This window comes from Listeria sp. ILCC792 (genome assembly GCF_900186135.1).
Lineage (GTDB): Bacteria > Bacillota > Bacilli > Lactobacillales > Listeriaceae > Listeria > Listeria goaensis.
The window spans coordinates 461,372-519,042 of sequence record NZ_FYBO01000001.1; the positions used below are offsets into that span (position 1 = coordinate 461,372).

62 protein-coding genes and 1 CRISPR repeat array (1 of these 63 cut by a window edge) are annotated in these 57,671 nt (G+C 40.2%); of the genes, 10 read left to right on the forward strand and 52 right to left on the reverse strand.

Going from position 1 to position 57,671, the window contains the following annotated elements:
• Positions 1–77 precede the first annotated feature (77 nt).
• The 4 genes from ispG to CFS60_RS02225 all read left to right on the forward strand — a co-directional run bounded on the left by ispG (position 78) and on the right by CFS60_RS02225 (position 2,895).
• Positions 78–1,187, forward strand: coding sequence for a flavodoxin-dependent (E)-4-hydroxy-3-methylbut-2-enyl-diphosphate synthase (gene ispG, locus CFS60_RS02210; protein WP_088838767.1), 1,110 nt, complete (start codon positions 78–80; stop codon positions 1,185–1,187).
• A 100-nt stretch (positions 1,188–1,287) separates the two neighbouring features.
• On the forward strand, positions 1,288–2,013 hold the full coding sequence (locus CFS60_RS02215) for an AzlC family ABC transporter permease (protein WP_088815269.1): 726 nt from the start codon (positions 1,288–1,290) through the stop codon (positions 2,011–2,013).
• On the forward strand, positions 1,980–2,306 hold the full coding sequence (locus tag CFS60_RS02220) for an AzlD domain-containing protein (protein WP_088815270.1): 327 nt from the start codon (positions 1,980–1,982) through the stop codon (positions 2,304–2,306). The genes CFS60_RS02215 and CFS60_RS02220 overlap by 34 nt, the downstream gene beginning before the upstream one ends.
• Before the next feature lie 10 nt (positions 2,307–2,316).
• Complete coding sequence (locus CFS60_RS02225) at positions 2,317–2,895, forward strand: 3'-5' exonuclease (RefSeq protein WP_088838768.1); 579 nt, start codon at positions 2,317–2,319, stop codon at positions 2,893–2,895.
• 69 nt (positions 2,896–2,964) lie between these two features.
• On the opposite strand, the gene CFS60_RS02230 is transcribed toward CFS60_RS02225, so the two are convergent.
• The 4 genes from CFS60_RS02230 to CFS60_RS02245 all read right to left on the reverse strand — a co-directional run bounded on the left by CFS60_RS02230 (position 2,965) and on the right by CFS60_RS02245 (position 5,996).
• Complete coding sequence (locus CFS60_RS02230) at positions 2,965–3,831, reverse strand: peptidylprolyl isomerase (protein ID WP_088838769.1); 867 nt, start codon at positions 3,829–3,831, stop codon at positions 2,965–2,967.
• Positions 3,832–3,957: 126 nt separating this feature from the next.
• Positions 3,958–4,389, reverse strand: a complete 432-nt coding sequence (locus CFS60_RS02235) for a Fur family transcriptional regulator (RefSeq protein WP_088808981.1) — start codon at positions 4,387–4,389, stop codon at positions 3,958–3,960.
• Positions 4,370–5,248, reverse strand: a complete 879-nt coding sequence (locus CFS60_RS02240) for a metal ABC transporter permease (RefSeq protein ID WP_088838770.1) — start codon at positions 5,246–5,248, stop codon at positions 4,370–4,372. Before CFS60_RS02240 ends, CFS60_RS02235 begins: the two co-directional genes overlap by 20 nt.
• On the reverse strand, positions 5,223–5,996 hold the full coding sequence (locus CFS60_RS02245) for a metal ABC transporter ATP-binding protein (protein WP_088808983.1): 774 nt from the start codon (positions 5,994–5,996) through the stop codon (positions 5,223–5,225). Before CFS60_RS02245 ends, CFS60_RS02240 begins: the two co-directional genes overlap by 26 nt.
• A gap of 142 nt (positions 5,997–6,138) precedes the next feature.
• Between CFS60_RS02245 and CFS60_RS02250 the strand changes: the two genes are divergently transcribed.
• Positions 6,139–6,840, forward strand: a complete 702-nt coding sequence (locus CFS60_RS02250; protein ID WP_088808984.1) for a tryptophan-rich sensory protein — start codon at positions 6,139–6,141, stop codon at positions 6,838–6,840.
• Positions 6,841–6,879: 39 nt separating this feature from the next.
• Here the strand turns inward: CFS60_RS02250 and CFS60_RS02255 are convergent, their stop codons facing one another.
• From CFS60_RS02255 to CFS60_RS02265, 3 genes are read right to left on the reverse strand one after another with little or no spacing between them, the layout of a single operon-like run.
• Positions 6,880–7,806: a manganese-dependent inorganic pyrophosphatase gene (locus tag CFS60_RS02255; RefSeq protein WP_088808985.1), complete on the reverse strand. Its 927-nt coding sequence runs from the start codon at positions 7,804–7,806 to the stop codon at positions 6,880–6,882.
• A 12-nt stretch (positions 7,807–7,818) separates the two neighbouring features.
• The gene (locus CFS60_RS02260; RefSeq protein ID WP_088808986.1) at positions 7,819–8,721 is read right to left on the reverse strand and encodes a deoxyribonuclease IV; all 903 of its coding nucleotides are present in this window, start codon (positions 8,719–8,721) and stop codon (positions 7,819–7,821) included.
• On the reverse strand, positions 8,718–10,034 hold the full coding sequence (locus tag CFS60_RS02265; protein WP_369821509.1) for a DEAD/DEAH box helicase: 1,317 nt from the start codon (positions 10,032–10,034) through the stop codon (positions 8,718–8,720). Before CFS60_RS02265 ends, CFS60_RS02260 begins: the two co-directional genes overlap by 4 nt.
• Before the next feature lie 155 nt (positions 10,035–10,189).
• Between CFS60_RS02265 and CFS60_RS02270 the strand changes: the two genes are divergently transcribed.
• Entirely contained in the window at positions 10,190–11,185 is a 996-nt protein-coding gene (locus CFS60_RS02270; protein WP_088838771.1) for a 4-hydroxy-3-methylbut-2-enyl diphosphate reductase, read from the forward strand.
• A gap of 116 nt (positions 11,186–11,301) precedes the next feature.
• Positions 11,302–11,596: direct repeats of the CRISPR family, unit length 30 nt; unit sequence ATTTACATTTCACAATACATAGATTAAAAC.
• A 276-nt stretch (positions 11,597–11,872) separates the two neighbouring features.
• Here the strand turns inward: CFS60_RS02270 and CFS60_RS02275 are convergent.
• From CFS60_RS02275 to CFS60_RS02330, 12 genes are all read right to left on the reverse strand, one after another.
• Positions 11,873–12,994 carry a Nif3-like dinuclear metal center hexameric protein gene (locus tag CFS60_RS02275; RefSeq protein WP_088815274.1) on the reverse strand — a complete coding sequence of 374 codons (1,122 nt, stop codon included), beginning with the start codon at positions 12,992–12,994 and terminating at the stop codon, positions 11,873–11,875.
• Positions 12,991–13,692 carry a tRNA (adenine(22)-N(1))-methyltransferase TrmK gene (locus CFS60_RS02280; protein WP_088838772.1) on the reverse strand — a complete coding sequence of 234 codons (702 nt, stop codon included), beginning with the start codon at positions 13,690–13,692 and terminating at the stop codon, positions 12,991–12,993. Before CFS60_RS02280 ends, CFS60_RS02275 begins: the two co-directional genes overlap by 4 nt.
• A 68-nt stretch (positions 13,693–13,760) precedes the next feature.
• Positions 13,761–14,876, reverse strand: coding sequence for an RNA polymerase sigma factor RpoD (rpoD, locus tag CFS60_RS02285; protein ID WP_088808991.1), 1,116 nt, complete (start codon positions 14,874–14,876; stop codon positions 13,761–13,763).
• Between the two features lie 70 nt (positions 14,877–14,946).
• Positions 14,947–16,836, reverse strand: a complete 1,890-nt coding sequence (gene dnaG, locus CFS60_RS02290; RefSeq protein WP_088838773.1) for a DNA primase — start codon at positions 16,834–16,836, stop codon at positions 14,947–14,949.
• Positions 16,820–17,290, reverse strand: a complete 471-nt coding sequence (locus tag CFS60_RS02295; RefSeq protein ID WP_088808993.1) for a DUF188 domain-containing protein — start codon at positions 17,288–17,290, stop codon at positions 16,820–16,822. The genes dnaG and CFS60_RS02295 overlap by 17 nt, the downstream gene beginning before the upstream one ends.
• Positions 17,291–17,462: 172 nt before the next feature.
• Positions 17,463–18,287 carry a pyruvate, water dikinase regulatory protein gene (locus CFS60_RS02300; RefSeq protein ID WP_088815277.1) on the reverse strand — a complete coding sequence of 275 codons (825 nt, stop codon included), beginning with the start codon at positions 18,285–18,287 and terminating at the stop codon, positions 17,463–17,465.
• Positions 18,288–18,354: 67 nt separating this feature from the next.
• The gene (gene glyS, locus CFS60_RS02305) at positions 18,355–20,421 is read right to left on the reverse strand and encodes a glycine--tRNA ligase subunit beta (RefSeq protein ID WP_088838774.1); all 2,067 of its coding nucleotides are present in this window, start codon (positions 20,419–20,421) and stop codon (positions 18,355–18,357) included.
• Positions 20,414–21,298, reverse strand: coding sequence for a glycine--tRNA ligase subunit alpha (glyQ, locus tag CFS60_RS02310; RefSeq protein WP_088808996.1), 885 nt, complete (start codon positions 21,296–21,298; stop codon positions 20,414–20,416). Before glyQ ends, glyS begins: the two co-directional genes overlap by 8 nt.
• 277 nt (positions 21,299–21,575) lie before the next feature.
• Positions 21,576–22,343, reverse strand: coding sequence for a DNA repair protein RecO (gene recO, locus CFS60_RS02315; protein ID WP_088838775.1), 768 nt, complete (start codon positions 22,341–22,343; stop codon positions 21,576–21,578).
• Between the two features lie 198 nt (positions 22,344–22,541).
• A complete protein-coding gene (locus tag CFS60_RS02320) occupies positions 22,542–22,976 on the reverse strand; it encodes an SMI1/KNR4 family protein (RefSeq protein ID WP_088808998.1) in 435 nt (144 codons plus the stop codon).
• 5 nt (positions 22,977–22,981) lie between these two features.
• The gene (locus tag CFS60_RS02325) at positions 22,982–23,842 is read right to left on the reverse strand and encodes a hypothetical protein (protein WP_088838776.1); all 861 of its coding nucleotides are present in this window, start codon (positions 23,840–23,842) and stop codon (positions 22,982–22,984) included.
• Between the two features lie 411 nt (positions 23,843–24,253).
• Positions 24,254–24,688, reverse strand: a complete 435-nt coding sequence (locus tag CFS60_RS02330; RefSeq protein WP_088838777.1) for an SMI1/KNR4 family protein — start codon at positions 24,686–24,688, stop codon at positions 24,254–24,256.
• A gap of 269 nt (positions 24,689–24,957) precedes the next feature.
• On the opposite strand from CFS60_RS02330, the gene CFS60_RS02335 reads away from it, so the two are divergent.
• Together CFS60_RS02335 and CFS60_RS02340 are read left to right on the forward strand one after the other, a co-directional pair.
• A complete protein-coding gene (locus tag CFS60_RS02335) occupies positions 24,958–25,557 on the forward strand; it encodes a DUF4352 domain-containing protein (RefSeq protein WP_088809002.1) in 600 nt (199 codons plus the stop codon).
• A gap of 71 nt (positions 25,558–25,628) precedes the next feature.
• A complete protein-coding gene (locus tag CFS60_RS02340) occupies positions 25,629–25,961 on the forward strand; it encodes a hypothetical protein (RefSeq protein ID WP_088809003.1) in 333 nt (110 codons plus the stop codon).
• Between the two features lie 288 nt (positions 25,962–26,249).
• Here the strand turns inward: CFS60_RS02340 and era are convergent, their stop codons facing one another.
• From era to lepA, 16 genes are all read right to left on the reverse strand, one after another.
• Positions 26,250–27,155: a GTPase Era gene (gene era / locus CFS60_RS02345; protein ID WP_088838778.1), complete on the reverse strand. Its 906-nt coding sequence runs from the start codon at positions 27,153–27,155 to the stop codon at positions 26,250–26,252.
• On the reverse strand, positions 27,139–27,549 hold the full coding sequence (locus tag CFS60_RS02350) for a cytidine deaminase (protein WP_088809005.1): 411 nt from the start codon (positions 27,547–27,549) through the stop codon (positions 27,139–27,141). Before CFS60_RS02350 ends, era begins: the two co-directional genes overlap by 17 nt.
• A gap of 19 nt (positions 27,550–27,568) precedes the next feature.
• On the reverse strand, positions 27,569–27,961 hold the full coding sequence (locus tag CFS60_RS02355; RefSeq protein ID WP_088809006.1) for a diacylglycerol kinase family protein: 393 nt from the start codon (positions 27,959–27,961) through the stop codon (positions 27,569–27,571).
• Positions 27,939–28,415, reverse strand: a complete 477-nt coding sequence (gene ybeY / locus CFS60_RS02360) for an rRNA maturation RNase YbeY (RefSeq protein WP_088809007.1) — start codon at positions 28,413–28,415, stop codon at positions 27,939–27,941. The genes CFS60_RS02355 and ybeY overlap by 23 nt, the downstream gene beginning before the upstream one ends.
• Positions 28,412–30,586, reverse strand: coding sequence for an HD family phosphohydrolase (locus CFS60_RS02365; RefSeq protein ID WP_088815284.1), 2,175 nt, complete (start codon positions 30,584–30,586; stop codon positions 28,412–28,414). Before CFS60_RS02365 ends, ybeY begins: the two co-directional genes overlap by 4 nt.
• Before the next feature lie 20 nt (positions 30,587–30,606).
• Positions 30,607–31,563: a PhoH family protein gene (locus CFS60_RS02370; RefSeq protein ID WP_088815285.1), complete on the reverse strand. Its 957-nt coding sequence runs from the start codon at positions 31,561–31,563 to the stop codon at positions 30,607–30,609.
• Between the two features lie 154 nt (positions 31,564–31,717).
• A complete protein-coding gene (locus CFS60_RS02375; protein WP_088809010.1) occupies positions 31,718–32,161 on the reverse strand; it encodes a GatB/YqeY domain-containing protein in 444 nt (147 codons plus the stop codon).
• Positions 32,162–32,181: 20 nt separating this feature from the next.
• Positions 32,182–32,355, reverse strand: coding sequence for a 30S ribosomal protein S21 (rpsU, locus tag CFS60_RS02380; protein ID WP_003719762.1), 174 nt, complete (start codon positions 32,353–32,355; stop codon positions 32,182–32,184).
• A 194-nt stretch (positions 32,356–32,549) separates the two neighbouring features.
• Positions 32,550–33,299 carry a 16S rRNA (uracil(1498)-N(3))-methyltransferase gene (locus CFS60_RS02385; protein WP_088809011.1) on the reverse strand — a complete coding sequence of 250 codons (750 nt, stop codon included), beginning with the start codon at positions 33,297–33,299 and terminating at the stop codon, positions 32,550–32,552.
• A 1-nt stretch (position 33,300) separates the two neighbouring features.
• Positions 33,301–34,242, reverse strand: a complete 942-nt coding sequence (gene prmA, locus CFS60_RS02390) for a 50S ribosomal protein L11 methyltransferase (RefSeq protein WP_088815286.1) — start codon at positions 34,240–34,242, stop codon at positions 33,301–33,303.
• 70 nt (positions 34,243–34,312) lie between these two features.
• Positions 34,313–35,449, reverse strand: a complete 1,137-nt coding sequence (gene dnaJ, locus CFS60_RS02395; RefSeq protein WP_088809013.1) for a molecular chaperone DnaJ — start codon at positions 35,447–35,449, stop codon at positions 34,313–34,315.
• Positions 35,450–35,566: 117 nt separating this feature from the next.
• Entirely contained in the window at positions 35,567–37,408 is a 1,842-nt protein-coding gene (gene dnaK, locus CFS60_RS02400) for a molecular chaperone DnaK (RefSeq protein ID WP_088838779.1), read from the reverse strand.
• Between the two features lie 37 nt (positions 37,409–37,445).
• Entirely contained in the window at positions 37,446–38,012 is a 567-nt protein-coding gene (gene grpE, locus CFS60_RS02405) for a nucleotide exchange factor GrpE (protein WP_088809015.1), read from the reverse strand.
• A gap of 42 nt (positions 38,013–38,054) precedes the next feature.
• The gene (gene hrcA, locus CFS60_RS02410; RefSeq protein WP_088825167.1) at positions 38,055–39,092 is read right to left on the reverse strand and encodes a heat-inducible transcriptional repressor HrcA; all 1,038 of its coding nucleotides are present in this window, start codon (positions 39,090–39,092) and stop codon (positions 38,055–38,057) included.
• A 148-nt stretch (positions 39,093–39,240) separates the two neighbouring features.
• The gene (gene hemW, locus CFS60_RS02415) at positions 39,241–40,368 is read right to left on the reverse strand and encodes a radical SAM family heme chaperone HemW (RefSeq protein WP_088809017.1); all 1,128 of its coding nucleotides are present in this window, start codon (positions 40,366–40,368) and stop codon (positions 39,241–39,243) included.
• Positions 40,369–40,428: 60 nt separating this feature from the next.
• Positions 40,429–42,255 carry a translation elongation factor 4 gene (lepA, locus tag CFS60_RS02420; RefSeq protein WP_088809018.1) on the reverse strand — a complete coding sequence of 609 codons (1,827 nt, stop codon included), beginning with the start codon at positions 42,253–42,255 and terminating at the stop codon, positions 40,429–40,431.
• 241 nt (positions 42,256–42,496) lie between these two features.
• Between lepA and rpsT the strand changes: the two genes are divergently transcribed.
• Positions 42,497–42,748 (forward strand): 30S ribosomal protein S20, encoded by a 252-nt coding sequence (rpsT, locus tag CFS60_RS02425; protein ID WP_088809019.1) that lies wholly within the window; start codon positions 42,497–42,499, stop codon positions 42,746–42,748.
• Between the two features lie 201 nt (positions 42,749–42,949).
• Here the strand turns inward: rpsT and holA are convergent, their stop codons facing one another.
• From holA to CFS60_RS02485, 12 genes are all read right to left on the reverse strand, one after another.
• Positions 42,950–43,990 (reverse strand): DNA polymerase III subunit delta, encoded by a 1,041-nt coding sequence (holA, locus tag CFS60_RS02430; protein WP_088809020.1) that lies wholly within the window; start codon positions 43,988–43,990, stop codon positions 42,950–42,952.
• 23 nt (positions 43,991–44,013) lie between these two features.
• Positions 44,014–46,278, reverse strand: coding sequence for a DNA internalization-related competence protein ComEC/Rec2 (locus CFS60_RS02435; protein ID WP_369823171.1), 2,265 nt, complete (start codon positions 46,276–46,278; stop codon positions 44,014–44,016).
• An 8-nt stretch (positions 46,279–46,286) separates the two neighbouring features.
• Positions 46,287–46,847 carry a ComE operon protein 2 gene (locus CFS60_RS02440; RefSeq protein WP_088809022.1) on the reverse strand — a complete coding sequence of 187 codons (561 nt, stop codon included), beginning with the start codon at positions 46,845–46,847 and terminating at the stop codon, positions 46,287–46,289.
• A gap of 61 nt (positions 46,848–46,908) precedes the next feature.
• Positions 46,909–47,517 carry a helix-hairpin-helix domain-containing protein gene (locus tag CFS60_RS02445; protein WP_088815290.1) on the reverse strand — a complete coding sequence of 203 codons (609 nt, stop codon included), beginning with the start codon at positions 47,515–47,517 and terminating at the stop codon, positions 46,909–46,911.
• 85 nt (positions 47,518–47,602) lie between these two features.
• The gene (locus tag CFS60_RS02450) at positions 47,603–48,334 is read right to left on the reverse strand and encodes a class I SAM-dependent methyltransferase (RefSeq protein ID WP_088809024.1); all 732 of its coding nucleotides are present in this window, start codon (positions 48,332–48,334) and stop codon (positions 47,603–47,605) included.
• 15 nt (positions 48,335–48,349) lie between these two features.
• A complete protein-coding gene (rsfS, locus tag CFS60_RS02455) occupies positions 48,350–48,706 on the reverse strand; it encodes a ribosome silencing factor (protein ID WP_088809025.1) in 357 nt (118 codons plus the stop codon).
• Complete coding sequence (gene yqeK, locus CFS60_RS02460) at positions 48,699–49,286, reverse strand: bis(5'-nucleosyl)-tetraphosphatase (symmetrical) YqeK (protein ID WP_088809026.1); 588 nt, start codon at positions 49,284–49,286, stop codon at positions 48,699–48,701. The genes rsfS and yqeK overlap by 8 nt, the downstream gene beginning before the upstream one ends.
• Positions 49,276–49,845, reverse strand: a complete 570-nt coding sequence (locus tag CFS60_RS02465; protein ID WP_088809027.1) for a nicotinate-nucleotide adenylyltransferase — start codon at positions 49,843–49,845, stop codon at positions 49,276–49,278. Before CFS60_RS02465 ends, yqeK begins: the two co-directional genes overlap by 11 nt.
• Before the next feature lie 15 nt (positions 49,846–49,860).
• A complete protein-coding gene (yhbY, locus tag CFS60_RS02470) occupies positions 49,861–50,151 on the reverse strand; it encodes a ribosome assembly RNA-binding protein YhbY (protein WP_088838781.1) in 291 nt (96 codons plus the stop codon).
• A gap of 10 nt (positions 50,152–50,161) precedes the next feature.
• Positions 50,162–50,971, reverse strand: a complete 810-nt coding sequence (gene aroE / locus CFS60_RS02475; RefSeq protein WP_088838782.1) for a shikimate dehydrogenase — start codon at positions 50,969–50,971, stop codon at positions 50,162–50,164.
• Between the two features lie 12 nt (positions 50,972–50,983).
• A complete protein-coding gene (gene yqeH, locus CFS60_RS02480) occupies positions 50,984–52,084 on the reverse strand; it encodes a ribosome biogenesis GTPase YqeH (protein WP_088838783.1) in 1,101 nt (366 codons plus the stop codon).
• Positions 52,081–52,602: a YqeG family HAD IIIA-type phosphatase gene (locus CFS60_RS02485; RefSeq protein WP_088809031.1), complete on the reverse strand. Its 522-nt coding sequence runs from the start codon at positions 52,600–52,602 to the stop codon at positions 52,081–52,083. Before CFS60_RS02485 ends, yqeH begins: the two co-directional genes overlap by 4 nt.
• A gap of 176 nt (positions 52,603–52,778) precedes the next feature.
• Here CFS60_RS02485 and CFS60_RS02490 point away from each other — a divergent pair, with 176 nt between their 5' ends.
• Complete coding sequence (locus CFS60_RS02490; RefSeq protein WP_088809032.1) at positions 52,779–54,581, forward strand: M3 family oligoendopeptidase; 1,803 nt, start codon at positions 52,779–52,781, stop codon at positions 54,579–54,581.
• A 36-nt stretch (positions 54,582–54,617) separates the two neighbouring features.
• On the opposite strand, the gene CFS60_RS02495 is transcribed toward CFS60_RS02490, so the two are convergent.
• The 5 genes from CFS60_RS02495 to CFS60_RS02515 all read right to left on the reverse strand — a co-directional run.
• Positions 54,618–55,319: a 5'-methylthioadenosine/adenosylhomocysteine nucleosidase gene (locus CFS60_RS02495; protein ID WP_088809033.1), complete on the reverse strand. Its 702-nt coding sequence runs from the start codon at positions 55,317–55,319 to the stop codon at positions 54,618–54,620.
• Positions 55,320–55,370: 51 nt separating this feature from the next.
• Positions 55,371–56,006, reverse strand: coding sequence for a YrrS family protein (locus CFS60_RS02500; protein ID WP_088815293.1), 636 nt, complete (start codon positions 56,004–56,006; stop codon positions 55,371–55,373).
• 33 nt (positions 56,007–56,039) lie between these two features.
• Positions 56,040–56,519, reverse strand: a complete 480-nt coding sequence (gene greA, locus CFS60_RS02505; protein WP_088809035.1) for a transcription elongation factor GreA — start codon at positions 56,517–56,519, stop codon at positions 56,040–56,042.
• 191 nt (positions 56,520–56,710) lie between these two features.
• A complete protein-coding gene (gene udk, locus CFS60_RS02510; protein ID WP_088809036.1) occupies positions 56,711–57,340 on the reverse strand; it encodes a uridine kinase in 630 nt (209 codons plus the stop codon).
• Positions 57,337–57,671: the 3' portion of an O-methyltransferase gene (locus CFS60_RS02515; protein ID WP_088838784.1), read on the reverse strand. It continues 307 nt past the right edge of the window; only the last 335 of its 642 coding nucleotides appear in the window; its start codon lies beyond the right edge, outside the window; its stop codon occupies positions 57,337–57,339. The genes udk and CFS60_RS02515 overlap by 4 nt, the downstream gene beginning before the upstream one ends.

A 57,671-nucleotide genomic window follows, 5' to 3' on the forward strand; every position in this document is an offset into this window, starting at 1 on the left:
ATACTAGAAATCGTGCTTTAACCCTAAAAAAATGGTATGATACTAGGTGAAAAACACTATAAAGGAGCGAATTGTCCTTGAACGAGAGAATATTACGTACGGAAACACGCCCTGTAAAAGTTGGAAATCTGACCATTGGCGGTAGTAATGAATTATTTATCCAAAGTATGGCGACGACAAAAACACATGATGTTGAGGCAACGGTTGCTGAAATTTTAAGATTGGAAGAGGCGGGCTGCCAAATTGTTCGAGTTGCTTGTCCTGATGAGCGAGCTGCTGATGCGCTTAGCGAGATAAAGAAACGCATCCATATTCCTCTTGTTGCTGACATTCATTTTGATTACCGTTTGGCGCTTAAAGCGATTGAAGCGGGTGTGGATAAAATCCGCATTAATCCTGGTAACATTGGTCGCCGTGAACGCGTTGAAAAAGTCGTGAATGCGGCGAAAGCGAAAGGCATTCCAATTCGTATTGGTGTCAATGCTGGTAGCCTTGAAAAGAAAATTATTCAAAAATATGGCTATCCAACTGCTGACGGTATGGTTGAAAGTGCCTTGCACCACATAAAAATACTTGAAGATTTAGATTTTCACGACATTATCGTTTCTTTAAAAGCCTCCGATGTAAACTTAGCCATTGAGGCCTATGATAAGGCGAGTCGCGCATTTAATTATCCACTCCACCTTGGAATCACTGAATCTGGGACACAATTTGCTGGCGGCATTAAAAGTGCTGCTGGTCTTGGCGCCATTTTGAGCCGCGGAATTGGTAATACTCTCCGCGTTTCGCTTAGTGCCGATCCAGTTGAAGAAGTGAAAGTCGCGCGTGAATTATTAAAATCATTCGGCCTTTCTTCCAATGCTGCAACGTTAATCTCTTGCCCAACTTGCGGCCGAATTGAAATCGATTTAATCAGCATCGCGAATGAAGTTGAAGAATATATTTCTACAATTAAAGCGCCCATTAAAGTGGCTGTGCTTGGCTGTGCCGTAAATGGGCCTGGCGAAGCGCGTGAAGCGGACATTGGTATCGCGGGAGCTAAAGGTGAAGGCCTCCTCTTCCGCCACGGTAAAATTGTGCGCAAAGTGCCTGAGGATATCATGGTCGATGAACTTAAAAAAGAAATTGACATTTTGGCTAAAGAATATTTCGCTAAAAAGGCAGCTGAAGAAGCTGCGGCAAAGTAACACTCATAAATGCAGGTGCGATTAAAAATTGCACCTGCATTTATTTTATTCCTAAACATCTTAAATTATGCTATGATGAGTTATAAAAAAGGAGATTTAAATGAACAAAGAATTAACTTTTCTAGATGGCGTAAAAGCTTGCTTACCAACTGTTTTAGGATATGTTGGTATCGGGATTGCTGCAGGCGTTGTTGGAAAAGCCTCCCACTTAAGCTTCCTTGAGATTACACTTCTTTCTGCACTTGTTTATGCGGGAGCAGCTCAGTTTATCATTTGCGGGTTATTATTACTTCAAAGTCCTATTTCAGCCATTGTCACAACCACTTTTCTTATTAATTCGCGGCATTTCCTGATGAGCATGGCAACAGCCCCAAGTTTTAAAAAAGCCTCGATTTTACATAATATCGGGATTGGTGCTCTTCTAACAGATGAATCCTTTGCCGTCGCTATGAACCAAATTGGGAATAAAAAAAACATCAACGTCATGTGGATGCACGGATTAAACGTAACAGCTTACGCCACTTGGATTTTAGCTTGTTTATTCGGCGCTATTATTGGGAGTTGGTTACCTAATCCTGAAATGTTTGGTCTTGATTTTGCTTTAACCGCCATGTTTATTGGCCTACTATATTTACAGCTTATCAGTGATAAAAGTAAGAAAATCAAAACGTCGCTACTTGTCATGGCAACGGTTATGCTACTTGTTTTCTTGTTCATGCGCTTTATGACACCTGAGCTCGCCGTTCTTAGCGCGACACTATTAGGCTGTTTGATTGGAGTGATTTTAGACAAATGGCCATCAGCACATACACCTTCCTCGCGATAATCGGTTGCGCCATCGTCACGTTTATCCCGCGCGTATTGCCTTTCCTTTTTGTTAGAAAAATGAAACTACCAGATTTGCTCATGAGTTACCTCTCCTATGTCCCGTTATGCATTTTGACAGCCTTATTTATACAAAGCTTGCTCACGGAACATGATGGTAACTTTCCGTCTATCGATCTTTTACCATTTTTGGCTGCTCTACCAACTATTCTGACTGCTATTTTAACTAAAAACTTACTTTGGGTCGTTGTGATTGGCATCATTTCAATGGCTGCACTTCGATTTTTCTTCTAGGAGGTATTTGATGAACCAACTTAATTACTGTATGCTTGATTTTGAAACCGCGAATGGAAGCCGAACAAGTCCTTGCTCGATCGGCATTGTAAAAGTCGAAAATGGCCAAATTCGCGATACATTTTATTCCCTAATCAATCCCGAAGAACCATTTTACAGGCGGAATATTGAAATCCACGGCATCTACCCTGACGATGTGCTGGGCGCTCCAACCTTTCAAGAAATCTATCCTTTCATTAGCGAATTTATCGGCACAACACCGGTCACTGCGCATTTCGCGAGTTTTGATATTAGCGTCTTCCGCAAATCAGCAGAGAAATACCAATTGATTTTACCTGAAAATGACTATTTCTGCTCCTGCATTTTGTCACAGCAAATCTTGCCGTTAAAAAGCCACCGTTTAAACCAGGTCGCGGACTACTTCGGCATTTACTTTAACCACCACAACGCACTTGACGATTCAAAAGCCGCCGCAGAAATTGTCTTAAAGCTCGCAGAAATCAAAGAAGTTTCCACCGTTCCAGCACTCATCAACTCAATTGGTTACCGCTTCGGACAAATTAACGGTGCCAATTTCGCCAAAGTATAAAGTAAAACGAATAAGCATAAATCCCGCAAAATACCATCTTTTAAAATGGAGTTTTGCGGGATTTATCTTTTATTCAGTAGCCGTACTCGAATCGGTGTAATCAGAAAAAGCATCTTTCAAATCGCTATCTTTGATTTTAATATTGGCTGCTTTATATTCCTTTTTAAGCGCTTTTGTCATGTTTTCGGATGTCATTTGCGACTCTATATAAGCAGCCTTCACCTTACTTTTGTCTTCTTTAAAAGATTTTTTCTCCGTTTTCTCTTCCAACTGGATAATATGGTAGCCGTAAGAAGATTTTACTGGTTCGCTAACATCGCCTTTGTTTTCAAGCGCATACGCCGCTTTTTCGAAGGCTTCATCCATTTCGCCTGGACCAAACGGATCAAGCAAACCACCATTTTCAGCAGTGGATGTGTCTGTTGAATATTCTTTGGCTAAATCTGCAAATTTTTCACCATTATCAAGTTTTTCCTTCACTTCTTTCGCAGTGGCCTCATCATCAACAAGGATATGGCTAACCGTAATATCGGGTTCCCAAGTCTTATAATATTCCTTTAACTTTTTATCCGTCACCTTTATGTTTGCTTCCGTTGCTTTTTGAACGAGTAAGTTATATTTTATATTATCTTTAAAACTTTCCTCCGTTAAATTATTGGATGCAAGTGTTGATTCAAAGCTATCCCCATATTGCTCCGCATATTTTTTATATTCTGCACTCACTTCCTTGTCGGATACAGAATATTTCTTTTCGAGGATTTTTTCAAAAGTGAGCTGCTGAACGGCATCACTTCCGTAACTCGTTTTAAGCGCCTCATATAATTCGCTTTCTGTAACATTTCCTGCGTCCGTTTTAACAACGGCACTGCTTGAACACCCTCCTAAAACGAGTGTTGTTGTTGCGGCTAGTACAATTAAAGTTTGTTTGAGTTTCATGTACGACTTCCTTTCTTTCACTATCTTCAATTAGTATAAACGATAGTTTTGAAAGGTTTGCGTCATAATTATGAATGAAATATGAACAAAAAAAACAGAAATGAGGGTCTCATTTCTGTTTTCTAATTAACTGGCTGCTTTTTTTAAGCAATCAGGGCATTTTCCATAAACTTCGAATTTATGGCCTTCAATTTCGTATCCGGGAAGTGCTTCGGTTAGGAAATCCATCGGGCACATCATAATTTCTTTTGTTTTTCCGCAACCTAGACAGATGAAATGATGATGGTGATGTTCGTGTGAGCATGCTAGGCGGAAGTTTTTTTCACCCGAAAGTTCTGTTTCTTCAAAAATTCCGAGGTCAACAAACAGCGATAAATTCCTGTAAATGGTGTCAAAACTAATGCCGGGAAAATCGTCTTTCATGTTTTCAAGAACGTCTTTTGCGGTTAAATAGCAATTTTTACGTGCAAATAATTCAATTAGAAATTGGCGTTTATCGGTATGTTTATACCCGGAATCTTTCATTTTTAGGAGTGCTTCACTCGCTGATAATGCCATTTTTTTCACCTCTTTTCGCAAGAATAAAGCGCATGCGGATTTTTTGATAAACCATTGTTAAAATTAAAATGATGACAGATAATAAAACGATGGCTCCACCTGGCGCTAAGTCTAAGTAATAGGCGCTAACAAGACCAACAATAACGGAAATTTCCCCAAAAATAATCGCGAAAATAATCGTCTGCTTAAAGCCTTTCGCGATACGGATTGCCGCTGCAACAGGCAAGGTCATCAGTGACGATACGAGCAAGATGCCAACGATGCGCATGGAGCTCGCGATGACGAGTGCAACAAGTACCATAAAGATAATATCGAAGGCTTTAGCACGAATTCCTGAAACGCGTGCATATTCTTCGTCAAACGAAAGTAAAAATAATTCCTTGTACAAAAGCAAAATCACGATAAAAACAAATGCAGCGATGCCGACAATGGTGTACATATCACTTCTATTTACTGCGCTGACGCTCCCAAATAAATAGCTAAACAAGTCTGTGTTAAAACCGTTTGCGAGCGAAATGAAAATGACGGAAAATCCCATGCCGGCGGACATTATAATTGGAATGGCGAGCTCTTCAAAGTGTTTATAGACGGAGCGCAGTTTTTCCATCAAGAGCGAACCAACTGTCGCAAAGCCAAATCCTAAATAAAGTGGATTTAAGCTGACGAGCGGTACATACGTTTTACTTAAAAACAAACTTACGGCGATGCCGGCTAATGTTACGTGACTAAGCGCATCTGCCATAAGAGACAGCTTGCGGACGACAATAAAACTACCTAGAAGCGGTGCCACAATGCCGATGACAAGGCCGACAATAAAGGTATTGCGAATAAAATCATATTGAAACAGTGTGGCAATCACAATGCGTTCCCTCTCTTTCTAGCCCTTCTGTGGCCGCTTCGATTTCACGTTCTTCTAAATAAAGATGATAATCGCGCGTACTCCCATCGAACAAAATTCGCTTGTTGATGCTGATGACATGGTCGACATAGTTGTTAATCGCAAGCATGTCGTGCGTTACAAGTATTAGCGTCATTTCTTTTGTCTGATTGAGTTTCCCTAACAACTCATAAAACGCTTTAACATTTTCTACATCGACGCCGACAGTTGGCTCGTCCAGAATGAGCATTTCAGGCTTGCTGACAAGTGACCTCGCGATAAAGACGCGCTGCTGCTGTCCACCTGATAGTTCGCCAATGTTGCGGTTTAAAAAGTCCGTCATTGAAACGGTTTTAAGCGCCTCGAAAATGGCTTCGTTGTCCGCTTTACCTAACATTTTAAACAGCCCTTTTTTCTTGGTTAAACCACTCGCCACAACTTCCTTCACGGTAGCCGGGAACGCTGAATTGAACGCGTTTGATTTTTGGGAAACAAAACCGATTTTTTCGAAATGGCGAAAATTTTGCTGTTTCTCGCCAAACAAAGAAATACTTCCCTTTTGATTTTTTAAAAGCCCTAAAATTAATTTTAAAAGCGTTGACTTGCCAGAGCCATTCGGCCCAATGATACCTGTAAAACTTCCTTTTTTAACAGAAAAATGTATGTTTTCAAGAACTTCCTCATGATCATAATGAAAGGATAGCCCTGCTATTTCCAAGATTTCTTTCATTTTCAAAACTCCTTTTTGAGCTTTTCAAGCACTTTCCTAGTATAGCGGATTTATGTTAAAATGTAAATCGTAATGAATCTGATTAAGAAAAAAGATTACTTTCTTGTACTTTAGGGAAATAAGTTGTCAGGGGGTGCGACAGATGAATTTAATCTGGATGTACATAACGTATTTTGTAATGGTGGCAGTTAATGCTTTTGCCAATATTTTACCTTTAAACGGGGTAACGACTGGCGAAGTGAGCAATCGGTATCAAACCTTGTTTACACCTGCCGGTTATGTGTTTTCAATTTGGGGTCTTATTTACTTACTCTTATTTGTTTGGCTTGTAGGCGTGACTGTGAAACGTGAGCACGTGACAAGTCAACTGGCGTTTGTCTTTACTTCAAGTAGCCTTTTAAATGCACTTTGGATTTTTATGTGGCATTTCAATTTGATTTTTTTATCCATCGTTGTGATGCTGCTCTTGCTTCTCTCGCTACTATTATTTTATGCGTATCAAAAGCAAATTTCAAAGCGACGTTTGTGGCGTGTGCCAATTTCAGTATATCTTGGCTGGATTTTCGTGGCAACAATTGCTAACATTTGTTATTACTTCAATGTCTTGGGCTTAGTGAGCTTTCAATCTGGCGCAACAATTATTTTACTTCTTTTAGCAAGCTTCTTCGTTCTCGTATTTCGTTACAAGCAAAATGATTTTATTGTGCCGCTCGTTTTTGTTTGGGCATTCATCGGTATTTTCATTCGCGATTACGCATTGGCACCGTTTGTTGCCTATACAGCGCTCATTATGGCGATTATGATTTTCATGTTGAATTGGTTCCGTTTAAAGCAATATAAATAAAAAAGTGCCAAGCGCGTAATTTCGCTTGGCACTTTTTTATTATTTAGAGAAAATCTCTGTCAACACTGGAACAACTTGTTTTTTACGTGATACAACGCCAGCAAGTGGTGCTTTGCCGTTTACAATTTTCACGTTATACGCTTCTTCTACAGCATTTGTTTCTGTACCAATCGCTACACCAACAGAATCATTTGTTAAAATGTTGGTAATGATGAATAAATATAAGCCTAAGCCTTTGTCTGCAATGGCTTTTTGGATAACAGGTTCCACTTCGCTCATGCGTGATAACACATCTTCTTCATCTACGACATTAATTTGTGCGATTTCAATTTTATGACCGTTCATATCGAATTCTTTCGCATCAAGTAATAGTTCAGCGACGGATTTTTTGCTTACATCGGCGCCCGCACGGAGCATTTCCATGCCGTAAGCTTGTAGATCAATGCCCGCAATGTCTGCTAGCTTTTCTGCCGCAGCTTGATCTTCTGCCGTTGATGTTGGGGATTTAAATAGCAATGTATCCGAAATAATTGCGGAAGCCATCAGTTTGGCAACGGTTTTTGGAACTTCAATATTTTTTTCTACAAAAAGTTTTAATAGGATTGTCGCCGTGCATCCAACTGGCTCTGCGCGGTAATAAAGCGGATCTGCTGTTTCAAAGTTGGCAATACGATGGTGGTCAATGACCGTATGTACCGTCACGTTTTTAATATCGTCTGCACTTTGTTGCGCTTCATTATGGTCGACAAGGCACACTGTAGTTACTTCATTTGCAACCGTTTGGACTAAACGCGGGGCTTCGATGCCTGCACTTTTTAAAACAAATTCCGTTTCAGAATTTAATTCACCGAGGCGAACTGCTTCCACTTCAAAACCTTCTGCCTTTTTTAGTTCGCTGAAGGCTATCGCCGAACAAATTGTGTCGGTATCCGGGTTTTTATGCCCAAAAACTAACATTTTTTCCATATTTATCTCTCCTTATTCATCAGCCATAATTTTTTCGATTAAATCAGGATCAAACTTTTGCTTGCGCAGCATCTCAATTTCAAATCGATATGGTGGTTTTTTATTATTTTTATCTTCACCCACATAAGGTGTTTCGAGAATTTTCGGAACGGACATTAAATTCGGGTGATGCACGATGTAATTTAATGCATCAAAACCAATATGACCAAATCCAATATTCGCGTGACGATCTTTATGTGCCCCACAAACATTTTTACTATCATTAATGTGAAGTACTTTTAAACGGTCGATGCCGATAATTTTATCAAACTCATTTAAAACACCATCAAAGTCATTCACAATATCATAACCAGCATCGTGCGTATGGCACGTATCAAATGTTACTGACAAAAGCTCATTATGTGTCACCCCGTCAATAATTTGGGCAATTTCTTCAAAAGAACGTCCAATTTCCGTTCCTTTTCCAGCCATCGTTTCAAGTGCAATTTGCACATCAACACTTGGATCAAGCGCTTCGTTTAAGCCTTTGATGATTTGCTTAATCCCAACTTCAGCGCCTTCCCCAACATGCGCGCCCGGATGTAGCACAATTTGCTTCGCCGAAAGTGCTGCGGTGCGTTCGATTTCCTGACGTAAGAAACTTACGCCAAGTTCGAATGTTTCTGGCTTAACTGCATTACCAATATTAATAATGTACGGCGCATGCACGACAATATCTTGCATCTCATTGTCAGCCATATGCTCAAGTCCTGCTTCAATATTTAATTCCTCAATCGGTTTGCGCCGCGTGTTTTGCGGAGCACCCGTATAAATCATAAACGTATTGGCACCGTAAGAAGCCGCTTCCTCGCTTGCACCTAGCAACATTTTTTTGCCGCTCATCGAAACGTGCGAACCAATTCTTAAATTGCTCATTTTTTCCCTCGATTCTTTTTACGATTTTCACGGCGTTTAATTTCCGCCATTTTGTAGTTGATTTTCTTTTTATAACCAGGTTTTCGCTTCTGTTTCGCTTTTTTACGCATGCCGATTTCACGCGGATCAGCTGCCTCACGCTTTGCCTCACGTTTCGCGCGTTTATTGCGGTCTTGAACCTCAACAAATTCGCCCTTTTTAAGCTCTACATGTTTAAAGCTAATTCCCAGTTTCTCCAATTGATTTAAACGATCCTCATCGGCTGGTTCAAAAATGGTAAGGGCAATACCAGAGTGCCCCGCCCGGCCCGTCCGACCTGTACGGTGAATATAAAAATCATTATCGTCTGGAAGTTCATAATTAATAACGTGGCTAATGCCTTGAATATCAATCCCTCTTGCCGCAAGATCTGTCGCAACAATGTATTGATAATCCATATTTTCAATGGCCTTCATCGTCCGTTTACGTTCGCGCGGATTCACATCGCCATGAATTTTAGCCACTTTTAAACCGCGACTAACAAGCCCCGCATGAACTTCATCTGCCGTTTGCTTTGTATTCGTAAATACAATGGCTAAAAATGGCTGGAAAGTCACCAAGCAATCTTTTAATAAGTCGAGTTTATTTTTACTTTTGGCCGCAATTAATTCATGCGTCACTGATTTTGATGCCACTACATTTGGCGTAATGTGCTCATAACGCGGATTTTCCATATACTTTTTCAAAAATGGTTTTAATTTTTGCGGAATAGTCGCCGAAAATACAAGCATTTGAAGTTCAGGCGGCATTTTCCCAGCAATTTGGTCCACATCATTTAAAAAGCCCATGTCAAGCGTCATGTCAGCTTCATCGATGACGAGCACATTTGCCGTGTAAACTTGTAGCGCGTTTTCCCGAATCATATCATTAATACGGCCAGGTGTCCCCACAATAATTTGCGGCTGTTTCTTAAGCTTTTCTATCGCGCGTTTTTTATCCGTACCTCCGATAATTAATTGCGCGCTAATGTCGTTCTCGCTGTATTTCGTAATTTTTTTTACTTCGTTATAAATTTGTGTAGCTAGTTCGCGACTTGGCGCCGTGATAACAGCTTGCAAAACATCTTTATGCGGATTAATTTTTTCAATAATCGGCAGTAAAAAAGTATGCGTTTTTCCCGTTCCAGTTTGCGACTGACCGATAATGCTTTCTCCGCGCATGACGCCCGGTATTAACTTTTGTTGCACCTCTGTTGGTTCATAAAAACCTAATTTTTCAATCGCAACATTGATAAAAGGCTGAAAACCAAATTGTTCAAACCTTGTCTTTTTCATAGTCATCATTTCACTCCGTTTCAGTTCCTTGTGCCATTATACCATCTACAGCGCATGACTGCGACAAAAAAATATAGAAAAACGCGTTCTAGCAAAAAAAAAGATTCTTCGTTATAATAGATGTAGAATTTGCTTTTTTAGTTTAGGAGGATTCAATGGAAATTATCAAAATTAGCCCACGCGGTTATTGTTACGGTGTTGTCGATGCAATGGTCATTGCTAAAAACGCTTCGCTTGATCCAAATTTGCCACGTCCTATTCATATTTTAGGTATGATTGTTCATAATAAACATGTCACCGATGCATTTGAAGAAATTGGAATCTACACGGTTGACGGAGAAAATCGGGAAGCTATTCTCGAAAAAATTGATACAGGAACTGTTATTTTCACGGCACACGGTACTTCCCCTCGCGTAAAAAAAATCGCACAAGAAAAGGGACTTGTAACGATTGATGCCACTTGTCCTGACGTTATGCGCACATATGACCTCATTTTAGAGAAAAAAAGAGAAGGCTATCACGTCATTTATATCGGTAAAAAAGGCCACCCAGAGCCAGAAGGCGCCTACGGGACTGCCCCTGACATCGTTCACCTTGTTGAAACAGCGGCCGATATTGATGCTTTAAACCTTTCTTCTGAAAAAATATTCGTAACGAATCAGACGACAATGAGCCAGTGGGACGTCCTCGATTTGATGGACTACATTCAAACCTTGTACCCACAAGCAGAAAATCATAAAGAAATTTGTATGGCGACACAAACACGCCAAGAAGCCGTTGCAGAACAAGCTGTCGGCGCTGACGTCACAATTGTTGTAGGCGACCCGCGGAGCAATAACACGAATCGTCTCGCCCAAGTTTCGATTGAAAAAGCTTTAGTCCCCGCATATCGAGTGGCCGATGTGAGCGAAATTAATTTAGATTGGATTAAGGACGCCAAAAAAGTAGCGGTAACAGCCGGTGCCAGCACGCCAACACATATTATCCGGGAAGTGCTCGTCTTTTTAGACCAGTACGAACCAGATGACCCCACAACTTGGGAACGCCACCACCAAATAAGCGCCGAAGCCATTCTACCGCGTGCCAAAAAGAAAAACATGGAAGAAAAACGCCGCGCCCGATTAGAACATTTAAAAAACGGCGGTCGATAAAAAATAAGCATAAACCCAGTAAAAACCATTTCTGAAATGGAATCACTACTGGATTTATGCTTTTTGTTTTGTTTTAATATATGCTCTAATTGTGCTTTAACTTTTTATTTGGCTAAACATACAGTTCATAGGACATAGATTAAAACTCCATTCAAGATGATGTAGCCTATTCAGGTCTAACAACATTTACATTTCACAATACATAGATTAAGACCACATGGGCAATCTATTTATCTTTAGCCCAGCCACATTTACATTTCACAATACATAGATTAAAACTTCGCCTTCAGAACCACGTAAATAACCTTTAATCAAATTTACATTTCACAATACATAGATTAAAACTGGAAGCATTAGGATAGATGTCACAAAATTCATCAAATTTACATTTCACAATACATAGATTAAAACAGGTACCCTCGTGACTCTTACTCCCATCATAGCTCAAAAGTGATTTTCTGTCGACCCCCGGATTTTTGGAGAAAAATGGAGTAGAAAAAGAAAGTCATTGTCTCTCTTTCCGCCATCTTTCCTTCTCCCGCAATGAATTCCGGATTTCTGTCGATATCCCAGCATTTTCACATTACTAGACATCGACAGATTGAATTAAAAATTTACTCTAATGACATTGAAAGAGCGTTGCTTTCCCACTGCCTGAGTTGCCGCTTAAAAAAATTAATTTCGTTTTCATAAGAACGTGAACGGATCAGTATCGACTTCTGAAATGATAAAATCAGCCTCATACTTTAGATTTTCCGCCCTTTTTTCAAATTCCGTTTTTAAATAACGTTTCATCACTTTTTCAATATTATGTCCCGCATCAATCGTAGGTAAATCAATCGCAAGTAAGTCGTGCCCTGTATGATAATAAATATCTCCCGTCACGAAAACATCGGCGCCGCTTCGCTTGACGTCGTGAATAAATTTATTTCCGTCGCCACCAATTACAGCCACTTTTTTAACAAGCTTACTAGGATCACCGATGAAACGAACATGGTCAATCGCAAGTGCACCTTTTAAATCTTCGATGAATGCTTCGATGCTTTTTTCTTTTTTTAGCGTACCAATTCGGCCGAGTCCTTTTGTTTCCTGCAAGTTTTGCAGGTGAACTAAATCAATCGCTGGCTCCTCGTAGGGGTGAGAAGTGCGTACTGCTTTTACGACCTTGTCAGCTGCGCTAGAAGGGACTACGGCTTCTAGTTTGACCTCAGAGACGGCTGTTAACTCCCCTTTTTCACCAATCGTAGGGTTCGCTTTTTCACTTGGTTTAAACTCTCCCGTTCCGAGTGTGCGGAAGCTGCATTCCTCGTATTCTGCACCAATCTTGCCGGCCCCGTTATGCATGAGCGCTAACCGCACATGTTCAGCGCTGTCTTCGGGCACATAAACGGCAATCTTCATATAGTTTTCGCTGTGTGTAGGCACAATGATTTCCGTATTTTCGAGTGCTAAAAGTTCCGCCAAAATATCGTTAACCCCACCGTCCGCGATATCCAAATTGGTGTGCGCCGCATATACGATAATGTCATGCTTAATCAGCTTTCGAATCATGCGCCCCTCAGCAGTTGCCATATCAATTTTTTTGAGCGGTCGGAATAAAAACGGGTGATGTGCGATAATCATATCCACATTTTTGCTGACCGCTTCCTCCACAACGCTCTCTAAAACGTCTAAAGTAAACATGACCTTGCGTACTTTTTTGGATAAATCACCTAATTGAAGTCCGATGGGATCATTATCCATAGCAAGCTTTTTAGGTGCAATTTCTTCCAGCATGGCGACATATTCATAGCCATTTGCTACTTTCATTTGAGCACTTCCTCCACTAATTGTATTTTTTTTGTAAGTTCTTTCATTTTATCCGCATTTTGTTCACTTTCCTGCCCATTTTGAAGCCCTGCAACAATCCGTTGCCAATTCGCTAGCTCATGTTGCCATTTTGCGACAAAAACATCATTTTTTTCCGTTAAGAGAAACGGACCAAGCAGACGCTCCTTATCCGTATAGCGCGCTGCCCTTTCTGTTTTCTCTAAAACAAGAATTTCATACGTTTTATTATCTTCGCGTAAAATCGCTTCCGAAATAAGCTTAAAGTAATTGTTTTCCGCCCATTCGCGAATTTGCCAAGCGCCAATGTTAGGCTGCAAAATGAGTCGCTTAACGGAGGTCAATTTTTGTGGTTCCGCTTCTAAAATCGTCCGAATTAATGTGCCACCCATGCCAGCAATGACGACCGTATCAATGGCATCCGCCGTCGTTATGACTGCCAAGCCATCACCAAAACGCACGTCAATTTTTCCTGACAGTTCCGCTTTTATGACTTGTTCTTGCGCCGATTCAAACGGGCCTTTGGCGACTTCACCTGCCACTGCAAAGCTTGCCATTTCATTTAAAATCGCGTAACAAGGCAAATAAGCATGGTCGCTACCGATATCTGCAATTCGGCTGCCTTTAGGTATGTAATTTGCCACACAAGTGAGGCGGTTAGATAGTTTTTGCTCGTTCATTATGACACTCCCTATAAAAAGGAGGCCGGAACTAGGCCATAAAAAAGCCCAGTCCAAACCTCTTATTTTTATTCCAAAAAGTCTTTCAACTGTTTGCTTCTACTTGGATGGCGAAGCTTCCGAAGTGCTTTCGCTTCGATTTGACGAATGCGCTCACGCGTTACGCCAAATACGCGGCCCACTTCTTCTAGCGTGCGCGTGCGACCGTCATCTAGGCCAAAGCGCAAGCGAAGTACGTTTTCCTCGCGGTCCGTAAGCGTATCAAGTACATCTTCTAGTTGTTCTTTTAAAAGCTCATATGCCGCATGATCAGACGGTGATGTCGCTTCTTGGTCTTCAATAAAATCACCTAAGTGAGAATCGTCCTCTTCACCAATTGGCGTTTCAAGTGATACTGGCTCTTGCGCGATTTTAAGGATTTCACGAACTTTTTCAGTCGGTAAATCCATTTCTTCTCCGATTTCTTCTGGTGACGGATCGCGTCCTAAATCTTGAAGTAAGGAACGTTGCACACGAATTAATTTATTGATGGTTTCAACCATATGCACCGGAATCCGGATTGTACGTGCTTGGTCAGCGATAGCACGGGTGATAGCTTGTCTAATCCACCACGTAGCATACGTACTAAACTTAAATCCTTTGTTGAAATCAAATTTTTCAACAGCTTTCATTAAGCCCATGTTTCCTTCTTGAATCAAATCGAGGAAAAGCATACCGCGACCAACGTAACGTTTCGCAATACTTACAACCAGTCGTAAGTTCGCCTCAGCTAAGCGACCTTTCGCTTCAATATCGCCTGCTTCGATGCGCTTTGCGAGCGCGATTTCTTCATCCGCTGACAAAAGGTCAACTCGACCGATTTCTTTTAAATACATACGGACAGGGTCATTAATTTTAACACCAGGAGGAACGCTCATATCTGTGAGGTCAAATTCTTCAGTTTCTTCTTTTACAAGCTCAGTTTCATCTGGATCTGCATCGTCATCATCATCTACGACTTCAATCCCCGCTTCCCCGAGCTGTTCCAAGTATTCGTCCATTTGCTCTGAATCTAGTGTAAAGGGAGCTAATCTAGCAGCTACTCGACTATAGGTTAAAATCCCTGTCTTTTTACCTTCTTCAACTAGGCCTTCTTTCGCTTGTTCAATCGTTTCTTGTTTTAATTCTTGTGCTTTTTCACTCATACTGCCTGTTTCCTCCTCCCAAAATACCGCGTTACGACCAACTATTAGTCATTACCATCATTTCGCGGTTTTAAAACGTTTCATCACTTGCAGAATCATAATCCTTGTTGGCAAGACTTTTTCGAAGCAAAATCACTTCGCTAGATGCCTTTATGGCGCCTTCATGGTCTTGCATGCGCATTTTCTCAGATACTTCCTGTTCTTTTTGTTTAATCTTTATTTCAAGACGATATCTTTTCATGCTTAAAATATAGTCTGAATAAGCTTCTATTGTTTGTTCTTCGGGCGACTCCACCATTTCGAGACTGGACACAACGTTTTTTAAGCGCATATCCGTCACGTAATCCATAAACCTTGAGGCACTTGCTTCATTTCCGTCTAAATAGTAGGCAATCAAATGCGTATACAGCGCCTGAAAATCATCATTATAAAAAACAAGTCCTTCTAGAAGCTGATGGATTTGGCTAAAGGCATCTTGGTTTTCAATCATTGCCTTAAGCAAATGTTGTTCCGCCACATAATGCGCCTCACGTTTTTGCTGTTCTCTTGGTCCCGCATGTACAAAACTCATATCATCATCAGGCGGCGGGGCCAAATTGGCAAAATCATCAAACTGCGTTTCGCGTGGTTTCTTTCGAGCCAATTCCTGCATCGCACGTTGAAGTTGCTCTTTTAAAGTTGGGATTGTAATGTCAAATTCATCGGAAAGCTGCTTTAAATAAAATTCGCGTTCGACAGCTTGGTCAATTTTGCCGATTTCAAGAAGTGCTTCATCGATGTACGCTAGGCGTTCCGTATCATTGGCCATGTTACGATTGCGGCTCAAGTAATACAATTTAAACGCCGTCCAGGTTTGCCGCTCATGCAAATAAAGCGTGTTAAATTTTTCTGCCCCGTACGTTCGAATGTATTCATCTGGGTCTTTTCCGCTCGGCAGACTAAGGACGAAAATTTCCATTCTGCCTTGTGCAAGCAGATTCCCCGCCTTAAAAGCCGCCTCAATTCCCGCGCGGTCTCCGTCATAACAAATAACAGCACGATTCGCCACGCGTTTAATCAGCCCAATATGCTCTTCCGTCAAACTGGTCCCCATCGAAGCCACACCGTTTAAAAGCCCCGCTTCGCTCACCGAAATCACGTCCATAAACCCTTCCAAAAGGATTACTTCCTCGTGTTTTCGAATCGCCTGACGACCTTCTGAAAAATGATACAAGAGCTTTCTTTTGTTAAAAATGGGCGTTTCCGGGCTATTTAAATATTTTGGACCGTCTTCCTGATTATATAACCTGCCAGAAAAGCCAACTAGCTGCCCTCTGTCATCCGTAATTGGAAACATAATTCGATTGCGAAAGCGGTCCACAATTTTGCCGTCAGCGCGCTCAGAAAGCAGACCAGCCGCTACCGCCAAATGCAAATCCATCTCGCGCTTTTCAAAAAAAGACGTCAGCGTCGCATGTTGATTCGGCGCAAAACCAATTTGAAAAGTCTGAATGAGTTCCTCGCTCATGCCGCGTTCCTTCAAATAATTTAAAGCCTCTAAACCTTCTTCGGTTTCCAAAAGCAAATAATGATAAAGCTTAGCCGCAAGCTGATGCATATCTATCATTTTATGTGTTTCGCTTGTTTCCTTAGGTGCCGACAAAGTTTCATCGCTTGTAAGTTTGGGGAGATCCACATCAATATGGCCTAGTTCCGCCACTTTATGAACGGCTTCCGTGAAAGTTAAGTGATCATGTTCCATTAAAAAGGAAAATACATTGCCGCCTTTTCCGCAACCAAAGCAGTGAAAAATTTGCTTTTCAGGTGAAACGGAAAAAGATGGCGTTTTTTCCCCGTGAAAAGGACATAAACCAATATAATTTCGTCCTTGTTTTTTAAGCTGTACGTAGTTACCAATAATATCGACAATATCCGTCTGATTCCGAATGCGGTCAATCGTTTCTTCAGGAATCCTTTTCATTTTTTATCGTCAACTCCACTTTATTTTCTAAAAAATCACGAACATTTTGGTAAAAACGAATATGATCTTGGTCCGTCATCGCTTTTGGTCCTTTGCTATACTTCCCAAGTTTGCGCTCTTTGCGTCTGTCGTTACGCTGTTCGAGCATCATCGTCATTCTTTCTTCCAAGTAAATTTCACCTCGATTTGAAAAAACAATACATTTTGTGAGCAACATGCTTGCGAGCCCAATATCCTGCGTGACGATAATATCTCCTTTTTGAGCTAAATTGACAATCCGGATATCTGCAGATTCCTTTTCTGTATCTACATAAATCCAAGTTTCATCGGTTTCTGTGCTTCTATAATGGTTATAAGAAGCGACATAAATAACTTCAAGCTGAAAATCTTTAGCGAGCTGATTAATTTCTGCCTTTACGGGGCATGCATCTGCATCCACAATTATTTTTGGCAAATCATTCCCTCCTTTTCAGCTGATGACAAACGAAAAAACGAGCTGATAACCCGTTTTTATGCATGACAATTTTACATGTAGCAAAATTGCATTATACGCGATTAAAATCTTATTTTCAAGCTTAAAAATCGCGTATAATATGTATATTCGACATAAAAGTTAAAATTCCTTCTTATAAATCAAATTTTTCTTCATCAAGTTGACCAATGTGACTTAAAATTTCATTTGCAGTCTCCTCAACGGCTTTATTTGTCACATCGAGTACGAAACAACCCAATTTATCCGTCAACTTTTTGAAAAATTTGAGCTCCTCGTCAATCCGGTCGCCACTGGAATACATTCCTTTTCCGCTTAACCCCATGGAAATTAATCGTTCAGAACGAATTTGATTTAATTTTTTCTTGTTAATTTTAAGCCCGATAATTTTTTTCGGGTCAATTTCAAACAGTTCTTCTGGAATGCTTGCTTCTGGCACAATTGGAATATTGGTAATTTTTAACCCTTTTAAAGCTAAATATTGGGATAAAGGCGTTTTAGATGTTCGCGAAATCCCGATTAGAACGTAATCCGCCTGCAAGATGCCTCGCGGGTTTCTCCCGTCATCGTTTTCTACCGCAAATTCAATCGCAGCTACTTTGTTGAAATAAGCTTCATCTAACGAGCGGACGCGACCTGGCTCAGATAGCGGCTTAATTTTATACGTTTTTTCAAGTTGTGCTAGAAGTGGACCGAAAATATCAATAATCGGTACCCCGTAAGCTTCTGCGGTTTCATTTAACCGAGTGCGTACTTCTTCTAAAACGACTGTATGCACAATGATGCCATTGTTAACAGCTACTAAATCAATAATTTCTTCAATCATTTCAATCGAGTCAACATGATGAAAGCGGTGAATGAATTTTGGGGTTTGTCCAAACTGAGCAAGAGCAGCTCGTGTTACAAGTTCAGCAGTTTCACCAGTTGAATCGGAAACGACATAAACGGCTGGTTGGGTCATTAAACTCGTCTCCTTTAAAAAGCAGGAACTCCCATTTCTAGAAAAATTCCTGCTTCATTTTATATATTTATTTTACCTGAATTTCATCCATTTGTGCAAATTCGCGGATAAAGGTTGAAAGCTCAACAAGGAGCGCTAGACGATTTGCTTTTAAGGCCTCATTTTCACTCATGACTAACGTATTCTCAAAATAAGCATCGATAATCGGGCGAATTTTAGCAAAGCGTTTCAGTCGCTCAACAATGGTCATGTTTGGATAATCATGTTTTAACTCTTGCACGATCTCAAAGAGTTCTTTTTCATACTCGTTTTCAAACAAGTTTGGATTAACGGGTTCATGGTCATCATATTTTTTCGCAATATTTGTCACACGTGTTAAAGCCTCAACAGTAGGTCGGAACCAGTCATCTTGCGCCGATTCATTTAATACTTTTGCGCTGTTGATTACTTCTGGGATGCGATTTGGCTCACCGCCGACAACCGCTTCAATAATATCTTGACGCACGTCATGGCCGCGTAAAATGGCACGTAGGCGGTTTTTCATGAAGTTTTGCGCCACTTGATAAACTTCTTCTCCCGGTAAATCTGAGAAGCCTTCTTTGCGCTCAATGCCTACAATTTCAGCAAGTACTTCTGCAAATGGCAAATTCCACTCGTTCGCTTGAATAATTCGCATGACACCAAACGCGCTACGGCGAAGACTAAATGGATCAGCTGAACCAGTTGGAATAATATTAATACAGAAGAAGCTAACGAGCGTTTCTAATTTATCGGCCACAGCAATTAGTCCACCTAAATCTGATTGTGGCAGTTCTCCTTCAGACGAAATTGGCATGTAGTGTTCACGAATTGCTATAGCCACAGCATCATTTTCGCCTTGAAGCTTGGCGTATTTTTCTCCCATAATGCCTTGTAATTCAGGGAACTCACCGACGATATTCGTGACTAAATCAAATTTGTAAATATCCGTCACGCGGTAAATATCTTTTTTCTCTTCTTCCGCCCAGTCCAAGTAATCAGCAAGCAGTAATGCTACTTTCTGAACACGCTTCATTTTTTCAGTCAATGAGCCTAGACGTTCATGAAACACAATATTTTTGAGCTTATGAACAGCCTCGTCAATCGTCATTTTTAAATCTTCTTGATAGAAGAAATCCGCATCTGACAACCGAGCGCGCAGTACTTTTTCGTTTCCTTTTTGCACGGTTTCCAAGTTTTCATGGTTTCCGTTACGAACCGTCACAAAATGCGGCAACAAGCTGTTATCCTCGCTAAATACTGGGAAATAACGTTGATGCTCTTTCATTGTTGTAATTAAAACTTCTTCTGGCAGCGCCAAATATTCATTTTCAAAATTACCAAATAAAACGGTCGGATATTCGACAAGATTGTTGACTTCTTCTAGTAAATCCGCATCGGCCGGAATTTTCCAGTTCTGAATAGTTTCGATTTCCGCAATTTGTTCGCGAATCGCATCTTTCCTTGCTTCCGCATCAACTACAACAAATTGTTCAAGGAGTACTTTTTCATAATCAGACGGCGTTTTCACAACCGCAGACTTGCCGAGGAAGCGATGCCCCCGCGTTTCATTTCCCGTTTTCACACCTGCCACTTCAAACGGGATAATTTCCGTATCGAATAACGCGATAAGCCATTTAATCGGCCGAATGTAGCGCAAATCGCAGTCTGCCCAGTGCATGCTAACCGGGAAAGTCATGTCTGTTACGATTTTTTGGAATTCAGAGAGTAAATCAAGCGTTTTAAGGCCTTTTACTTCTTTTTTGATATAGATATACTCGACGCCTTTTATTTCCCGAAAAGTAAAGTCATCTGGCGTAACGCCTTGACTTCTAGCGAATCCTTGTGCGGCTTTGGACCAGTCACCGTTTTCATCAAAAGCGATTTTTTTAGCTGGTCCTTTTGCTTCTTCGATTTGGTCTTCTTGCTTCGTGGCAACGTTTTTCGCCAAAATTGTGAGGCGTCTTGGCGAAGAATACGTTTGAATCGCTTCAACAGCAATTTTTTTCTCTTTAAACCAGTCTGCAGCGCGTTCTTTTAGCTGCTCTACAGAAGCCGTAATATATTTAGCGGGCATTTCTTCAAGCCCGATTTCAAGTAAAAAGTCTTTATTCATGGTTTTGTTCCTCCTTTATTAAAGGGAAGCCAAGTTTTTCGCGTTCCTCGTAAAAGGTGCGTGCAATTCGTCGTGCGAGATTTCGAATTCGGCCAATGTACTGCGCGCGCTCTGTTACAGATACGACACCTCTTGCATCGAGCAAGTTAAAGGTGTGCGAGCATTTTAGCACGTAGTCATATGCCGGGAAAACAAGCCCTTCGCCCATTTGGTTGCCTGCTTCGCGTTCATATGTGTCAAACAGCGATAATAGCATTTCAGTATTGGACGTTTCAAACGCATATTTGGAATTTTCATATTCAGCTTGATAGAAAATATCGCGATAGGTGATGCCTTCTGTCCATTCCAAATCAAAAACATTTTCCTCATCTTGAATGTAGCTTGCTAAGCGCTCCAAGCCGTACGTAATTTCCGATGTGACCGGCGAACATTCCAACCCACCTACTTGTTGAAAATAAGTGAATTGTGTGATTTCCATCCCGTCAAGCCATACTTCCCAGCCTAGACCAGCACAGCCTAGTGAAGGATTCTCCCAATTGTCCTCAACGAAGCGAATATCATGTTCTAACGGATTAATGCCTAGCTTTTCAAGCGAGCCAAGATAAAGCTCTTGAATATTGTCTGGTGACGGCTTCATCACAACTTGGAACTGGTGGTGTTGGAACAAGCGGTTAGGATTTTCTCCGTAACGACCGTCAGCTGGACGGCGCGATGGTTCCACGTAACCCGCTTTCCACGGTTCTGGTCCGATTGCTTTTAAGAACGTATACGGACTCATCGTTCCGGCTCCTTTTTCAACATCATAGGATTGTAACATGATACAACCTTGTTCTGACCAATAATCTTGCAATGTGCGAATCATTTTTTGTAAATTCATTTTTAGCACCTCCAAAGTTTTACGGCCATATAAAAACTCTCGTCTCTATATGCCATGACAACATATAGGGACGAGAGTTATCTCGCGGTTCCACCCTACTTGGAATTGTTAAATTCCCACCTTGATTTCGTCTGTACTCCGAAACGCCTTTTCAAAACAAGATTTCACTTGGCTCTCACCTACCCAAGTTCGCTAAATAAAGAGCTTGTTTCTACTTTTTTTCATCAACGTACCTATTTAAATCTTATTTACAAGATACTTCATTTTTCTAGCTTTGTCAATCGCTATCTTCCTTCTTTAACATGTGATCCCACCTCGACATATCACGCAAAAAACGCTTGCTTTTCAAAAACAGCCCCGTTTTTTCCTCGTAATACGTATCAATAGTTTTTTCAAGCAAGGCCTTCGTTTCTGGCTTCACATTAATTTCGCCAAGGCGATCAAGCTTGAAAATATAAAATAGACGCAAAAGTTTCACAACATTTTCAGGTAAATGCAACCGATAATGGTCTTTTTCAAAACAGCGGTGGCAAACTAGACCGTCTGCGTGCGTTGAAAAATCGAAATGTCCGGAAGTAGCCCCACAAATCGCACATTTATCCATAACGGGGTAAAGTCCTAAAACATTCAACATTTTCATTTCAAAAATCTGCACTAAAATTTGCGCATCATAGCCTTCATCAATGTCGTTTAGAATCTCTGAAACAAGTTCGTATATATAAGCGTTTGGTTTCCGCTCTTCTACTGCTTTATCGAGTAGTTCACAAACATAAGCGGCGTACGCGGTTAAAAAAATATCTGTTTGGATATCTGAAAAGTTATGAATCAAATCACCTTGCTGGAGTGTCACGAGCCCTCTATTTCCGAAAAAAGTAAAGCTTCCTTGTGTAAACGGTTGTGTCACGGCGGCAAGACGACTTTGTCCTTTTTTAGCCCCACGCGCAACCATTCCGATTTTCCCGAATTCACGCGTATAAACGACAACGATTTTATCAGACTCCCGGTAATTGCTAGCACGCAAAACAATGCCTTCACATTTTTCCAAAAAGAACACCTCCCCAAGCTTTTATTATACACGGAAAAGGCTTATTCTAAAAGCTTCAGTAGCTAAGATATAAACCCTAGTGAGCTATTTTTAAAGTAAAATGCTGAACGAGTGTTCGCTAGTCCAAAACAAAAAATTTTCACAGCCAGAAAAGTTAACTAGTTGAGTATATCAAAATAATAATTATCATAATCAACCTTACACTAATTCTAGATAATACTCATTATTCACTTCCATTTTTTTGAAAAAGTCCTGTAAATTTTGTGCTATGCACGTATCATCATAAAAAATTTTATTCATAGCTTCTCCTTTAAAACCAATTGATAGAAATGCTGACTCGTTAATTTGAAAAAAAATCAACTTATTTTCTTCAAACAATGAATATACCTCTATATCAGGTAGCCAAGCAAAGTAATCTTTTCTCAGACGAAAGTCCTTTACTGAAACTGGATCCATTAACCGATTATCATTATTTTGATCTCCTTCAAAAACAAACCCATAACCAAGCTCTGTGTAAAATTGAATTAAATCAGAAGGAAAAGTAAAGCCTAATTGATTCTCTACCTCAACAATTTCATTTTTTGATACATTATAAAAATCATTTTCCGGATTATTTTTCATAAATTTATACATTAAACTCACTCCCTCTTAAATATATCTTTTGATGGTGCATTACTTCCATGGATACCGCCTTGATGTTCATCAAAGGCTTTTGCTGGATGTATGTTCCACCACTTATTATCTCCCCCAAAACCATTTTCAATAATATGATGAGCGTCGTACTTATACCCAACCTTTTTTATCAAATTCCCATTCGCTGAATAAACTGGTTCATCATAAGTAGGCCACTTCTGTCCTGTATTTAATTCCCATTCTTCTATAATATCATTTTTTACTCTGTTAAATTCTTTTCTGTGAGTGGCCGTCTCAGCTTTACTTAAAGCTGTATATTCCTTAACCCGCAGAGCCTCTTTCAATAAATCCACTTGATTCTTAGGGATACCTCGCCCGGTCCGCGTTTCAATATCTCGAATATAATCTCGAACTAGTTGACTTTGAAGTACACTTGTGGGTTTATTAACCGAATATGTACTGCCTTCCATTGTTTTCTGCATATTTTTTAATTTTGTCAGTTCAGCAGAATTAATTTTAACACCTTTACTACCTGTTTTGCCAACCCAAAGTAGTGAGGCAAGCCCAATTGAGCTTCCAATCGTAATCGACATTTTTTGCACGTTATCTAAGTTGTTGCCACTACCATCTTGGAGCTGATCTGCCCAAGCTGCCCAAATAGTATCTGCCATTATTTTGGTCATTTCTTCGGATTCTTCTTGCTCCATTTCATCAGGACTTTTAAGTTTGCCGTTTATAATTAAGCCGTTGTAGATAGAGGAAATTTCTAGCCGTTCTTTATAAGACAAACCCTTTTTTGAAAGCATCCAGAAGCCATTATTATCTTTATGTTTTTCAAACGAGTCCCAATCATAATCGGTTTTCATTTTGTTATCTTTTTCTTTTAAATGACTGAGCCAAGTGACTTTTGAATTGACTTCGTAAGAATGACTTTTCCCTTTGAAAAAGCGACCACTTTGTACATCTTCTAAACCTTGTTTAACGTAATATAAATCAGTTAAAACTTCATTTAATGTATCTTGATGACGCGTATAAACGACAACGATTTTATCAGACTCCTAGTAATTGCTAGCGAGCAAAACTATACCTTCACATTTTTCCACTCGAACATCCCCTAAACTTTTATTATACATGGAAAAGGCATATTCTAAATGCTTCTTATTATCTTGAGTTCAAACAAAAAACACACCATCGATTAAGGGAATGGTATGTTTTTTTAAACAAGACTTTTAGCGACAATAACCAAAAAAATTTTTTGCCTAGTAAAAAGACACTAGCTAATTGGGTAAATCAATATAATAATTATCGTCTTCCATTATTTTTTCTAGGAACTCTTTTAATGAGTTAGCGATTTTAATATCATAATAAAAGATAGGATTTTCTTGCGTCTCATGAAGACCAATTGAAATTAGTGCTGATTCATTTGCTTCAAAAAAAATCAATTTACCATCTTCATATTCATCATATATCTCTATATCTGGATAGACCTCAAAGTCTCCTGCTCGCTTACGAAAATCTTGAACAGATTCTGGATCCATTAATCTATTGATATTATACTCACTACTAGAAAAAAATCCATAACCAACTTCATTATAAAATTGTTTGAGTTCTGTCGGAAATCCCATTTTTAAGTCTGCTTCAACCTTTCCGACCTCTTGTCCATCTAAAGTATAAAACGTGTTTCCTTTTTTACGTACAAATTCAAAAGACATCTATTTTCCTCCTTTGTCTCCCCGCCAGTTGGCGAGGTGTTCAGGATATCACCTATTATCATACATGTGTGAAAATTATAGCATGAAGCCTATGTGGAGTCTATGGATTCTGGCAAACATTCTTATTGACTATAAATCTATTAACAATTTAAATATATTACAACAAAATTAGCCTAGTTTGTTTTGGCAGGTTTTTTGGTATATTTATAGTTCTCTAAATTGTGCGGAGATGGTACAATGTTAGTAGTATAAAAAAAGGAGACGCGCATATGATTTATTCGATTGTCATTGGATTTGTTTGCTTGATTTCGTTTGCCGCCACCATTACGGGTGTCGCACTCTTACTTTTAAAGAAAAAGAAGCTTATGGGGATTTTATTTACGAGCATTGGCGGTGCTATTTTTCTAATTAGCTGCCTGATTGGACTTAGCGCGTTTATTTATTATGTGAGCGAGCAGAATACGTCTAATGATACAGAAATCTCAAGTGATTATAATGAAGGTTATACAGATGATTATAGTGATGAAGATTATATGGAGCTCTCTTTTGGTGATGAGGGGAAATCTAGTGAGGATGCGACGGTGCTTGTTAAGCAGCCTACGACGTATGAAGTTGATGAGCGTGGAATTGATAAATACTATAAAGTTGATGTCAAAATGCGCAACGATGGTAAAGAACCGATTTATGTGTCCGCTAAAGATTTTTATTTGTTCCAATATGATGCGGCTGACTACGCAGAAATAGAAAAAAAAGATTACTTTCATGAAAAGATTGAGCCTGGGAAGACAGTGAGTTTTTCGATTTATTACGAGTATTTAGGTGATGATGGTTTTCTTGAAATGGAGTACGATAATTTAATTTGGAACTAAAAGAGTTTGGTTTCTTGTATAGATTATAGAGCTTAGTGCATTTGAATTTTTACAACAAGGAGAGAGAAAACATGTTAGCCATGACAATAGGCATAAGTGTGACTATAGTAGTATTTTTTACATTTTTCGTAATAGTGGCGATTGCAATCAAAAACAGTTTTAAACGCCAAAAACAAGAGACAACGACAGATTCAGTAATGATTAATTTAACAGAGCCACAGAAAATGGAAGTATTGGATTTGATTTATCGGCAAAACAAAATTTTAGCGGTAAAGATGATTATGGATTGGCAACCTGGGGTGTCAATAGCGACTGCAAAAAAATATGTGGATAATTTAAGTATGTCGGATCTTTCTAAAGTGCCCCTCCCCCATGCTTTTGAAGAGTCAACAATAAAAAAATAGCTTTGTCTAAAGAACAGGAAACTGAAATTTCATATTTAATTTTTAGAAAAAGTACAATAAAAGCAGTTCAAAAAGTTTGTGAGTACCAACCACATGTCTCTTTAGAAGAAGCGAAAGAGTACATAAATGAATTGATACTCTCTGACAATGTGCATAACTGAATTCTCCAAGATTAATAATCGTAAAGACTTTTTAAATCTAATAACTGAAAAAACACAAAAGTGAATGGTGCTTCTCCTAAAAGTTTAGGAAGCCATACGCTTTTGTGTTTTTATTTACGATTTTCTATTAATATTCATCTTGATTAAAACCATAATCCTGTAAATAATGCTCTTTGTCACGCCAATTTTTTTGGACTTTTACCCAAACTTCTAAAAATACTTTGGAACCCATTAAAAGTTCGATTTCTTTTCTTGCGCGCATGCCGATTTGTTTGAGCATTTGGCCTTGTTTGCCGATAATAATGCCTTTTTGCGTGCTGCGTTCGACAATAATTGTGGCCATGATTGTAAGCTTCTCCGTTTTCGGATTTTTTTCGATGCCTTCGATTACGACCGCCACCGAATGCGGCACTTCTTCACGTGTTAATTGAAGCACTTGCTCACGGATAAGTTCTGAGATGATGAAACGCTCTGGGTGGTCAGTGATTTGGTCTTTTGGATAGTACATCGGACCTTCATCTAAGTAATTTTTCGTTTCAGCTAGTAGATTTGGCACTTGGTCTCCTTCTAAAGCTGAAATCGGAATAATTTCCGCAAAATCGAGTAGCTCCTTATATTTTTCGATGAGCTCCACTAATTTTTCTTTGGAAATTAAATCGATTTTATTGATAAGCAGGAAAACAGGTGTTTCCACATTTTTTAATTTCTCAATGATAAATTCGTCGCCGCGGCCAAAGCCAGCTTCCGCATCGATAACAAAATAAATTAAATCGACTTCGCGAAATGTATTTAAGGCCACTTTGACCATGAAATCACCAAGTTTATGTTTGGGTTTGTGAATACCAGGCGTGTCGATAAACACTACTTGCGCATCGTCTTCCGTATAAACCCCTTGCACTTTGTTTCGGGTCGTTTGCGCTTTATCACTCATGATCGCAATTTTTTGACCTATTATTTGGTTTAAAAGCGTGGACTTTCCTACATTCGGGCGCCCAACAATCGCAACAAAACCAGACTTAAACGTATCGTTCATTATCCATATCTCCACTCGTAAAGGCGCCAGGAAGCAACTTTTCAACGGTTACTTCAACTGCATCGCCCTTTAAATTTGTTAGTACAACCGGCATGTCCTTGTCGCAAAACTCACTTATAACTTGGCGACATGCCCCGCAAGGTGAAACTGGTCCGTCTGTATCCGCCACAACAACCAGTTTTTTAAAATTCGTCTTCCCTTCTGACACAGCCTTAAAAATCGCGGTTCGCTCCGCACAATTGGTTAGCCCAAATGAGGCATTTTCAATATTGCAACCTAATACGACTTCATCATCTGCTGTAACAAGCGCAGCGCCCACTGGAAACTTGGAATACGGGACGTAAGCAAAATCACGCGCACGTTTTGCAAGTTCAACAAAATTACTTTCTTTCATACTTTAAACTCCTATCTCTTTAAAAAATAGCTAACACGTATGGTATAAAAATGATAAGTCCGATGATAAAAGACATGCTTGCGGCAATTAAAACGGCGCCAGCTGCAACATCTTTTGCTTTTTTTGCTTCGGGTGAAAAATCAGTTGTAATCGCATCGACTGCCCGTTCAATCGCGGTGTTTACCATTTCAAGAAGAATGACGACGAAAATGCAGACAAGGAGAATAAGCCACTCGGTTTTAGTCACTGAAAATGCGAAGGCGGCAATCAAGACGACAAGTGCGACTAAGAGGTGAATTCGCATATTCCTCTCTTCGGCTGCTGCCGTTTTTACTCCCGTAAAAGCATGTTTAAAAGACTCAAATAAATTGCGATTCCGCTGATATTTTCTATCTTTGTAACCCATAAGCATCCAACATTTCTTTTTGAAGTCCGAACATTTCCTTTTCGTCCTCTGGCTCGATATGGTCGTATCCGAGCAGGTGGAGCAGTCCATGTACGGCTAAAAATCCAAGTTCACGGTCGAAAGTATGTCCGTATTCGTCAGCTTGTTCTTTTGCGCGTTCAATCGAGATGATGATGTCACCAATGTTCCGTGGTAGCTCTTCTTCTGACATGATTTCCATTTCATCTTCGCCGAGTTCTTCGAGCGCAAAGGAAATCACATCGGTCGGTTGATCTTTTCCGCGATATTCACGGTTTATCTCTTGAATGCGGGGATTATCGGTTAAAGTGACTGACATTTCAATCATGCCTTCTAGTTTTAAATAATCCACAGAAAAATTTAAAATATCGCGAATAAAAGCTTGTTCTTTTTCTGAAACTTGCTCTGTTTCATCGAATAAGTCTAGTTCCAAATCACTCATTCTTTTTCCCCTTTCGAATCATCTGGATATTGAATCCGTTGATGATAAATCCCGTTTAGCGTCCGTTTTAAGGTGTCACGAATCGTTTCAATTTCATGCAACGTAATATCGCATTCTGTAAATTGACCGTCTAAAATGCGTTCGCGAATAATGCCATCAATAATGGTACTTATTTTTTCTTTCGTTGGCACATCGCAGGAACGAACAGCGGCTTCCACACTGTCTGCAATATTAATAATCGCAATTTCCTTCGTCTGTGGCTTCGGTCCGCTGTAACGGAATTCGCTTTCGCTTACGTCAGGATGGTTTTCTTTTTCTTTTACATAAAAATATTTCAAAATTGTCGTGCCGTGATGCATCAGTGCAATGTCAATAATTGGCTGTGGCATATGGTTTTCCTTTAAAATTTCTGCCCCGTCCGTTGTGTGCGCTAAAATGATATCGCGACTTTGCTTCGGTGTCAACCTATCATGCGGATTAATGCCCTGCAATTGGTTTTCCACAAAATACGGCGGGCGCAAAGTTTTACCAATATCATGATAGAAACAGCCGACTCGCACTAATAAACTATTCGCGCCAATTTCATCAGCACATGTTTCGGCTAGATTGGCGACCATCATACTATGATGATACGTTCCAGGCGCCTTCATCAAAATTTTCTTTAGCAGTGGGTGATTCGGATTCGCGAGTTCAATGAGGCGGCTCGTTGTTAAAATACCAAACAGCGTTTCAAATAAAGGAATGAGCGCCAAGCCTAACATAAATGAACCTATTCCACCTAAAAACGCGTAAAAGATGACTTGGACGGCGTTTAAACTAAGAAGAGTGGAATTATTAATCCCGAGAAGCAAAAGCGCATAGACGACGTTCAGCGCGCCTACAATCATGCCTGTTTGGAAAATTGCGATGCGGCGGCTGTAATCTTTGAGTGCGACAACGCTTGTTAGCCCGCTTAAAAGAATGAAAGCGACCATCAGCACATTCATAATGCTCGTCGTGTCTGATTCAAACACGAACAAGCTCGTGATGGCAACGACAATAACGCCAAAGAAAGCAAATCGTTCGTTTAAAAGAATTTTTAGCACCATTGGCATAAACGCGGCTGGAAAAACAAAGGCAATATTCATGATATTCGCACCTTCAAGCCAGCGTATCACAAGCAAGAACACAAGCGTTGTCACATAGACACTTGTAAAAATCAAGATAGTTTGACGGCGTTTTTTAGGTGGATATTTTCTTTTCTTCGTATAAAAATAAAGTAAAAGAAAGAGTGCTAATACTAAAAATGCATATCCTGTATATTGTTTGATTGGCATTTTCTGATCAATTAAATTGAGTAACTCCAGTTGTCGGTATGTTTCTCTATCAATAATTTGCCCTTCTTGAACAATGACTTGACCTTGTAATATCTTTTCAGGGACGACATTGTCTGCGGCTTCTTTTTTACGCGCTTTTGTTTGTTCTTTATCCACCGTTTCATTTGGAATGATGGCATTTGAAACGAGCGATTTCGCGCTTGTTTTATAATTGGACGGCATAGCGGACAATTCGATTGCATCACGCGCTTGAATTTTCTTTGTATTTAAATTGCTTTCGCGAATGCGGTCGTCCATGGCACGCTTCACTTCTGAAATAACTTCGTCCTCTGTTGCTTTTAAATCGGCTTGCGTGGCGTTCAAAAGATTAATAAACGTTGCGTCCGACACATTTTCTGTTATATTTTCAGCATGATCCCCAACGAGTTTTTCCTTAAAAGATTTAAGTTTATTAGCGTCTGTTACGGGCTTTGGCACCGGCTTATTGTTCGACTCAGCTTCCGCTTTCGCCTCTTTCTCGGCATCGGCAGTTTCCGTTCTTACTTCGTTTATATAATCAAAAATCGATTCCGTGAAGGCAACTTGATTCGCCGCTGTTTCACGATTGTAAACATAAACATCTTCCACTTCGTCGCTTGCTTTCCGTTTCTCCTCTTCTGTTTTTTTCGTATCCACAACGGTTTGAGGGGAACGAATGGTTTTCTCAGAAACCGAAAACAGCTTCGCTTGATAGGACTCTGGCTTCGTAACTTGAATAAGTAAGAAATAGGATGCGAAAAAAAGAACTGCGATAAATAATGGGATGAAAAGCTTTTCTTTGTGTTTGCTATAGACATCTTGCCATTTTTGCTTCACCTAATCACAGCCTTTCTTGGCTAAATTCGCTCATACGCTTTAATGATTTCTGCCACAAGCGGATGTCTGACCACATCGTGATGCTCAAAATAAACAAAACCGATATTTTTTACATCGCTTAAAACTTGTTCAGCATTGACTAGGCCACTCACCGCGCCTTTCGGTAAATCAATTTGTGTCATGTCACCATTCACAATCATTTTCGAGTCGTAACCAAGTCGCGTTAAGAACATTTTCATTTGTGCAATCGTCGTGTTTTGTGCCTCATCAAGAATGACAAACGCATTATCTAGCGTCCGGCCACGCATATAAGCGAGCGGCGCAATTTCGATGACGCCACGGTCCATCAGACGCGTTGTGTGTTCGACGCCAAAAATATCGTATAGTGCATCATAAACAGGGCGCAAATATGGATCGACTTTTTCTTTTAAGTCACCCGGCAAAAACCCCAGACTCTCACCTGCTTCAACCGCTGGGCGGGTTAAGATAATTTTACTTACCTTTCCTTTTTTCCAAGCATCAACGGCCATAACAACAGCAAGATACGTTTTTCCTGTTCCTGCTGGACCGACGCCAAAAACAATGTCATATTTCCGAACCATTTGCATATATTTTCGCTGCCCAAAGGTTTTGGGACGAATTGGTTTCCCTTGTGCGTTTTTCGTGATTTCATCATCAAATAATGTTGGGAAATACTCAAGTGTTCCGCCTTTTTCCATTTTTATTGCTTGAGCCACATCGCGTCCGTCTATATGCACGCCTTTTTTAAGCACATCAATCAAAGCTGCAATCACATGCTTTGTTTGCAAAACGGCTTCCTCGGTCCCCGTGATGGAAACATCTCCCCCACGCGTTACAATTTTAACTTGTAAGGAATCTTCTAAAATATCGATGTTTGCGTCATTATTGCCGAATAAATCGCGTCCATCGGTCATTTCATTTAATTCAATGATTTCATTGTAGGACTCATTTTGCATGCTTTAACCCCTTATCGTTTAAACTAAATTTCACTTCTATTATACACGAAAATGCCGCATAATAAAAACTCAGACCAATGCGCCATCATTTAAACATGCACATAGTTTCAGCATCAAAAAAAAGGCTAGTCATTAGGCTAGCCTTTTTAGCATTTTATGAAAGATATTTTTTAACAAAGTTATTCACTGCATTTCCATCAGCTTTGCCTTTTACTTTCGGCATGATTTTCCCCATCACTTTACCAAAATCAGCTTTTGACGAGGCGCCAACTTCTGCAATCGTTACTTTTACAATTTCTTCAAGCTCTTCATCTGACAATTGTTTCGGAGAATAGTGCTCCACGATAACAATTTCAGCGCGAACTTTTTCAGCTAAATCTTCCCGCCCAGCTTTTTCAAACTCAGACAAAGAATCTCGACGCTGTTTCATTTCACGAGCGAGAACAGTGATTTCATCATCTCCTGAAAGAGTGCCACCTTGATTAATCGCTTCATTTTGTAAAGCAGCTTTTAACATGCGGATAACAGAAAGTTTTTCTTTTTCTTTGTTACGCATCGCTTGCTTCATATCTTCATTCAATTTGTCAAGCAGTGTCAACGATATCATCGCCTTTAATTTTAGAATTTACGTTTTCTTGCTGCCTCTGATTTTTTCTTACGTTTTACGCTTGGTTTTTCATAAAATTCGCGCTTTCTAGATTCCTGCAAAGTTCCACTTTTAGAAACAGTACGTTTAAAGCGACGAAGAGCATCTTCAAGCGATTCGTTTTTACGAACTACTGTTTTTGACATCTCTCTTTCCCTCCCTCCGACACTTACATGGACTAGTGAAAGTCCTTATAAGGCTTCAGAATGCTAGCGAACTGTTAGCAAAACTCTGAAAGCATAACAGGATAAGCATTCACTCATTTAAAATTATATATGAAACCTGTTTTTGCGTCAACATGAAATCGTTAACTTTATTAAAAAATTAGCCCAATGACTACTTAACGAAGCTCAAAATGATACGAGGCCGCAGCCAAAACATAGAACGGCGCTGTTTCAGTTCGTAAAATTCGCGGGCCTAGACCAGCTAATGATGCGTCTTCTTCTACGAGCCGAGCTACTTCATTTTCACTCATGCCGCCTTCTGGACCAAAAATAACTAACAGCCTCTCACCAGGTTGCATTTTTTCAAAAGTCGCCACGAGCGTCTTCGTTTCATGTTCACGCGCACTTTCTTCATACGCACAAAGCACATAATCATAATCTGCAAAAGTCGCCATTAATGCCGTTAAATTTTCACAAAAAGAAACGCTTGGAATATGTGTCCTGTGCGATTGCTCCGCTGCTTCTTTGGCAATCTTTTCTAAGCGTTCGAGCTTTTTACGCATCTTTTTCGCTTCCCACTTCGTAATCGAACGCTCCGCAGCAAACGGAATAAATGCATGCGCACCTAATTCCGTCGCTTTTTGCACAATCAGTTCCAGCTTATCTCCTTTTGGCAAACCACTCGCAATCGAAATTTGCGCAGGTAACTCAGGACTTTGCTCAAGCTTTTTTAGTACGCGAAGCTCGGCTGAATCTGCCACTAAATTCGTAAGCTCCGCAACAAAAGCTGTTTCACTGCAATCTACCACGTAAATTTGGTCCCCCGTTTTCATGCGCATAACACGCGACATATGATGAAAATCATCGCCAGAAATCGAAAAAGGTTTTGTCATATCTACTTTTTGGCTTGTAAAATAACGTTGCATCTTATGCTTCGCCTCGTTTCGCAATAATCGCGACCCAGTCCCCTTGCGTTTCCGTTTGAACAATCGTCATTCCAGCATTCACAATCGCTTCACGAACAACTTCCGCTTTTTCCGCAATAATCCCCGAAGCAATAAATGTGCCGCCTGGTTTTAATGTTTGATACACATCTTCTGGGAAAAGCAAGATAACTTCGGCTAAAATATTAGCCACAATGAGGTCGACCCGCTCGTTCAAACCTTCGAGCAAGTTGTTTTGTTTGAGTGTCACAATAGCGTCCACTTGATTCTGATTAATATTCTCCTGTGCCGCTCGCACAGCGACCTCATCTAAATCCATCGCCAGCACTTCCTTCGCGCCTAGTTTCGCGCATAAAATCGAAAGCACACCAGATCCCGTTCCGACATCAATCACCGTGTCATCTTCCTGCAAATATGTTTCAAGTGCCCGCATACAAAGCTGTGTCGTCGGATGCGTCCCCGTTCCAAAAGCCATGCCCGGATCAAGTTCAATGACAATCTCGTCTTGACTGCCCACATAGTTTTCCCACGTTGGTGAAACTGTCACCTTTTCCGTAATTTGAACAGGGTGATAATATTTTTTCCAAGCCGTCGCCCAGTCATCGTCGTCCACATCATTGACGTGAAAGCTAAGCTCGCCTAGTGGAATATCGAATTGTTTTAAATCGCGAATGGCTTGCTCCATGTCAGGTAACTGGGCAATAAATTCATCCGTTTTTAAAAAATATGCCTTAATCACTACACCGTCATCGGGATAATCAGCCGCACTCAACGCGTAAATTTCGCCAAATTTATCCTCACGCTCCCGGTGAAAATCACTGGCATCTGTAATCGAAACACCGCTCGCCCCGTATTCCGTCAACTGATTGGCGACCGCCTCTACCGCTTCATTTAATGTATGGATTTCAACCTCAGACCACTCCACTTTTTTCACTCCTCCTATGTAAAAAACCGCATGTTGAAAAACCTACTTTTAGTCAACATACGGTTCTCTTTTAATCGCCTTTAAAAGCTTTTTTCATTTTGTCGAAGAAACCTGATGTTTGCTCATCAACTTTATCGCCTATTGTCGCCCCGAACTCACGTAAAATGTCTTTTTGTTTATCATCGAGTTTTTTCGGTACGATAACTTTCACGGACACATGTTGGTCGCCAGTGCCGCTGCCGCGAAGATGTGGAACACCTTTACCTCGCATACGGAAAGTCGTGCCTGTTTGCGTACCCGCAGGAATTTTAAGACGCACTTTACCATGAACAGTTGGCACATCAATTTCGTCGCCTAATGCTGCTTGAACGAATGTTAGTGGTACTTCTACAAAAATATCATCGCCATCTCGTTCGAAAAATTCGTCTGGAATAATGACAAATACTACGAATAAATCGCCGCTTGGTCCGCCGTTAATACCAGCTTCCCCTTCGCCAGCAACACGCATTTGTTGCCCATCATTCACACCAGCAGGCACTTTCAATTTGATTTTTTTCGTCTTTTTCACGCGACCTGTACCGTGACAAGTAGAACATTTATCTTTAATTTCTTTTCCTGTGCCATTACAGTAACTACACGTACGTTTATTCACGATTCTTCCAAATGGTGTATTTTGCTCCACATTAATGGAACCTTTTCCGTCACAATGCGAACATTTTTCAGGATGTGTGCCTGGTTTTGCTCCTGAACCATGACAAGTATCGCATTCTTCTTCACGCGGAATTTCAATTTCAGCTTCTTTTCCAAAAACTGCTTCTTTAAATTTTAAGCGCATTGTATATTGTAAATCATTTCCTTGGCGCGGTGCATTTGGGTCTTGACGCGCACCGCCGCCTCCGAAGAATGTATCAAAGATGTCTTCAAATCCTGAAAATCCTCCGCTCGAATAGCCGCCAGAGAAACCGCCACCGCCGCCGCCAAATTGATTTGGATCAACGTGTCCATACTGATCGTACTGCGCGCGTTTGTTTTCATCACTTAATACTTCATACGCCTCAGAAATCTCTTTAAACTTCTCATCAGCGCCACTCTCTTTATTGATATCCGGATGGTACTTTTTGGACAGTTTCCGGTATGCTTTTTTGATTTCATCTGCCGTAGCGCTCTTTGAAACGCCAAGTACTTCATAATAATCGCGTTTGGCCATCCGCCATCACTCCTTTTCATTATCCTTACGTATTGTATCACAAGACTTTTGATAAGAACAGCCTACAAGCCGGAAAAAGCCAAAGCCACTATGACTTTGACCTTTTCTACTGCTTACTTATTTATCTTCTTTTTTCTCGTCGTCATTTACTTCTTCAAATTCAGCATCAACAACATCATCAGAACCTGCTGCTTCTGGATTTTCACCTTGTGCCGCTTGTTGTTCAGCTGCAGCTTGCTCGTAAAGTTTAACAGATAAGTTTTGAACGATTTCATTTAAAGCATCTGTTTTCGTTTGAATTGCTTCAAAATCTTCACCTTTAAGTGCTTCTTGAAGTTCATCACGTGCCGTTTCTGCTTTTTTCACTTCTTCTTCGTCTACTTTGCCTTCTAACTCTTTAAGGGTTTTATCAACCGTGAAGACAAGTTGGTCTGCGTTATTGCGAAGTTCAGCATGTTCTTTATTTTTCTTATCTTCTTCTGCGTTTGCTTCTGCATCTTTCATCATGCGATCGATTTCGTCATCTGTTAAACCTGAAGAAGATTTAATTACGATATTTTGTTCTTTACCTGTTCCAAGATCTTTCGCACGAACCGTTACGATACCGTTTTTGTCAATATCAAACGATACTTCAATTTGTGGGATACCACGTGGTGCTGGTGGAATATCCGCAAGTTGGAAACGACCAAGCGTTTTATTATCTTTCGCCATTGGACGTTCACCTTGAAGCACGTGAATATCAACAGCTGGTTGGTTATCTGCCGCAGTCGAGAATGTTTGCGATTTAGAAGTCGGAATCGTCGTGTTGCGGTCGATTAAGACAGTCATTACGCCACCCATTGTTTCAATACCAAGTGATAATGGCGTTACATCGAGAAGAACAACGTCTTTTACATCACCTGTAATCACGCCGCCTTGAATCGCTGCACCCATTGCCACTACTTCATCAGGATTTACGCCTTTATGCGGTTCTTTACCAAGCTCTTTCGTAATCGCTTCTTGAACAGCTGGAATACGCGTTGATCCACCAACTAAAATAACTTGATCAATATCGCTAGCAGAAAGGCCTGCATCTTTAAGCGCTTGACGAGTTGGGCCGATTGTACGGTCAACTAAATCATAAGTAAGTTCATCAAACTTCGCACGGGTTAAACTAACTTCCAAGTGAAGCGGACCGGCTTCGCCTGCTGTAATGAACGGTAAGGAAATTTGTGTGCTTGTTACACCAGATAAATCTTTTTTCGCTTTTTCAGCGGCGTCTTTCAAACGTTGTAACGCCATTTTATCTTTAGAAAGGTCAATGCCATTTTCTTTTTTAAATTCAGCGACTAAATAATCAATAATTTTTTGGTCGAAGTCGTCACCACCAAGATGGTTGTCACCCGCTGTGGAATGCACTTCGAAAACGCCATCGCCTAGTTCAAGGATAGATACGTCAAACGTACCACCACCAAGGTCAAAAACTAAAATGGTTTGGTCTTGCTCGGTTTTATCCATGCCGTATGCTAGTGCAGCTGCAGTTGGCTCGTTGATAATTCGTTCTACTTCAAGTCCTGCAATTTTACCTGCATCTTTAGTTGCTTGGCGCTCGGCGTCGTTGAAGTACGCAGGTACTGTGATGACTGCTTTATCTACTTTTTCCCCTAAATAATCTTCTGCATAGCTTTTTAAATATTGTAAAATAATCGCGCTAATTTCTTGTGGGGAGTAGTCTTTTCCTTCCACTGTTTCTTTGTAATCTGTTCCCATGTGGCGTTTGATAGAGCTCACTGTGTTTGGGTTTGTGATTGCCGCACGTTTGGCAACTTCACCGATTTGACGTTCACCATTTTTAAAGCCGACAACAGATGGTGTCGTACGCGCACCTTCTGGATTTGGGATAATTTTCGCTTCGCCGCCCTCTAATACTGCGACTGCTGAGTTTGTAGTTCCTAAGTCAATACCAATAATTTTGCTCATAATTTAAATTCCTCCTGAATATATATAATAAAGTTGTTTACTCGTTTACTTTGACCATAGAAGGTCTAATTACGCGGTCTTTAATCTTGTAGCCTTTTTGTAGTTCTGCAGTTATTTCATTGCTTGCCGCGTTTTCATCTTGATCTTGCATAATCGCTTGATGGAAATTCGGATCGAATTGTTCACCTAAGGCTTTAATGCTCTCGACGCCTTCTTTTTGTAAAGCCGTCACAATTTGGCTGTACACCATGTTCATGCCTTTTAAAATCGCTTGTACTTCCTCGTTATCCGATTCAGAATCAAGCGCCTTTTCAAAGCTGTCAAGCGCTGGTAGCAAATCTTCTGCTAAGCTTTGAGAACGAAACTTCATCGCCGCCTCACGGTCTAGCGTGTTACGTTTTTTGACATTTTCAAAATCAGCATGTAAACGCAAATAGCGATTTTCTTGTTTTGCAAGTTCTTCTTCAAGCTCAGCAATTTTGGCTTCTAAAGCTTTTGCCGCTTCTTGCTCTTCCATCTCAACTTCTACTTCATTTGTTTCAACGTCTGCTTCTTTTTGAAGCTCTTCTTCCAATTTAGCTTGCTTATCTTTTTTCTCAGACAAAAGTGTCACCTCCTGAAAAAACGTTCGTTTCTTCAGCCCTTTCTATTTTTGGTTCTCATGATAAAGTTTTGTTAAAACGGTTGTTAAATCGCGACTAAATACATCGACTAGCCCGAGCATTCGGCTATATTCCATTCTTGTCGGACCGAGCAGGACGATACCGCCAACGCGCTCATCGGCAATTTGGTAGGTCGCTGTCACGATACTTAAATCGTCCATGAATTCGTTGTTCAGTTCGCGACCAAATTTAACCGCAATCCCGTCAGGAATATCGCGGAATAAATCATAAAGGACATCTTCCGCTTCAACCAGTTGCAAGAAACCACGAATTTTCGCAATATCATGAAACTCAGGTTGATTTAAAATATTCGTTTTCCCCCCGAGATAAATGCGTTCTTTATTCACACGATGCAGCGTATTTAACAAAATATCGCTCATGTGCTCAGCATTTTCAACATGTTCGGTGAGAAGCGCCTGTACTTCGTGCGCGATACGGGACTCTAGATGGTCAAGCGGAACTCCGACCAAGCGATCGTTTAAAATGTTCACGGTCCTCTCCATATCCGAAAGTGTAACCCCAGCAGGGAGCGCCACCAAATGATTGTCCACATGACCTTGATCCGTAATTAAAATCAGCATTGCTTGCTGGCGACTAATCGGCACAAACCGAAATCCGCTCAACCTATTTGCAGCTGAATGTGGACCAAGTACAATGGACGTATAGCTTGTCAATTCCGAAAGTAGCGATGCCGAATTTTGAATCAGCTCTTCCGCCTCATCGTAATCCGCTTGAAATACCGACTGAATCACCTTTTGATCTTCTTTTGAAAGTTCCTTTGGCTTTAATAAATAGTCCACATAAAACCGGTAACCTTTCTCAGATGGTACTCGCCCCGAAGATGAATGCGTCTTTTCAATAAAGCCGTATTCTTCAAGCACGCTCATTTCATTTCGAATTGTCGCAGAGCTGTAAGGAAGGTCGCTTTCTTTTAGCAGATTTTTAGAACCCACAGGCTGAACAGTCCAAGTGAAATGATCGATAATCGCTCGAAAAATCTGAAGCTGCCTTTCCGTCAACATACCTTTCACCTCTTTTTTTAGCACTCAAATCGTTCAAGTGCTAAATACAAGTATAAATTTACCAAACAAATCAGCTCTAGTCAACTGAAAACACTTCATTTCAGACTAAAGACCGACTTGTTTGGTCAAAATTGGTCAACCATGCGATTTATAAGAACTCACGAAAAACGTTATTTCCTAAAAAACGACCTTCTCTTGTTAATTTTACATATTCTTTCGTATTTTCAAGCCACCCATTTTCAACTGTCGTAGCAATCGCTTTCTGAAATGTAGCATCTAACTCCCGGTCAAATTTCTCAAAAAACCTCACCTTGCTGACACCATCAACTTTGCGAAGCCCAAGAAACATCTCTTCCTCCATCTCCTCTTTAAGAGATAAATCTTTTGTTTGAAAAATGGGAAGTCTGCCCTCTTCAAGCGGTGTCATATATTGCTTCAGCGGACCAAAATTGCTGTACCGCGTATCATTTAAATAACCATGTGCGCCTGCTCCAAAGCCGAAATAATGCTCATTGCTCCAATAAACTATATTATGGCGGCTTTTAAATCCTTCTTCAGCAAAATTGCTAATTTCATATTGCTTCTTCCCGCGTCGTTCCATCTCACTCATCAAAAAATCATACATGTTCGCTTCGGCATCTTGGTTTGGCAAAATAAGTTGTCCCTTTTGCATCAAATTATAAAATATCGTTTTCGGTTCAATAATGAGCGAGTAAGCTGAATAATGCGGTAAATCAAGCGCTAACGCTTTTTGAAGTGTATCTTTAAAGTCGTCTTCCGTTTGACCCGGCAAACTAAAAATTAAATCAATACTAACATTCCGAAAACCAACTTTTTCCATATTCTGAATAGACTGATACACATCTGCTACAGTATGGATTCTACCAATTTTCTTTAGTAGGTCATTATTAAAACTCTGAACGCCCATACTAATCCGATTGACCCCACTTTGTTTCATTGCATTTAATTTAGAAACAGAAAGGTCGCCTGGGTTTGCCTCAAACGAAAACTCCACATCTTGCGAAAGTGGAAAAATCCGATGAACTGCTTCACACAATCGCTCAATTTGGTTCTCGCTTAACGTTGTTGGTGTCCCTCCGCCGACAAACACGGTTTCCACTGTATCAAGCTTTTTCAAAGCTGTCGCCATCTCCATTTCTTGAATGAGCAAATCAACGTAGCGTTCCACAGGTTGCCCTTCTAGAAACACTTTGTTGAAGTCGCAATAATAACAGATATGTTCGCAAAAAGGAATATGAATATACACGGCCGTCATACACGCCACACTTCTTTCTTTAAAAAAGAGCTGCCAAAAATGAGTGGCAACTCTTTTGTTTTATTGATTGTCGTCCATTTTCAAAATAGCCATAAAGGCTTCTTGTGGCACTTCCACAGATCCAATCTGCTTCATCCGCTTTTTACCTTCTTTTTGTTTCTCAAGCAATTTGCGTTTACGCGATACGTCCCCGCCGTAACATTTTGCTAAGACGTTCTTACGCAAAGCTTTAATCGTCGAGCGAGCCACAATTTTAGTCCCTATTGCAGCTTGAATCGGCACTTCAAATTGCTGGCGCGGAATCAGTTCGCGTAATTTTTCTACAATAATTTTACCGCGCTCATAAGCAAAGTCACGGTGAACAATGAAGCTAAGTGCATCTACTTTTTCCCCATTAAGTAAAATATCCATCTTAACGAGCTTCGAAGTTTGATAGCCCAGCACTTCATAGTCAAATGATGCATAGCCTTTCGTGCTAGACTTCAACTGGTCAAAGAAATCATAAACGATTTCAGATAGCGGAATCTCATAAATGATGCTCACCCGAATATCGTCCAAATATTCCATTGTAATAAAGTTTCCGCGTTTATTTTGCGCAAGTTCCATAACCGCACCAACGTACTCATTTGGCACCATCACCGTCGCCTTCACGTAGGGCTCTTCCACAGATTCAATAACGCCTGGCTCTGGCATTTCCGCCGGATTATCCACAACAATTTGTTCCCCGTCCGTCAAATTCACATGATAAATAACACTTGGAGCTGTTGTAATCAAATCAATATTAAATTCACGTTCAATCCGCTCTTGAATAATTTCCATATGCAAAAGTCCCAAAAATCCAGAACGGAATCCGAAACCGAGTGCTTGAGAAGTTTCCGCCTCAAATTGAAGTGCAGAATCGTTCAATTCCAATTTTTCAAGTGCATCACGCAAGTCGTTGTATTTGGAAGAATCAATCGGATATAAACCACAATACACCATCGGGTTCAACTTCCGGTATCCTGGCAAAGCTTCCTTCGCTGGATTATTTGCAAGCGTAATAGTATCCCCGACACGCGTATCTCCAACATTTTTAATCGAAGCTGTCAAATAACCAACATCTCCAACCATTAAAACATCTTGAGCCGTTGCTTTCGGTTTAAAAACTCCAACCTCTGTGACTTCAAACTCCTTGCCATTTGACATCATACGGATTTTGTCCCCAGCTTTCACTGTACCTTCAACGATTCGAATGTTCGCAATAACACCGCGATACGCATCAAACACCGAGTCAAAAATAAGCGCTTGTAAAGGCGCGTCAATATCCCCTTGTGGCGCCGGAACTTTCTCCACAATTTGCTCTAAAATATCTTCAATGCCGATGCCCGCCTTAGCAGAAGCAAGCACTGCCTCACTTGCGTCAAGCCCGATAACATCTTCAATTTCCTCGCGAACACGCTCCGGGTCAGCCGCAGGTAAATCAATTTTATTAATAACAGGTAAGATTTCTAAATCATTATCGAGCGCCAAATAAACATTTGCTAGCGTTTGCGCCTCGATACCTTGTGCAGCATCCACAACTAAAACAGCGCCCTCACACGCGGCAAGACTTCGCGACACTTCATAGGTGAAGTCGACATGCCCAGGAGTATCGATAAGATGGAAGGTGTAGGTTTCCCCGTCTTTAGCAGAATAGCTAAGTTGAACCGCATTTAATTTAATTGTAATCCCACGCTCTCTTTCAAGATCCATCGAATCAAGTAACTGATCTTTCATTTCCCGATGCGTCAAAGCATGCGTTTTTTCTAAAATACGATCAGCTAACGTAGATTTCCCATGATCAATGTGAGCGATAATGGAAAAATTTCTTATTTTCTTTTGTCTTTCTAGCATTTCTTTTTTATTCATTATCCCAGCTCCTGATTTTGGCTCATCCCTTATAAGATGGCAAGCTAAGCTTGATTATATCAGTAGAAACACGATTATTCAATGACTTCTTTCAAAAATAAATGATTTTTAAATAAAAATTGGAAAGTATTATTGCAAATCCGACAATCTTTATGTATAATAACATTTGTTCTGATGTAATTTAAAAAGGGTATGTTTTGAAATAAATAGTACCTCATTAGTTTGGACGGAGGTGAATGGAATGCCAAATATTAAATCTGCGATTAAACGTGTAAAAACAACTGAAACACGCAACAGCCGTAACGTTGCTCAACGTTCCGCAATGCGTACAGCCATTAAAAAAGTAGAAGAAGCTGCTGCTACTAACGCTGACAACAAACAAGAATTATTTGTTGATGCCAGCAAAAAAATCGATTCTGCTGTATCTAAAGGCTTGATTCATAAAAACAAAGCGGCTCGTAACAAATCTCGTTTAGCTGCTAAAGTTAAATAATCGATGAAAACATCACTGTCGGTGGTGTTTTTTGTTTGCACAAAAAGCCCCAGACTGATGATAAACGACAATCTTCGGAGTTCTTGCCTCCGCTCCGGTACTCGGCAATGCGTGAGAATCTCATCATTTGGCATCAGTCTGATTGTGCTTAGTACGTTTTGTTTGGCTTACGTTTAGCGTTTTTCTACAAGCTGAAAGACCTTATATAAGGTCTTTTTGTCTTTTACGATAGTCCTCCAGCTCAAACAAAAACCATTCCAATTTTTGCTCCCTATTCCCAACTCCCGTTTTCAACTCTAAATCAATCTCTGAAATACGTAGCAAAGCATAATTAAGTTCTTCCTGACTAAATCCACGTGCTTGTTTTGCCGCTAGCTTCGCCCGAAATGGGTGAACTTTCAACGTGCCTGCCGCTTGTTGCGAACTATAGCCTTCTTTTTCTAAAATTTTAAGCTGACTTAGAAGCCGGAACTGACTTCCAATTAAAGCCATAATTTTAATTGGCTCCTCTTTTTGTTTCAATAAGTCATAATAAATTCGAAGTGCACCTGAAATGTCTTGGGCAATCAATTTGTCGAGCAGTAAAAAGATATTTTGCTCCAGTGAGCGAACGACTAAATCATCAACGTCACTTAACCCAATTTGCTTTTCTTCAAATTTAAAAAGCATGAGTTTGTCTAGTTCATTCATCGCCGTAGTCAAATTTCCGCTTGTAAGTTCAAATAGACGCAAAATGGCATCTTGTTTCATCTCGAATTCATTTTGCTTCACTTTGTTTTGTATCCAGCCAATAAATTCTTTTTCATTTGGACGTTTCGCTTCAATAACTGTCGCTGTTTTTTTCAGCAGCTTCGTAAGTTTTTTACGCTCATCCAGCTTTTCAACGTGGGCAATGAAGCATAGAATGGAATAATCAACCGGTTCATTTAAATACGCTTCTAGTTTTTCCGTTTGATGTTCCACTTTACTTTTATTTTTTTCAGTCGTCAGAAAAGTCGGATTGCTAGCTAACACAAGGCGTTTCTCACCAAAAAATGGCAAAGTTTCCGCTTCTTCAAGCACTGATTGAATAGGCATTTCATCTAAATCAAAATGGACATAATTGAACTCCGTATCTTCTTCCGAAAGAACATTTTCAAGCAGTCGTTTCTTCGTTTCGTTGATAATATAATCTTCCACGCCGATAATTAAGTAAACAGGCGCAATCTTTTTTTGTTCTATTTTCTTCCACTCATCTATCAAAACAACCACTCCTCTCTCCCATCCTAATCCAATCCAGCTTTCTTTTCAAGCGTAAAATGAAACCCTTCGCCAAAAATATATGTTATCATTCCAGTTTGATCCGTTCGGAAAATTGCGACTTGATTTTTTTCAAGAGTCCTAAGCGTTTCCGCGTGTGGATGCCCGAAACGATTATTTAATCCACAAGAAATCAGCCCTAAGCGCGGCTTAACTGCCTTCACAAAAGCATCGGTTGTCGATGTTTTGCTTCCATGGTGCGCAACTTTTAAAATATCAGCTTGAATATCTTTGTTGCGAAGCACTTCTTCTGCTGGCGCTTCTATATCCCCTGTAAAAAGCCACGTCAGACCATCTAAATTTGCTTTTATGACAAGCGAATCATCGTTAGCACCTGCGCCTTTTTCATCAGGGTGTAAAACCGTTAAACTATTTTCCCCGTAATTAAAATGTGCACCTGACACAAGCTCCTCCACAGGAATATCATTTAACTCCAAAAGAGTCGCTCCTAAAATCGCTTTTTGACCAGAACCCGCACTAATATAAAGTTGTTCAATCCGCATTTCCTTAGCGAGCTCGTCTAGCGCCTCCATATGATCCGCATCTGCATGCGTAATAAAAACTTTATCGAGCTGCTTAACCCCACGCGCTTTTAAACTAGGCGCTAACACGTTTGTCCCTATCGAAAACTCTTTTTGTTTCCTCTGCCACTCTTCTTTTGCAAAAGGGAGTGTTCCCCCAGTATCGATTAAAAAGGTGCCAGCATTTCGAGGTAACTGTATCAAAATGCTATCCCCTTGCGACACATCAATGAAAACGACTTCCCCTTTAAGTGGGAAATTTTGCCAATTGCATAGACTTAAATAAACAACAAAAATGAAAAATGCCCGTTTAAAGTATTGTTTTTCAAGTAACATGAAAAAGAGAAATAGGATAATGATAAATAAACATAGGAAAATCCCGTTTGGTCTGCCAGTTACAATACTCTTAAAAGGTAGCTCCGCTAATATTTGTGTCACTTGCTCGGTGAAATGAAGAAGCTGTGTAAGTATGAAGTTTGGAATGACAAAAAACAGCGGCTGTAAAGACATGAAAAAACACAAAAAAACAAGTGGCACAATGATGACTGAAAATAAAGGTACGTAAAAAATATTGAGCAAAATTCCAATAACCGAAAACTCATAGAAATGAAACATCATTACGATAGAAGATGCTAATGTGGAAATAATCGATATGGTAAGGCCACTCAACCACATATTCGCTATTCGATTTACAATCTTCCTTGATAAAATGATAGCAAAGGCGACGCTATATGTTAATTGGAATCCTACTTCAAAAACAACATACGGATTTAAGAGGACAAAAAGTATGAATGTAAGTGAAATAGCCGACAAAGCAGATAGCTTCTTCGCAAAAAGTACAACTAAAAAACTCATTCCAGCGGCTCGAATAACTGGTGGATTACATCCTGCTAATAAGGCGTAGGCTGGGATTAAAATGAGCAGCAGCACTCGACTCGCTTCACGCGTTAAACCGGCACGAAGGAACAGCCCGAAAGAAAGCGATACAAACAAACTAACATGCAGGCCTGAAATAGCCAAAAGATGCACAACGCCGAGTTTTTGATATTGGCTAAAAATATCATCATCAAATAAACTTTTTTCGCCAACAATTAAAGCCGCAACGTACGGCGAAGCTTTTTCGTCATAAGTTCGTTCGATGTAGTCGATAATCGAATGTCTAATATTTTCAACTTTTTGAAGGAAATTTTCCTTTTTCGACTCCCCAAATTGAATATTTGTAGCCTTCGCTACATAGTGAATTCCTTTGTGTTTTAAATAATTTTGGTAATTAAACTGGGCATCATTTCGATTGGGTGTAGGGCGTTCTAAGGTCGCGTTAGCTGTGTAGGACATACCCAGTTTTAACTTTTGAAGAAGTTCTTTTTCAGCTTTTGAAGTGATTTTATATGTGACAAGAATTTTTTCTTGTTGATAAAAGGAAATGAATTGCAGTTTGTCCCCATCAATTTTCAATTCGGATTGAATGAAATTAGCTACTTTTATTTCTTCTGGTTTTAACTTGCTTACATTGCGTTGTTCTACCGTAGTTATATACAGAAAGGTCGCAATTGCCACAAAAAATAAGAGCATACACTTTTTATCTTTTAAGCTTAATATGAGGCATAGTGCGAAATTGATGGCTAAAAAAAGAGGAGTCAAAAAGACTCCTAAAATGGAAAAGATAAGAACCACAACCGAAAAAAATGTATATCGTTCGATGGCCTTCACTCCGTTTCTTAAGATAGTCTGTTTTCTAAGTTCGCATAGAGCTTTTGGATATATTCATCAGGTATTTGTTCGGAAATAGCAGCTTGCTTGACTTCATCAAGTAGCTCTTCTTTATTTAATTTTTCTCCCGCAAAAATATGTGAATCAAACGGGATTTTTTTCACTTCTACTCCTGCTTGTTGGAACAATTCGACAGCATAGGCGTGATTTTTGTAGTCTACCGCGTAGCAGACCGTTTTAATGCCCGCTTGAATTATGGATTTACAACATGCCACACAAGGAAAATGCGTGACATACATTTCTGCGCCGTCTGTTGATGCGCCAAACTTTGCACATTGTAAAATGGCATTCATTTCAGCATGAATGGTTCGAATACAGTGACCTTCCACGACTAAACAACCGTGTTCAGCGCAGTGGTCACCACCTGCGATAGAGCCATTATATCCGCCAGCAATAATGCGTTTATCACGTACAATTGTTGCACCTACCATTAGGCGTGTGCATGTACTTCTCGAAGAAATTAGATGGCTTTGCGCCATAAAAAACTGGTCCCAAGCAATACGTTTCATGATTCTACCTCACTTTCACCTTTAAGTATAAATTTGATGTTTTAGGGAGTCAATCAAAAATTTAAACCTCTACATACTCTTTTAACTTCTCAACGGTCTTTTCGCCAATTCCACTGACATTTTTTAAGTCATTTATCGTTTGAAATAAACCTTCTTTTTCACGGTATTCTAGAATTGCTTTTGCTTTCGCCGCACCAATGCCCGGCACTTGTTGTAAATCACTGATTGAAGCTTGATTGAGATTTATTTTTTGTCCTGCATTAGAATTTTCTGCGGATCCGCTTGATGCAATTTGTTTTGCCTCACCGTTTTTATACACGGTAATCACCATTTCATCTTTTAATTTCTCTGCTAAATTGATAGCATTTAAGTCCGCTTCAGCTGTGAAGCCGCCTGAAATAGTAATGGCATCTTTTACACGCCCATCAAACGCGATTTCGTAAACGCCCGGATTTTTCACAGCACCTTTGACATCAACTACAACCGTTTTACTCCCCGACTTTTCTTCGGTCTCTGCAGTTTCTTCTTTTGGCACATTGGGAATAAGTTCGGCTTTTGCCGCGTTATTTGTGGCTGGTTGCAACATAACATAGCTTATTACGATGATACACAAAACAATTGCCCCGCAAAGCCAAAACCATTTCGGATACTTTTGATACAGTTCTTTCATACTTTATCTCCTTTTATTTTTACTTATTCGACATTGGCAACTAAATTCCTCATGAAGACATAAAAAAAGAAAGCAGTTTTTTACACTACTTTCTTGCTAAAAAGAAGATTCTTTCGCTCTTTTCATCTGGTTTTTCCAGCGAAAAATCTGCATACACGCTAATTTTGCTAAATCCGGCGGCAATTAATTTTTTTTCATATGTCGCAACCGGATACGTTCTTTCTTTATGGAGTTCATCTTTCCGGAAGTAAGAACCATCGCTATTTTCAACAAAAAAAGTTAACTCATGTTCAACCGAATGAGGCGCTTCTCCGGGAAATGAATTCCAAATCGTTGAAACGCTTAAATCGCTATCACCGTAACTATAATTTTGAAAACCAACGTCCACTTTATAAACGGAATGCACATCAAACAAGAAGGCTCCATCTGTATTTAAATGTTCATAAACTCTCTCGAACGTTGCATCTAGCTCTTTTTCGGTTTCTAAATAGTTGAGTGAATCACAAAAACAGGTCACAACATCGAAGCTCTTTTGGAATGAAAAATTGGTCATATTTTCTGCCAAAAAAGGAATGGGTAGGTTGGTGGCGTTCATTTTAGCTTCTGCCACGTGAACCATTTCTTCTGATAGGTCAAGACCTGTGACGTCGTAGCCTTGAAAATGCATGCGAATAGCAAATTCACCTGTCCCGCTTGCCAAATCAAGCAACGTTTTTTTATCCTTTGGAAGTACTTGATGTGCGAAATCAGCCCACTCATCGTAGAGTTCCACGTCCATTAGTTCATCATACACTTGTGGAAAAAATTCGTAGCTCACAGTCGTACATCTCCTTTATGAAGTGAACGCTTTTGAAACATCTTCAAGCGGGGCATCTCCCCAAAGTTTTTCCAAATTGTAGTAAGAACGTTCATCGCGGTGGAATACGTGGACGATAACATCGCCTAAATCAATCAGCACCCACTGGGCAGCTTCTAAGCCTTCTAAACGCTTCACTTCGACATCATTTTCTTGTGCTTGTTCTTTAATTTCGCGCGCAATGGCTTCGACTTGTTTATCAGAATTACCATGACAAATGACAAAATAGTCGGCAAAACTAGACAAACCTTTCATATTTAGTGCTAGAATATCTTCCGCACGCTTGTCGTCAGCTGCTTTTGCAACTAACATGAGTACATCATAACTATTCAAATTTCAAAACATCTCCTTCTTTAATTAAAAACGCATAATGATTGTAAGCTAAAAATGTATCTGGGAATATCGGCTGCTCTTTACTCGCTAAATAGCCAATCGTACGACCAAGAGCAAACAACATTCCTTTGTCTAAAGAAGCCGCGGTGATTTTTCTCGCTTCGTCCACGCCAGGGAAATCCCGACCGGGCTCCGTATAGTCAGCTAAAAAAATAATTTTATCTAGTGTTGACATGTTTTCTGTACCAGTCGTATGCCAGCGAATGGCATCTAAAATCGCCTCATCGGTAATGCCAAATTCATGCTCCGCCAAGTAAGCCCCAACTGGTGCATGCCAAATCGCATTTTGATAGCGCAAAAATTCCGGATTCATCTTCTCTTGCACGATGATATCGCGTGCTTTCGCATCATCGATATATTTCGCATAGTCGTGCAAAATGGCAGCAATACTTGCCTTCTCTTCCGATTCAAAATAAATTTTGGCGAGCTTTATGGCCGTTTCCTCGACACCAAGCGTATGAATAAACCTTTTTTCAGGCATTGCTTGGCGTACTTTTTCAAGCATTTCATCACGATTCATATAACTGATGCTCCTTCACATACCGCACAACTTGTTTCGGTAAAAAATAGTCAATTGGCATCTTTTTCGCCATGCGCTCACGAATGAGTGAAGACGACACAGACATTTCCGGCACAAACACATTCTTAACTGGGTAAGGCGTTTCAAGGCAATATTCTGGGCGATTTACGCCAACAAATTGAACCAGCTGAACTAACTGGTCAACGTTGTACCAATTTGGTAAATATTCTACCATATCCCCACCAATAATAAAATAGTAGTCTGTATCTGGATTTTCTTCCACCATTTCTTTCATTGTATCATAAGTGAAAGATTTCCCCGCACGCAAAAGTTCACGCGTATCCATTGCAAAATGCGGATTATCAGAAATCGCATGCTGCAACATCTCAGCGCGGTTTGTAGCCGAAACATTCCCGCTCTCTTTATGCGGTGGAACTGAATTTGGGAGGAAAATAATTTGTTCCAAGTTCAGCGCTACCCTGACCTCGTTTGCAATAATCAAATGAGCAATATGTGGCGGATCAAAAGTGCCACCTAAAATACCAACGCGCTTTTTCATAGTTTCACCTCAAATTTAAGGTAATACAATTTGTTTTTTAGTTTTCGATTCTTTATATAAAATAATAGTGCGGCCAATCACTTGAACTAGTTCGGCGCCGGCCCGGCCACTAATTGTTTCCGCCACTTCTTCTTTTGGAACTTCACAATTTTGTAAAACGGAAATTTTAATGAGTTCACGAGCTTCAAGCGCTTTCGCAATTTGAATCACCATATTTGGTGTCACGCCGCCTTTTCCAACTTGAAAAATCGGGTGAAGCGAATGCGCATTTTTTCGTAAATAACGTTTTTGTGGGTTTGTTAACATCGTTTTCCTCCTATAATGAAGCAAGCACCGCCTGTTTCATAATTTCTGTATCAGGCTTTTGCCCCGTCCATAATTCAAAGGCAAGTGCGCCTTGATGAATAAACATCGGCAAGCCGTTTTGAATGATTGCCCGCTTCTCTTCTGCTTCTTTTAAAAATGGCGTTTTTTTCGGATTATAAATTATATCGCTAACAATTGTCCCCGGACGCAAATTAGCTAATGACAGTGGCGTTTCATTCGCGGTTTTCAGGAGACCAACTGAGGTCGTTTGAATCACAACTGAAAAAGACGCCAATTGTTTTTCCGCCTCCGAAATGGTGAGCGCAGCATCTTCCGGATAGCCTTGAATTAGCTGTTCCGCCTTTGAAATGGTGCGGTTCGCCACCACCACGCGACTTCCAATTTTTTCCTTAATCGCCAAATAAATGCCTTTACTTGCACCGCCCGCGCCGATGATTAAGACTGAATCAGTTGGGCGTAGCGGGTGGATTTCAGCTAGGCCAGCAAGATAGCCCAAACCATCTGTGTTATAGCCTACCCACTTTGAATTTCTCCGAACGACCGTGTTGACTGCCCCGCATTTTTCGGCAAACTCATCGAGGCTATCTAAAAAAGGAATGATGCGTTCTTTAAACGGTACGGTAACATTAAAACCTTCCATTTTTTCCATAAAAAGAGGGATTTCCGTGTTAAATTGTTCGATATCGATTTTTTGGCGTGTGTAGACGGCTTCCATACCGAGTGCGTGAATCGCTGCATGATGCATTTCTGGCGAAAGCGAATGCGCAATTGGGTTGCCGATTACTGCAAATTTTTCCATTCCGTATGCCTCCTAAATAAGCGGTTCGCGAATCGTCACGTTGACGCCTTTTGGCACCCATGCTGTTACTTTAACATGGCCGTTTGGCACACATACCCAGCCTAATCCTGAAAATACGATATCCGCTTTTTCGCGAATGACAAACGTGTGGGGAACAAGTTCTGGTAAATCTGCCATGTCTTCTTCACTCGGCGGACTTAAAATCAAGCCTTTTTGTGTTTCGTAAAGGTGATCTGCTTTTTCTAATTTCGTCCGGTGTGGCTCAAGCTGGTTCGACATGTAAACGATAAACGATAAGCGCCCACCTTCCGTGAAATCAAGACGTGCAAGCGCACCAAAAAATAACGTCTGCGCACTATTTAATTGGTAGACAACGGGTTTAATTTCTTTTTTCGGTGTAATGAGTTTCAATGTTTTTGGACCGATAAAATGCGCCATTTGATGATGATTAATAATCCCTGGTGTGTCCACTAACACGCGGTTTCCTTCAAGTGGAATTTCAATTTTATCAAGCGTCGTTCCTGGAAATTGTGACGTCGTAATGACGTTGTTTTCACCCGTCGCAAATTTAATAATCCGATTAATTAGCGTTGATTTTCCGACGTTTGTACAACCAACAACAAAAACGTCCTCCCCGTCGCGCAAGTCCTCAATTTGTTCCATCAGCGATTCAAAGCCGTAGCCCTTCTCGGCGCTAATGAGGGCAACATCTGCCGCGCGAAGTCCTAAATCTTTCGCCCGCGTGCGCATATAACGCGTTAATTTATCACGTTTTAAAGACTTTGGTAGCAAGTCCGCTTTATTTCCGACCAAAAGCACTGGGTTGCTTCCGACAAAGCGGTGAAGTCCAGGCAGCCAGCTCCCATCGAAGTCGAAAATATCGACAACGTAAACAATGAGTGCTTTTTTAGCCCCCAAATCATTTAAGATTTTCAAAAAATCATCATCTGTTAAAGAAACATCTTGGATTTCGTTATAATGTTTTAAGCGGAAGCAACGCTGGCAAATGACTTGTTCTTTATCCAGTGAAGATTTTGGTGCATAACCCGGTTTTGATTTGTCCACAGACTGGATAATCGCGCCGCACCCAATACATCTTAATTCTTCGGTCAAAGTGAATCCTCCCATTCCATCGGTTGCTTTTTCGCTAACCGTTTTAAAATAATTCGCTCCATAAAGCGATTAAATTTCGTTGCAAGTCCGTCCGTTTCCTTTACTGGACGCACAAAAATTGTCATCAATTTCTGCCTGTTACCACCAAAAATGTCCGTCATAATTTGATCGCCAATCATAATCGTTTCCTCAGGCGTCGAGTCAAGCTCGCGCAGCGCTTTTTGGAAATTTTTGCGAAGTGGTTTTTTGGCTTTGGCTAAAAATGGAATTCGTGTGGCGCGCGCAACTCGTTCAACGCGTTCCTCCGAATTATTCGATAAAATCATCACTTTGATGCCTTCCGCTTCAAGCAGTGTGAACCAGTTAATAATTTCATGCGTCGCGTCCATTTCGTCCCAAGCGAGAAGTGTATTATCTAAATCAGTTAAAATTGTTGTTTTCCCTAAACTTTTAATATGCGTTGCCGTAATTCCAAACGGAGAATTTAACATCCGATCTGGTGAAAATTGCTTTAGCACTCTTTCGCACCCCATTTTATATAGTATAAATCTGCAAATACTATCATACCGTTATTTACAAAGATAATCTACAAATTTTAACATCTTTCTGCTTTTTTTACAAAAAAAGAATGGTTTAATGCTATAATGATGAAGAAATAATCTTACAATTACGCGTTTGATAGGGAGGAAAAAACATGTCAAAAGACTATTCTCTTATTTGGGAACTCGATTCAATTTATAGTGGTGGCAGTAGCTCAACTGAACTCCGTGATGCACTCCAACAAAACAAACAAGAGCTCGATCAATTTGTGCAAAACATTCAGGATTGGAGTATCCCAGAAAATACAGAGGACACCGCAGAATTTCTCATTTTAATCAATCAAAACGCTGATATTTCACGCGTTTTATTAACCGCAAGTTCTTATTTAGAATGTTTAGCCTCGGCCAATGTGAACGATGAACGCGCGCTTGAACTGGCAGCACTTGTTTACCAACATCAATCTATTTTGCAAACGGCAGAAGACGAATGGCATGAAAAATTTGCGCAAATTTCGGACCGCGTTTGGAATGAAATCCTGACACAAAATGGCTTTGAACAAATTGCTTTCGTCTTAAATGAAGCGCGCACAAATCGCAAGAAAAAAGGAACGAAAGAAGTGGAAGCCGCAATTAACGCACTTTCTGTTGATGGTTACCGCGGCTGGTCTGACCACTATGATACCATCGTGTCAAAAGTTCGTGTTAAAGTCGAGATTGACGGCGAAACAAAAGACCTTTCAGCTGGTCAAGCGCTCAACATGTTGAACCACCCGAAACGTGACGTCCGCCAAGCGGTTTTTCAGGCTTATACGAAAAGTTGGCAGGAAAATGGGCGGCTATTCGCTGACACATTGAACCATTTAGCAGGCTTTCGTTTGGCTACATATGACATGCGTAAATGGGATAAAGTGCTCGCTGAACCGCTTGCGATAAATCGAATGGAGCAAGGCACACTTGACGCGATGTGGAACGTGATTCGCGAACATAAAAGTACCTTTACCACTTTCCTAGATCGTAAAGCCAAATTACTTGGTGTTCCAAAACTTAGCTTTTATGACGTAGAAGCGCCCCTCGTTTTCGGTGAAGATACGAAAAAATATTCTTTCCAAGAAGGCGCGGATTTCATCATTCAACAGTTCCAAAAATTCAGTCCTAAAATGGCCCATTTCGCTGAACATGCTTTCGCCAACAAGTGGATTGAAGCGGAAGATCGCGACAATAAACGTCCAGGCGGTTTTTGCACAGACTTCCCTCTTGTTAAAGAAAGTCGCATTTTTATGACCTATGACGGAGCGCCAAGTACCGTTGCGACACTGGCACATGAGCTGGGACATGCTTTCCATTCATACGTGATTCGCGATGAGCCTTTTGAAAATACTGGCTACGCCATGAATGTTGCTGAAACTGCCTCTACATTTGCTGAAATGATTATTGCCGATGCTTCTGTGAAGGAAGCCAGCACAAAAGAAGAAAAAATAACGCTTCTTGAAGATAAAATTGGGCGCAGTGTGGCATTCTTCATGAATATCCATGCTCGTTTCTTATTCGAAACACGTTTTTACGAAGCGCGTAAAGCAGGTATTTTATCTGTAGACGCACTGAATCGTTTAATGGAAGAAGCCCAGCGTGAAGCTTATTTAGATGCACTTGATGAATATCATCCGCAGTTCTGGGCTTCCAAACTTCATTTTTACATTTCAGAAGTGCCATTTTACAACTTCCCGTACACATTTGGCTACCTCTTCTCGCTTGGTATATATAATAAAGCCATTCAAGAGGGCGAAAGCTACGAAGATAAATACATTGCACTCTTAAAAGATACTGGTGCGATGACAACGGAAGAACTTGCCAAAAAACATCTCGGCGTTGATTTAACAAAACCTGATTTCTGGGAAAGCGCCGTTCAAATTACCGTGAACGATGTTTCTGAATTCCTTAAACTAACAGAAGACTTATAAATACAAAAGCGAGAATCCTAGTGGATTCTCGCTTTTTTAATTCCATTCTTTTAGAAGGGCTAAAATGCATTCTGATGAAGCTTTTGCTGCTGTTTCTAGGAATTCATCGAAGGAAATTGCGGCTTCTTTGTCCGCAACATCAGATAGCGCGCGGATAATCACAAACGGGATATCAAACTGATGCGCTACTTGTGCTATAGCCGTTGCCTCCATTTCGACCGCCTTTACTTCTGGAAAATGTGTAGTGATTTTTTCGCGTTGTTCATCTGTTGAAATAAAGGAATCCGTTGTGGCAATTAATCCGAATACGACTTTGCTCGTGGTTTCTTTTAATTGATTTAAATATACTTTCTCAACTTTCTTTAGCAAATTGGCATCTGCTTGATAGACAGCTGGCATTTGTGGCACTTGACCAAATGTATAGCCAAAAACGGTCGCATCCACATCACCGTAAGTAAGTTGATTTGAAATAATGACATCTGACACATTTAGATTCGCGCCTAGGCCGCCTGCTGAACCAGTATTAATGATGCATTCAGGTTTGTAATGGTCACACAAAATAGTGGTTGAAATCGCGGCATTTACTTTACCAATTCCTGATTGTAGTAGCACGACTTCTTGACCTGAAATTGTCCCACGGTAAAATTTTGCTCCTGCGATTTCTTCTTCTAACAGCAACGTCATTTGCTCTTTTAAAATTTTCACTTCTTCTTCCATCGCGCCAATAATTCCTATCACAAGGAAAACCTCCTTTTTGTCCAAATAAAAACGCCGGAAATTTACCAGCGTTTATCGCTTATCGTTTTGCTTTAACTCTTCCACTTTCATCGGTTGCCAACCTTCTCCGTCACGCCAAGCAATGTATACGCGATACGCTTTATCAGGTGTGCTTTTATCTGAAACTGTTCCGATTGATTCTGTAGCTGGATCTGCGCCGCGTCCTACAAACCAAAGTGTCATGTTATTCGCGTCTATTCCTGTCGCTTCCGAAAAAGCTTGGATTTTTTCTTTCCAATCACGGCTAGTTGCATCGTAAGAGTTTACATGTTCACCCGATTGTTTCGTTCCGACAGGTTTCCAGTCTTTTGTAATGACTTGATTTACATTTGGATCATCACTTTTTTCGGTCGTAGTCGTGTCTTTAGACGCAGACTCGTCCTGTTTTTCTGCTTTTTTAGCCTTCTCACTTTTTGCGGCATCTTCTTTTTTCGTTGTAGAAGATGCCGTTTTAGTTTCTGTTGGTGTATCAGAATTATCGGTTGCCAAAATAACAAAATAAAGCGAAGCAACGATTAAAAGCGATACAATGATGATCAAAATATTTAAAATCAAGTTTGTTTTTTTGCGTTTCGTGTTCGACTCGAGCCTGGATCCTTCCACGCTATTTTGCTTCACACGGCGATTTTTATTTTGCTTTGTCACCATATTTGAGTCTCACCACCTTGTTCAAAAGCAGGATTATGCTTCAATTTTAATAATTTTAACGGTCATATCGCCGCCTGGCGTTTGAATGTTTACTTCTTCACCAATTGCATGGCCGATTAAACCTTTAGCGATTGGAGAATCGTTAGAAATACGACCTTCAAATGGATCAGCTTCCGCACTACCGACAATCGTGTACGTTTCTTCATCGCCGCCTGGAACTTCCGCAAAAGTTACCTTTTTGCCGAGTGAAACCGTATCATTATCGACTTCTGAGCCATCAATGATGTGCGCGTTACGAAGCATGTTTTCAATTGTCGTAATCCGTCCTTCAACGAATGCTTGCTCATCTTTTGCGGAATCATATTCCGAGTTCTCGGATAAGTCACCGAAACCACGCGCAATTTTAATGCGCTCAACAACTTCTTTACGTTTTACAGTTTTTAATTCATGTAATTCATTTTCTAATTTTGCTTTCCCTTCAAGGGTCATTGGAAATACTTTTTCAGTTGCCAAAATAGTTTCTCTCCTTTTTGAACATTTCTTTGTATAGAAAAGTACGGAGACTATCCCCGCACCATGATCGAATATTTACTTTACGCAAGAAAGATAACCGTTCTTTCTTTCAAGTAGTAAGCAAATCTCTTTCATTTCATAACGCAAATTTTACAGTAATTTGGATACTTTGACAAGCCCAACGAATCTTATTACATATTTTCCTGAAGCACGCTTGCTATTTTCGTTGTCATTAAATCAATCGCCACATGATTTTGCCCGCCTTCTGGAATAATAATATCGGCATATTTTTTTGTAGGCTCGATAAACTCGTTATGCATCGGTTTGACAACCGTTAAATATTGCTCGATAACGGAATCAAGCGAGCGTTCTCGTTCTTTAATATCACGCAGCAGACGACGAATAATGCGAATGTCATCATCTGTATCGACATAGACTTTAATATCCATTAAATCGCGCAGCCGAGGATCTTCTAAAATTAAAATACCTTCTAAAATGATAACGTCGCGTGGCTCTTGATGAATAAGCATATCTGAACGCGTATGTTTCGTATAATCATATACGGGCTTATCAATCGCTTCAAAACGGAGCAGCTGCTTAACATGTTCAATTAATAAGTCGGTATCAAACGCGAGTGGATGATCGTAATTAGTTTTAAGTCTTTCTTCAAAAGAAAGTTCCGTTTGATCTTTGTAATAAAAATCTTGTTCAATCATTAAAATAGAATGTTCATCAAAATGATCAAATATTTTTTTGCATACGCTCGTCTTTCCTGAGCCTGATCCACCTGTAACTCCCACAACAACTGGCTTTTTCTTCATGATATTTCGCTCCTTCTAGTAATCGCAAGTCCATCTCCCAGCGGAATTGTTGTCGTCACAAAATTTTCTTGTTCCACTAAAAATTGGTTGAAATCTCGCATTTTACGAGCAACACGTGCCTTTTTCTTAACCTCATCGGATTCATCAAGCGCGAGTCCTTTAAATAAAACATTATCGCTGTATAAAACGCCCTTTTGATTTAAACTTGGCGTATAAAGCGCGAAAAATTTTTCATATTGCGCTTTCGCTGCATCAATAAAAATGGCATCATACGGTCCCTTTTCAAGCAGCTTATCCGCGTCAATTAGCGCATCTCCGAGCACACAATCAA

Bases quoted from the DNA above. Each gene is read 5' to 3' on its own strand.
- CFS60_RS02215 (WP_088815269.1), top strand. From the start codon at position 1,288: ATGAACAAAGAATTAACTTTTCTAGATGGCGTAAAAGCTTGCTTACCA.
- CFS60_RS02220 (WP_088815270.1), top strand. From the start codon at position 1,980: ATGGCCATCAGCACATACACCTTCCTCGCGATAATCGGTTGCGCCATC.
- CFS60_RS02225 (WP_088838768.1), top strand. From the start codon at position 2,317: ATGAACCAACTTAATTACTGTATGCTTGATTTTGAAACCGCGAATGGA.
- CFS60_RS02230 (WP_088838769.1), bottom strand. From the start codon at position 3,831: ATGAAACTCAAACAAACTTTAATTGTACTAGCCGCAACAACAACACTC.
- CFS60_RS02235 (WP_088808981.1), bottom strand. From the start codon at position 4,389: ATGGCATTATCAGCGAGTGAAGCACTCCTAAAAATGAAAGATTCCGGG.
- CFS60_RS02245 (WP_088808983.1), bottom strand. From the start codon at position 5,996: ATGAAAGAAATCTTGGAAATAGCAGGGCTATCCTTTCATTATGATCAT.
- CFS60_RS02250 (WP_088808984.1), top strand. From the start codon at position 6,139: ATGAATTTAATCTGGATGTACATAACGTATTTTGTAATGGTGGCAGTT.
- CFS60_RS02255 (WP_088808985.1), bottom strand. From the start codon at position 7,806: ATGGAAAAAATGTTAGTTTTTGGGCATAAAAACCCGGATACCGACACA.
- CFS60_RS02260 (WP_088808986.1), bottom strand. From the start codon at position 8,721: ATGAGCAATTTAAGAATTGGTTCGCACGTTTCGATGAGCGGCAAAAAA.
- CFS60_RS02265 (WP_369821509.1), bottom strand. From the start codon at position 10,034: ATGAAAAAGACAAGGTTTGAACAATTTGGTTTTCAGCCTTTTATCAAT.
- CFS60_RS02270 (WP_088838771.1), top strand. From the start codon at position 10,190: ATGGAAATTATCAAAATTAGCCCACGCGGTTATTGTTACGGTGTTGTC.
- CFS60_RS02275 (WP_088815274.1), bottom strand. From the start codon at position 12,994: ATGAAAGTAGCAAATGGCTATGAATATGTCGCCATGCTGGAAGAAATT.
- CFS60_RS02280 (WP_088838772.1), bottom strand. From the start codon at position 13,692: ATGAACGAGCAAAAACTATCTAACCGCCTCACTTGTGTGGCAAATTAC.
- rpoD (WP_088808991.1), bottom strand. From the start codon at position 14,876: ATGAGTGAAAAAGCACAAGAATTAAAACAAGAAACGATTGAACAAGCG.
- dnaG (WP_088838773.1), bottom strand. From the start codon at position 16,836: ATGAAAAGGATTCCTGAAGAAACGATTGACCGCATTCGGAATCAGACG.
- CFS60_RS02300 (WP_088815277.1), bottom strand. From the start codon at position 18,287: ATGACCCAACCAGCCGTTTATGTCGTTTCCGATTCAACTGGTGAAACT.
- glyS (WP_088838774.1), bottom strand. From the start codon at position 20,421: ATGAATAAAGACTTTTTACTTGAAATCGGGCTTGAAGAAATGCCCGCT.
- glyQ (WP_088808996.1), bottom strand. From the start codon at position 21,298: ATGAATTTACAAAAAATGATTCGCACATTGCAAGATTATTGGTCAGAA.
- CFS60_RS02320 (WP_088808998.1), bottom strand. From the start codon at position 22,976: ATGTATAAATTTATGAAAAATAATCCGGAAAATGATTTTTATAATGTA.
- CFS60_RS02325 (WP_088838776.1), bottom strand. From the start codon at position 23,842: ATGAAAACCGATTATGATTGGGACTCGTTTGAAAAACATAAAGATAAT.
- CFS60_RS02330 (WP_088838777.1), bottom strand. From the start codon at position 24,688: ATGTCTTTTGAATTTGTACGTAAAAAAGGAAACACGTTTTATACTTTA.
- CFS60_RS02335 (WP_088809002.1), top strand. From the start codon at position 24,958: ATGATTTATTCGATTGTCATTGGATTTGTTTGCTTGATTTCGTTTGCC.
- CFS60_RS02340 (WP_088809003.1), top strand. From the start codon at position 25,629: ATGTTAGCCATGACAATAGGCATAAGTGTGACTATAGTAGTATTTTTT.
- era (WP_088838778.1), bottom strand. From the start codon at position 27,155: ATGAACGATACGTTTAAGTCTGGTTTTGTTGCGATTGTTGGGCGCCCG.
- CFS60_RS02350 (WP_088809005.1), bottom strand. From the start codon at position 27,549: ATGAAAGAAAGTAATTTTGTTGAACTTGCAAAACGTGCGCGTGATTTT.
- CFS60_RS02355 (WP_088809006.1), bottom strand. From the start codon at position 27,961: ATGCTTATGGGTTACAAAGATAGAAAATATCAGCGGAATCGCAATTTA.
- ybeY (WP_088809007.1), bottom strand. From the start codon at position 28,415: ATGAGTGATTTGGAACTAGACTTATTCGATGAAACAGAGCAAGTTTCA.
- CFS60_RS02370 (WP_088815285.1), bottom strand. From the start codon at position 31,563: ATGCAAAATGAGTCCTACAATGAAATCATTGAATTAAATGAAATGACC.
- rpsU (WP_003719762.1), bottom strand. From the start codon at position 32,355: ATGTCAAAAACAGTAGTTCGTAAAAACGAATCGCTTGAAGATGCTCTT.
- CFS60_RS02385 (WP_088809011.1), bottom strand. From the start codon at position 33,299: ATGCAACGTTATTTTACAAGCCAAAAAGTAGATATGACAAAACCTTTT.
- dnaJ (WP_088809013.1), bottom strand. From the start codon at position 35,449: ATGGCCAAACGCGATTATTATGAAGTACTTGGCGTTTCAAAGAGCGCT.
- dnaK (WP_088838779.1), bottom strand. From the start codon at position 37,408: ATGAGCAAAATTATTGGTATTGACTTAGGAACTACAAACTCAGCAGTC.
- hrcA (WP_088825167.1), bottom strand. From the start codon at position 39,092: ATGTTGACGGAAAGGCAGCTTCAGATTTTTCGAGCGATTATCGATCAT.
- hemW (WP_088809017.1), bottom strand. From the start codon at position 40,368: ATGACGGCCGTGTATATTCATATTCCTTTTTGCGAACATATCTGTTAT.
- lepA (WP_088809018.1), bottom strand. From the start codon at position 42,255: ATGAATAAAAAAGAAATGCTAGAAAGACAAAAGAAAATAAGAAATTTT.
- rpsT (WP_088809019.1), top strand. From the start codon at position 42,497: ATGCCAAATATTAAATCTGCGATTAAACGTGTAAAAACAACTGAAACA.
- CFS60_RS02440 (WP_088809022.1), bottom strand. From the start codon at position 46,847: ATGAAACGTATTGCTTGGGACCAGTTTTTTATGGCGCAAAGCCATCTA.
- CFS60_RS02445 (WP_088815290.1), bottom strand. From the start codon at position 47,517: ATGAAAGAACTGTATCAAAAGTATCCGAAATGGTTTTGGCTTTGCGGG.
- yqeK (WP_088809026.1), bottom strand. From the start codon at position 49,286: ATGAATCGTGATGAAATGCTTGAAAAAGTACGCCAAGCAATGCCTGAA.
- CFS60_RS02465 (WP_088809027.1), bottom strand. From the start codon at position 49,845: ATGAAAAAGCGCGTTGGTATTTTAGGTGGCACTTTTGATCCGCCACAT.
- yhbY (WP_088838781.1), bottom strand. From the start codon at position 50,151: ATGTTAACAAACCCACAAAAACGTTATTTACGAAAAAATGCGCATTCG.
- aroE (WP_088838782.1), bottom strand. From the start codon at position 50,971: ATGGAAAAATTTGCAGTAATCGGCAACCCAATTGCGCATTCGCTTTCG.
- CFS60_RS02490 (WP_088809032.1), top strand. From the start codon at position 52,779: ATGTCAAAAGACTATTCTCTTATTTGGGAACTCGATTCAATTTATAGT.
- CFS60_RS02500 (WP_088815293.1), bottom strand. From the start codon at position 56,006: ATGGTGACAAAGCAAAATAAAAATCGCCGTGTGAAGCAAAATAGCGTG.
- udk (WP_088809036.1), bottom strand. From the start codon at position 57,340: ATGAAGAAAAAGCCAGTTGTTGTGGGAGTTACAGGTGGATCAGGCTCA.